At 70.5% G+C, this 56080-nt stretch carries 52 protein-coding genes and 5 tRNA genes (1 of these 57 cut by a window edge); 40 read left to right on the forward strand and 17 right to left on the reverse strand.

Annotated features, from left to right (window positions below; all coding sequences use genetic code 11):
* The coding region (locus tag J3P44_RS13280) for an acyl-CoA carboxylase subunit beta (RefSeq protein WP_305122452.1) at positions 1-950 on the reverse strand (950 nt) is incomplete at its 3' end.
* Between the two features lie 99 nt (positions 951-1049).
* Here J3P44_RS13280 and J3P44_RS13285 point away from each other — a divergent pair.
* From J3P44_RS13285 to J3P44_RS13300, 4 genes are all read left to right on the forward strand, one after another.
* Positions 1050-1706: a TetR/AcrR family transcriptional regulator gene (locus J3P44_RS13285; RefSeq protein ID WP_255890904.1), complete on the forward strand. Its 657-nt coding sequence runs from the start codon at positions 1050-1052 to the stop codon at positions 1704-1706.
* A 1273-nt stretch (positions 1707-2979) separates the two neighbouring features.
* Entirely contained in the window at positions 2980-3255 is a 276-nt protein-coding gene (locus J3P44_RS13290) for a hypothetical protein (protein ID WP_255890905.1), read from the forward strand.
* Positions 3256-3442: 187 nt separating this feature from the next.
* Positions 3443-3679, forward strand: a complete 237-nt coding sequence (locus J3P44_RS13295; RefSeq protein WP_255890906.1) for a helix-turn-helix transcriptional regulator — start codon at positions 3443-3445, stop codon at positions 3677-3679.
* A 177-nt stretch (positions 3680-3856) separates the two neighbouring features.
* Positions 3857-5008 carry a site-specific integrase gene (locus J3P44_RS13300; protein WP_255890907.1) on the forward strand — a complete coding sequence of 384 codons (1152 nt, stop codon included), beginning with the start codon at positions 3857-3859 and terminating at the stop codon, positions 5006-5008.
* Positions 5009-5124: 116 nt separating this feature from the next.
* Here J3P44_RS13300 and J3P44_RS13305 read toward each other — a convergent pair.
* Positions 5125-5197: transfer RNA gene (locus J3P44_RS13305), tRNA-Lys, on the reverse strand.
* 74 nt (positions 5198-5271) lie between these two features.
* Positions 5272-6846: a phytoene desaturase family protein gene (locus tag J3P44_RS13310; protein ID WP_255890909.1), complete on the reverse strand. Its 1575-nt coding sequence runs from the start codon at positions 6844-6846 to the stop codon at positions 5272-5274.
* 172 nt (positions 6847-7018) lie between these two features.
* Between J3P44_RS13310 and J3P44_RS13315 the strand changes: the two genes are divergently transcribed.
* Entirely contained in the window at positions 7019-8134 is a 1116-nt protein-coding gene (locus J3P44_RS13315) for an FUSC family protein (protein ID WP_255890910.1), read from the forward strand.
* 77 nt (positions 8135-8211) lie between these two features.
* On the opposite strand, the gene J3P44_RS13320 is transcribed toward J3P44_RS13315, so the two are convergent.
* Positions 8212-8287, reverse strand: a tRNA-His gene (locus tag J3P44_RS13320).
* A gap of 46 nt (positions 8288-8333) precedes the next feature.
* Complete coding sequence (orn, locus tag J3P44_RS13325; protein WP_255890911.1) at positions 8334-8990, reverse strand: oligoribonuclease; 657 nt, start codon at positions 8988-8990, stop codon at positions 8334-8336.
* A 62-nt stretch (positions 8991-9052) separates the two neighbouring features.
* Here orn and J3P44_RS13330 point away from each other — a divergent pair, with 62 nt between their 5' ends.
* The 3 genes from J3P44_RS13330 to J3P44_RS13340 are packed head-to-tail and all read left to right on the forward strand — an operon-like array spanning position 9053 to position 11368.
* Positions 9053-9589 carry a MauE/DoxX family redox-associated membrane protein gene (locus tag J3P44_RS13330; protein WP_255890912.1) on the forward strand — a complete coding sequence of 179 codons (537 nt, stop codon included), beginning with the start codon at positions 9053-9055 and terminating at the stop codon, positions 9587-9589.
* On the forward strand, positions 9555-10331 hold the full coding sequence (locus tag J3P44_RS13335) for a DsbA family protein (RefSeq protein ID WP_255890913.1): 777 nt from the start codon (positions 9555-9557) through the stop codon (positions 10329-10331). Before J3P44_RS13330 ends, J3P44_RS13335 begins: the two co-directional genes overlap by 35 nt.
* A complete protein-coding gene (locus J3P44_RS13340) occupies positions 10328-11368 on the forward strand; it encodes an adenosine deaminase (protein WP_255890914.1) in 1041 nt (346 codons plus the stop codon). The genes J3P44_RS13335 and J3P44_RS13340 overlap by 4 nt, the downstream gene beginning before the upstream one ends.
* A 124-nt stretch (positions 11369-11492) precedes the next feature.
* Here J3P44_RS13340 and J3P44_RS13345 read toward each other — a convergent pair whose 3' ends face one another.
* Positions 11493-12851: an FAD-dependent oxidoreductase gene (locus J3P44_RS13345; protein WP_255890915.1), complete on the reverse strand. Its 1359-nt coding sequence runs from the start codon at positions 12849-12851 to the stop codon at positions 11493-11495.
* Between the two features lie 77 nt (positions 12852-12928).
* Between J3P44_RS13345 and J3P44_RS13350 the strand changes: the two genes are divergently transcribed.
* Positions 12929-13861, forward strand: a complete 933-nt coding sequence (locus J3P44_RS13350; protein ID WP_255890916.1) for a LysR family transcriptional regulator — start codon at positions 12929-12931, stop codon at positions 13859-13861.
* A 17-nt stretch (positions 13862-13878) separates the two neighbouring features.
* Here J3P44_RS13350 and J3P44_RS13355 read toward each other — a convergent pair.
* A tRNA-Arg gene (locus tag J3P44_RS13355) sits at positions 13879-13955 on the reverse strand.
* 59 nt (positions 13956-14014) lie between these two features.
* Here J3P44_RS13355 and J3P44_RS13360 point away from each other — a divergent pair.
* A complete protein-coding gene (locus J3P44_RS13360; RefSeq protein ID WP_255890917.1) occupies positions 14015-14725 on the forward strand; it encodes an alpha/beta fold hydrolase in 711 nt (236 codons plus the stop codon).
* 27 nt (positions 14726-14752) lie between these two features.
* Here the strand turns inward: J3P44_RS13360 and J3P44_RS13365 are convergent, their stop codons facing one another.
* Positions 14753-16150: a dicarboxylate/amino acid:cation symporter gene (locus J3P44_RS13365; protein WP_255890918.1), complete on the reverse strand. Its 1398-nt coding sequence runs from the start codon at positions 16148-16150 to the stop codon at positions 14753-14755.
* Positions 16151-16407: 257 nt separating this feature from the next.
* Between J3P44_RS13365 and J3P44_RS13370 the strand changes: the two genes are divergently transcribed.
* From J3P44_RS13370 to J3P44_RS13380, 3 genes are all read left to right on the forward strand, one after another.
* The gene (locus J3P44_RS13370; RefSeq protein WP_255890919.1) at positions 16408-17022 is read left to right on the forward strand and encodes a hypothetical protein; all 615 of its coding nucleotides are present in this window, start codon (positions 16408-16410) and stop codon (positions 17020-17022) included.
* A 62-nt stretch (positions 17023-17084) separates the two neighbouring features.
* Positions 17085-17705, forward strand: coding sequence for a hypothetical protein (locus tag J3P44_RS13375; protein ID WP_255890920.1), 621 nt, complete (start codon positions 17085-17087; stop codon positions 17703-17705).
* Between the two features lie 50 nt (positions 17706-17755).
* Entirely contained in the window at positions 17756-18547 is a 792-nt protein-coding gene (locus J3P44_RS13380) for an SDR family oxidoreductase (RefSeq protein ID WP_255890921.1), read from the forward strand.
* A gap of 4 nt (positions 18548-18551) precedes the next feature.
* Here the strand turns inward: J3P44_RS13380 and J3P44_RS13385 are convergent, their stop codons facing one another.
* Both J3P44_RS13385 and J3P44_RS13390 read right to left on the reverse strand, forming a co-directional pair.
* Complete coding sequence (locus J3P44_RS13385; protein WP_255890922.1) at positions 18552-19679, reverse strand: methyltransferase domain-containing protein; 1128 nt, start codon at positions 19677-19679, stop codon at positions 18552-18554.
* Positions 19680-19695: 16 nt separating this feature from the next.
* Complete coding sequence (locus J3P44_RS13390) at positions 19696-21123, reverse strand: aminopeptidase P family protein (protein WP_255890923.1); 1428 nt, start codon at positions 21121-21123, stop codon at positions 19696-19698.
* 105 nt (positions 21124-21228) lie between these two features.
* Here J3P44_RS13390 and J3P44_RS13395 point away from each other — a divergent pair, with 105 nt between their 5' ends.
* The 5 genes from J3P44_RS13395 (at position 21229) to ettA (ending at position 28202) form a co-directional block, all read left to right on the forward strand.
* Positions 21229-22347 carry a PrsW family intramembrane metalloprotease gene (locus J3P44_RS13395; protein WP_255890924.1) on the forward strand — a complete coding sequence of 373 codons (1119 nt, stop codon included), beginning with the start codon at positions 21229-21231 and terminating at the stop codon, positions 22345-22347.
* On the forward strand, positions 22344-24134 hold the full coding sequence (locus J3P44_RS13400) for a GTPase domain-containing protein (protein WP_255890925.1): 1791 nt from the start codon (positions 22344-22346) through the stop codon (positions 24132-24134). The genes J3P44_RS13395 and J3P44_RS13400 overlap by 4 nt, the downstream gene beginning before the upstream one ends.
* A gap of 42 nt (positions 24135-24176) precedes the next feature.
* Entirely contained in the window at positions 24177-25832 is a 1656-nt protein-coding gene (locus tag J3P44_RS13405) for a YfjP family GTPase (RefSeq protein WP_255890927.1), read from the forward strand.
* A 150-nt stretch (positions 25833-25982) separates the two neighbouring features.
* Positions 25983-26402, forward strand: a complete 420-nt coding sequence (locus J3P44_RS13410; RefSeq protein ID WP_255890928.1) for a single-stranded DNA-binding protein — start codon at positions 25983-25985, stop codon at positions 26400-26402.
* A gap of 117 nt (positions 26403-26519) precedes the next feature.
* Positions 26520-28202, forward strand: coding sequence for an energy-dependent translational throttle protein EttA (ettA, locus tag J3P44_RS13415; protein ID WP_255890929.1), 1683 nt, complete (start codon positions 26520-26522; stop codon positions 28200-28202).
* 39 nt (positions 28203-28241) lie between these two features.
* On the opposite strand, the gene J3P44_RS13420 is transcribed toward ettA, so the two are convergent.
* Together J3P44_RS13420 and J3P44_RS13425 are read right to left on the reverse strand one after the other, a co-directional pair.
* Positions 28242-28736: a MarR family winged helix-turn-helix transcriptional regulator gene (locus J3P44_RS13420; RefSeq protein WP_255890930.1), complete on the reverse strand. Its 495-nt coding sequence runs from the start codon at positions 28734-28736 to the stop codon at positions 28242-28244.
* Between the two features lie 35 nt (positions 28737-28771).
* Entirely contained in the window at positions 28772-29986 is a 1215-nt protein-coding gene (locus J3P44_RS13425) for an acetyl-CoA C-acetyltransferase (RefSeq protein ID WP_255890931.1), read from the reverse strand.
* A gap of 152 nt (positions 29987-30138) precedes the next feature.
* On the opposite strand from J3P44_RS13425, the gene J3P44_RS13430 reads away from it, so the two are divergent.
* On the forward strand, positions 30139-30984 hold the full coding sequence (locus J3P44_RS13430; protein ID WP_255890932.1) for an acyl-CoA thioesterase: 846 nt from the start codon (positions 30139-30141) through the stop codon (positions 30982-30984).
* A 24-nt stretch (positions 30985-31008) separates the two neighbouring features.
* On the opposite strand, the gene J3P44_RS13435 is transcribed toward J3P44_RS13430, so the two are convergent.
* Both J3P44_RS13435 and J3P44_RS13440 read right to left on the reverse strand, forming a co-directional pair.
* On the reverse strand, positions 31009-31386 hold the full coding sequence (locus tag J3P44_RS13435; RefSeq protein WP_255890933.1) for a globin: 378 nt from the start codon (positions 31384-31386) through the stop codon (positions 31009-31011).
* 48 nt (positions 31387-31434) lie between these two features.
* Positions 31435-32499, reverse strand: coding sequence for a mechanosensitive ion channel family protein (locus J3P44_RS13440; protein WP_255890934.1), 1065 nt, complete (start codon positions 32497-32499; stop codon positions 31435-31437).
* Between the two features lie 31 nt (positions 32500-32530).
* On the opposite strand from J3P44_RS13440, the gene J3P44_RS13445 reads away from it, so the two are divergent.
* Both J3P44_RS13445 and J3P44_RS13450 read left to right on the forward strand, forming a co-directional pair.
* Positions 32531-32926: a hypothetical protein gene (locus J3P44_RS13445; protein WP_255890935.1), complete on the forward strand. Its 396-nt coding sequence runs from the start codon at positions 32531-32533 to the stop codon at positions 32924-32926.
* A complete protein-coding gene (locus J3P44_RS13450; protein WP_255890936.1) occupies positions 32913-33296 on the forward strand; it encodes a DUF5130 family protein in 384 nt (127 codons plus the stop codon). The genes J3P44_RS13445 and J3P44_RS13450 overlap by 14 nt, the downstream gene beginning before the upstream one ends.
* A gap of 467 nt (positions 33297-33763) precedes the next feature.
* On the opposite strand, the gene pepN is transcribed toward J3P44_RS13450, so the two are convergent.
* The gene (pepN, locus tag J3P44_RS13455; RefSeq protein WP_255890937.1) at positions 33764-36331 is read right to left on the reverse strand and encodes an aminopeptidase N; all 2568 of its coding nucleotides are present in this window, start codon (positions 36329-36331) and stop codon (positions 33764-33766) included.
* Positions 36332-36430: 99 nt separating this feature from the next.
* Here pepN and J3P44_RS13460 point away from each other — a divergent pair, with 99 nt between their 5' ends.
* From J3P44_RS13460 to tig, 12 genes are all read left to right on the forward strand, one after another.
* Positions 36431-37030: a mycothiol-dependent nitroreductase Rv2466c family protein gene (locus J3P44_RS13460; protein WP_255890938.1), complete on the forward strand. Its 600-nt coding sequence runs from the start codon at positions 36431-36433 to the stop codon at positions 37028-37030.
* A gap of 66 nt (positions 37031-37096) precedes the next feature.
* Positions 37097-38908 carry a methionine--tRNA ligase gene (metG, locus tag J3P44_RS13465; RefSeq protein WP_255890939.1) on the forward strand — a complete coding sequence of 604 codons (1812 nt, stop codon included), beginning with the start codon at positions 37097-37099 and terminating at the stop codon, positions 38906-38908.
* A gap of 10 nt (positions 38909-38918) precedes the next feature.
* Positions 38919-39512, forward strand: a complete 594-nt coding sequence (locus tag J3P44_RS13470; RefSeq protein ID WP_255890940.1) for an LURP-one-related family protein — start codon at positions 38919-38921, stop codon at positions 39510-39512.
* A 9-nt stretch (positions 39513-39521) separates the two neighbouring features.
* On the forward strand, positions 39522-40163 hold the full coding sequence (locus J3P44_RS13475; RefSeq protein WP_255890941.1) for an NADPH-dependent F420 reductase: 642 nt from the start codon (positions 39522-39524) through the stop codon (positions 40161-40163).
* Positions 40163-41059: an alpha/beta hydrolase gene (locus tag J3P44_RS13480; protein WP_255890942.1), complete on the forward strand. Its 897-nt coding sequence runs from the start codon at positions 40163-40165 to the stop codon at positions 41057-41059. Before J3P44_RS13475 ends, J3P44_RS13480 begins: the two co-directional genes overlap by 1 nt.
* Before the next feature lie 15 nt (positions 41060-41074).
* A complete protein-coding gene (locus tag J3P44_RS13485) occupies positions 41075-41878 on the forward strand; it encodes a DUF3626 domain-containing protein (RefSeq protein ID WP_255890943.1) in 804 nt (267 codons plus the stop codon).
* 33 nt (positions 41879-41911) lie between these two features.
* Complete coding sequence (locus J3P44_RS13490) at positions 41912-42436, forward strand: ribose-5-phosphate isomerase (protein ID WP_255890944.1); 525 nt, start codon at positions 41912-41914, stop codon at positions 42434-42436.
* Positions 42429-43352, forward strand: coding sequence for an Fpg/Nei family DNA glycosylase (locus J3P44_RS13495; protein WP_255890945.1), 924 nt, complete (start codon positions 42429-42431; stop codon positions 43350-43352). Before J3P44_RS13490 ends, J3P44_RS13495 begins: the two co-directional genes overlap by 8 nt.
* Positions 43349-44440 (forward strand): PP2C family protein-serine/threonine phosphatase, encoded by a 1092-nt coding sequence (locus J3P44_RS13500; RefSeq protein ID WP_255890946.1) that lies wholly within the window; start codon positions 43349-43351, stop codon positions 44438-44440. The genes J3P44_RS13495 and J3P44_RS13500 overlap by 4 nt, the downstream gene beginning before the upstream one ends.
* Positions 44441-44521: 81 nt before the next feature.
* Positions 44522-44595: transfer RNA gene (locus J3P44_RS13505), tRNA-Gly, on the forward strand.
* 46 nt (positions 44596-44641) lie between these two features.
* A tRNA-Pro gene (locus J3P44_RS13510) sits at positions 44642-44714 on the forward strand.
* A 129-nt stretch (positions 44715-44843) separates the two neighbouring features.
* On the forward strand, positions 44844-46223 hold the full coding sequence (gene tig, locus J3P44_RS13515; RefSeq protein WP_255890947.1) for a trigger factor: 1380 nt from the start codon (positions 44844-44846) through the stop codon (positions 46221-46223).
* 74 nt (positions 46224-46297) lie between these two features.
* Here tig and J3P44_RS13520 read toward each other — a convergent pair whose 3' ends face one another.
* The gene (locus J3P44_RS13520) at positions 46298-47506 is read right to left on the reverse strand and encodes a phosphotransferase (RefSeq protein ID WP_255890948.1); all 1209 of its coding nucleotides are present in this window, start codon (positions 47504-47506) and stop codon (positions 46298-46300) included.
* A 24-nt stretch (positions 47507-47530) separates the two neighbouring features.
* Between J3P44_RS13520 and J3P44_RS13525 the strand changes: the two genes are divergently transcribed.
* The 5 genes from J3P44_RS13525 (at position 47531) to J3P44_RS13545 (ending at position 51515) form a co-directional block, all read left to right on the forward strand.
* On the forward strand, positions 47531-48034 hold the full coding sequence (locus J3P44_RS13525) for a MarR family winged helix-turn-helix transcriptional regulator (RefSeq protein ID WP_255890949.1): 504 nt from the start codon (positions 47531-47533) through the stop codon (positions 48032-48034).
* A gap of 10 nt (positions 48035-48044) precedes the next feature.
* A complete protein-coding gene (locus tag J3P44_RS13530; protein ID WP_372496576.1) occupies positions 48045-48686 on the forward strand; it encodes an ATP-dependent Clp protease proteolytic subunit in 642 nt (213 codons plus the stop codon).
* A gap of 3 nt (positions 48687-48689) precedes the next feature.
* Complete coding sequence (locus J3P44_RS13535; protein ID WP_255890950.1) at positions 48690-49298, forward strand: ATP-dependent Clp protease proteolytic subunit; 609 nt, start codon at positions 48690-48692, stop codon at positions 49296-49298.
* Between the two features lie 134 nt (positions 49299-49432).
* Positions 49433-50713 (forward strand): ATP-dependent Clp protease ATP-binding subunit ClpX, encoded by a 1281-nt coding sequence (clpX, locus tag J3P44_RS13540; RefSeq protein ID WP_255890951.1) that lies wholly within the window; start codon positions 49433-49435, stop codon positions 50711-50713.
* Positions 50714-50846: 133 nt separating this feature from the next.
* Positions 50847-51515 (forward strand): hypothetical protein, encoded by a 669-nt coding sequence (locus J3P44_RS13545; RefSeq protein WP_255890952.1) that lies wholly within the window; start codon positions 50847-50849, stop codon positions 51513-51515.
* 14 nt (positions 51516-51529) lie between these two features.
* Here J3P44_RS13545 and valS read toward each other — a convergent pair whose 3' ends face one another.
* A complete protein-coding gene (gene valS, locus J3P44_RS13550; RefSeq protein ID WP_255890953.1) occupies positions 51530-54163 on the reverse strand; it encodes a valine--tRNA ligase in 2634 nt (877 codons plus the stop codon).
* Positions 54164-54241: 78 nt separating this feature from the next.
* Between valS and J3P44_RS13555 the strand changes: the two genes are divergently transcribed.
* Both J3P44_RS13555 and J3P44_RS13560 read left to right on the forward strand, forming a co-directional pair.
* A complete protein-coding gene (locus J3P44_RS13555) occupies positions 54242-55159 on the forward strand; it encodes a GNAT family N-acetyltransferase (RefSeq protein ID WP_255890954.1) in 918 nt (305 codons plus the stop codon).
* A gap of 9 nt (positions 55160-55168) precedes the next feature.
* A protein-coding gene (locus J3P44_RS13560) for a hypothetical protein (RefSeq protein WP_255890955.1) crosses the window boundary here: on the forward strand, positions 55169-56080 show its 5' portion. The gene runs 102 nt beyond the window's last position; only the first 912 of its 1014 coding nucleotides appear in the window; the start codon lies at positions 55169-55171; its stop codon lies off the right edge, out of view.

Consider the following 56080-nt stretch of genomic DNA (forward strand, 5'->3'; position numbering starts at 1 on the left):
TCGTCCAGCACGGCGGTGATCACGTCGTGCATGTCGTAGGGCTGGTTGGCCCCGTCGGGGATCAGGGTGTCGAGCGCCCGGTCGAGATCCGTCACAGACAGCCCACCTGAGTACTCGGCTGACGCCTCGTACTCAGGTGCGGGGTCGAGGTTGTTCTGCGGGAGGTAGGACAGCATCGCCTTGACGTACTCGAGGGCGTCTTCCTCGTCGGTGGCCATGTAGTGGGCGTTGCCGGACTTGGTGTTGTGGGTCCGGGCGCCGCCGAGGTCCTCCATCGTGACGTCCTCGCCGGTGACGGTCTTGATGACGTCGGGTCCGGTGATGAACATCGCCGAGGTCTGGTCGACCATGATCGTGAAGTCGGTGACCGCGGGGGAGTAGACGTGGCCGCCGGCGCAGTTGCCCATGATCAGGCTGATCTGCGGGATCACGCCCGAGGCGTGCACGTTGCGGCGGAAGATCTCGCCGTACAGCCCCAGGGATACGACGCCCTCCTGGATGCGGGCGCCGGCGCCCTCGTTGATGCCGATGATCGGGCAGCCGGTCTTCATGGCGAGGTCCATGACCTTGGTGATCTTCTCGCCGTAGACCTCACCGAGCGACCCGCCGAAGACGGTGAAGTCCTGGCTGAACACGCACACCATGCGGCCGTTGACCTCGCCGTAGCCGGTCACCACGCCGTCGCCGTAGGGGCGGGTCTTCTCCAGCCCGAACGCGGTGGAGCGGTGGCGGGCGAGCTCGTCGAGCTCGACGAAGGTGCCCTCGTCGAAGAGGATCTCGATGCGCTCGCGGGCGGTCTTGCGTCCCTTGGCGTGCTGCTTCTCGACCGCCTTCGCCGAGCCCGCGTGCACGGCCTCGTCGAGACGACGCTCCAGATCGGCCAGCTTGCCGGCCGTGGTGTGGATGTCGATTTCCGACCCGCTCGTCAAGTGATCAGTGTGCTCGGTCATGGCCCGTCCCTTGGTCTGATACTGAGTCTCACACTATGACTCCCAGTGTCGGCATGCGGTCCGAGTTTCAGTCTGCGAGACTGAGTACCAGGAGGTGTGATGGAGCGCGAACGCATGCAAGACATCGCTTTGGATCTGTTTGCGCGTCTCGGCTACGAGGCCACGAGCGTCGATGACATCGCCACTGCGGCTGGTCTGAGCCGAAGCACGTTCTTCCGGCTTTTCGGCTCCAAGGAGGCAGTGGTCTTCTTCGACCATGACGCGTTGTTGGCGCGGGTCGAGGAACGCCTCGCGAACTCCGGTGCGGAAGGCACGCTGGCCACCGTTACCGATGCGGTCAAGCTGGTCTTGATGCACTTCATCGCAGAGGGGGAGCGAGCGCGCGCCCGCTATGGGCTGACGTCCACGGTGGCAGCCCTCAAGGAACGGGAGATCGTCAGCGGCGCTCGATACCAGTCACTCTTCCGCCGCTACCTCAGCGCCTGGGGAGACGGTTCGCCCTCTTCCGAGCTGCGGGCGGAGCTGATGGCTGCCAGCGTTGTTGCGGCGCACAACCACGTGCTGCGGCGGTGGTTGCGGGGCGAGACCGACGACCCGCACACAGAGGTCGAGGCTGCCTTGGCTGATGTCCATCGGACTCATGGGGCAAGCCAGGTCGATGCGCCTGCACTCATCATCGTTCCGTCCGGCACGTCCCTCAAACAGGTCGAAGCCGCGGTGCGCCGGCTCGTCGATCCGAGCCATTCGGCGCCCTAGCCACGGTTCATTAGCATCAGCGCCTTGGACCCGAATCGCGTTCGTTTCGGGGCCTTGTGCGCACGTCCCCGTTGCAACTATGGCGGGAGAGACGTCTACAGGGGCTTTGGCGGGGGAGTGCCCCCCGATGTTGGCCATCGACGGATGACGTTGTGGATGGCCGGCACCCGACGCAAGTCAAGATGTCACCGATCCGGGCAGCAGACCCCACCGACAGGCAGGTGTGTGGGTGGTGGACCGGGAAGGTGAGGAGGGTTCCGCGGCCCTGCCTACGGGATGCCAACTTCGTGCGCACCTACATGGCGACCGCCGCCTCGCCAGCCACCGGACCCGACCGCAGTCGGGCCTGGCACACAGTTTGCACACAGTTTCTCGCGGTTCGGTAACAGTGCAGCGGCAACGGCACGTGGCCGCCGAAGTGGTCAATATTGTGGGAGTTACAGGGAGTCGATTGCGGATGCGACTGTGGGGGAAGTGTTCCGAGGTCAGTCGGCAAGCAGGCCGTCGTGCCCCGCCCATACCGGTCATCGGGGGGCGGGGCACTGTCATGTGACCTCGGACACAACTGATCCGTAACCTTCGAAGCGCTGCCAACCTTTCGCTGAAGGAGCTGCCATCCCTGTGGTCGTACGCCGGAACCTGATGGAACCGGGAATGTCGATCGGCGGTTCCGAAGGCTCGTCGGGTCAGGGAGCTGGCCTGCGACTTGACCCGGCGAGCCCCCAATGTCACTCGGTTGATCGGAATCTGCCTCGCCGGGCACGTCCTACGGCAGATCTGGGCTGCACATCCCTTTGCAACATTGGCGGGGAACAACACGGGAAAGGGATGTGCAGGATTCGTTGGTGCCAGCATCCGTGGTGGGAGTTCCTAGGCGGGTCGCGAGTTCGCCCCTCGACACAGGAATGTCGTTCTCCTGCCCTCCACCTGCACTCACCAGGGTCGAAATCGACACCAAGTAACGGCTAACGGCCGAAGCACCAGGTGCAGTGTTTCCGCAGGTCAGAGGGTATTTTCGGGCACGACGACGAACGACCGAAACCCCGGGATGTGTTCCGCCGCAACCTCTGAAGACGGCCTCGGGACCTCGCTACTCCCCGCCCCGGCGCGGAGGCACCGCCAGCGATCGTCTTCGTCGTCGACGCTGCACACGACGGCACATGCGAGCGATCCTGAACCGGGGGGACGCTCGGCGGCACGGTCCCTACGGCCGAGACGGCCGAGGACAGGCGAGGGGACGCACCGGTCCAATGGGGCAGCGGGGGGACGGGTAGTGAGTCCATCCCACCACGCGGCAACCCTGGCCGCCGACGACATCGACCGCTACGACCCGCCAACCAACACCCGGATCGACACCTGGGCCCGCGGTGAACTTGAGCCGGACTCGTCCTGGCAGCTGCAGGCCGCGGCCCTCTGCCATGACACGGACCAGGACCTCGGCTGGAACGAACGGGGCCTCGACGGCCAGACCACCTCAACGCCGCGTCGTCCCCGTCCACCGGCGACGTCGGCTGAGGGGGAACCCGGGGGCCCCGGCACCGGCCGCTGAAAAATGTCGGTTACACGTGATCGCCCAGAGCCGACTCGAATCCGTAGGTGACTACCAGAGCAGCACCGGACGGCGCCGGAGACCGCCCGACTCACTGGCTGATCCATCAGCCCAGTGCTGCTACTGCACGCGGCACGAACAGGCCCGAGACCGCCTCGCGGCCACCCCATCACTGAAAGGACCCGAGATGAGTTTCTCCATCATCACCACCGTCTCCATCCCCGACGGCAAGGACGAGGACCTACTGACGCTGACCGAGGTCGCCGCCATCCTCCGCGTCCCCGTCAACACCCTGCGCTGGTGGCGCCAGTGCGGCGACGGTCCCCGCTTCTTCAAGATCGGCCGCCACCTCCTCACCACCATCGGCGACCTCCGCGGCTGGATCAACGACCAGAAGAATCACGCCGACCCTGACATTGCCTGACGGACGCTCGCGCCGGCGCCAGCGCAGCGCCGGCCAACGCGTCAGCAGTCCACAGGCGGCCTGGCGGCCCGCGCTCTCCACAGGCCGCCTCAGGACTCGCAAGGTGGACCGGAAGATTCGATTGGATGCGTGACAGCACGCAGCTGGCTCAAACCGGGTAGGAAGGGTGAGGCGACGATGCGGACCGGACGACCGCCACTGACGGTCGGCACCTGGGGTGACATCAGCACCCTGCGGATGCCCAACGGCAGCTGGCGGGCCCGCGCGCGGTACCGCGACTACGACGGGACCGTCACCCAGATCGCTCGCTTTCGACCCACCAGAACCGAGGCGATCTCCGCGCTGAAGCTCGCCATCACCGAGCGCCAGGACCCCACCGCCTCTGCGCTCACCGGTCACATGCGCGTGAAGCTCCTGATCGAGGTCTACCTGGAGGACGTCGCCACCCGAGCCAGCCTCGCTCCCACGAGCCGCGAGCGGTACGCCAAGCTCGCCGTCGACCTCATCAAGCCCGGCATGGGTGACCTGCAGGTCCGCGAGATCACCGTCCCGGCCATCAACCGATTCCTCGCCGCCATCGCGCGCAAGCACGGCTACGGCACCGCCAAGATGACCCGCTCGGTGCTCAGCGGCATGGTCCAGCTCGCCATTGACCACGGCGCGCTGCGTGACAACCCGGTCCGACAGGCACGCCGCCTGGAGGCCCCACGCCGCCAGTCGCCCCGGGCGCTCAGCGTCGCCGAGCACGCCGAGCTGCTTGACAAGGTCGCCGCGGACCGCAAGGCACGCGAGCTGGACCTCGTCGACCTGATCGAGTTCCTCTCCGCCACCGGCACCCGCATCGGCGAGGCCAGCGCCGTCCGGACGCGCTACCTCGACCTCGACGCCGGCGTCGTCGAGATCACCGCCACCACCATTGACGGCGGCATCCAGGAATGGACCAAGACCGACGCCGGCTGGCGGGTCCTTGCGCTCCCTCCTCACGTGGTCGCCACCCTCCGGCGACGCATCGCCGACCCGGCGATCAACACCGACGAGGTTCTCTTCCCCTCGCCGCTCGGCAGGGTCCGCAACCGGTCCAACACCACCGGCGAGCTGCGACGCCTCTTCGACCGTATCGGGTTCGACTGGGTCACCTCGCACACCTTCCGCAAGACCGTCGCCACTCGCCTCGACGAGGCCGGCATCAGCGCCCGCCAGGTGGCCGACCAGCTCGGCCACCGCAACCCGTCGATGACCACCGACGTCTACATGGGACGCAAGACGACCGTCGCGGCAGCCGCGACGATCCTCGGCCGGCCGAGCACCCGCGAGCCCGAGTCGCCGTAGGTCAGACGCAGCTCTGAAGCCGTCGAGGACCCCGACTTTTCGGGCACTTAACGGGCACCGGGCTGGCAACGAGAAAGCCCCTGACCAGCGTCTTCGCTGGTCAGGGGCTTGATGTGTACGCCATCAGGGACTCGAACCCCGAACCCGCTGATTAAGAGTCAGCTGCTCTGCCAATTGAGCTAATGGCGCGTGCGGTGAAGCGAGTAGAACATTACCCCGTCGTGACCGGCGGGCGAAATCGAGGTCAGGTCCCGGACGGGTGCTCAGAGGTCGGCGAGGACGGCCTGCGCGGCGTTGTGGCCGCCGAGTCCGGAGACCGCACCACCGCGACGCGCGCCCGACCCGCACAGCAGGACGACGTCGTGCTCGGTCTGCACGCCCCACTGCTGCGCGGGGGTCTCGAGGCGGGCGCGGTTGGGCGCCCACGGCCACTCGAGGTCGCCGTGGAAGATGTGGCCGCCGGGCATCGCGAGGTCCTTCTCGATGTCCTGCGGGATCTTCACCTCGATGCACCGCCTGCCGTCGGTGTCGGTGGCCAGGCAGTCGTCGAGCGGCTCCGCGAGCACCGCGCCGAGGGAGGCGAGGGCCCGCTGCGTGGCCACGTCGCGGGCGCCCGGGTCGGCGTCGAAGAGGTCGGCGGGGGTGTGGAGGCCGAAGTAGGTCAGGGTGTGCGCCGAGCCGGCGCGGTCGCCCAGGATCGACGGGTCGGAGAGGCTGTGGCAGTAGACCTCGCCCGGCATCGGGTCGGGCACCGCGCCGCCGGCAGCGGCGGCGTACGCCTGCTCGAGCTGGCTGTAGTCCTCGGCGAGGTGGAGGGTGCCGGCGAAGGCCACCTCCGGGTCGGCGCCGGACGCGAGCGCGGGCAGCCGGTCGAGCAGGAGGTTGATCTTGAGCTGGGAGCCGACCGGCTTGGTCTCGGGGTCCTCACCCTCGCCGAGCAGGATCCGGAGCACCCACGGCGCGACGCCGGACAGGACCCGCCGGGCGGTGACCGTCCGCTCGCGGGTGCCGTCGTGCCAGACGACCTCGGCGCCGTCGGGACCGGGGGAGATGGCGCTCACGCCGGCACCGGTGACGATCTCTGCCCCGGCGTCCACCGCGGCCCGAGCGAGCGCGTCGGTGACGGCACCCATGCCGCCCACAGGCACCCGCCACTCACCGGTCCCGTTGCCGATCAGGTGGTAGAGGAAGCAGCGGTTCTGGATCAGCGAGAGGTCGTTCAAGGACGCGAAGGTGCCGATCAGGGCGTCGGTCGCGACCACCCCGCGGACCGTGTCGTCGGTGAAGCGCGACCGGATGGCACGGCCGAGGGGCTCCTCCACCACGTCGGTCCAGATCCGCTCCTCGACCAGCGCTCGCACGTCGCGCTCGAGGGGGAGCGGCCGCATGAGGGTCGGCGCCACGACCTCGGCGAAGCGTGCGACCTCGGCGTAGAAGTCCTGCCACGCGGCGTACTCCTCGTCGCCGCCGGTCAGGTCGCGGAACGAGGCTCGCGTCGCATCGCCCTCGGGGCGTTCGACGAGCAGGCCGCCGGTGCGCTCGCCGCGCGTCCAGGGCGTGTACGACGCCGTGGTGCGCGAGGCGAGGCGGACGTCGAGGTCCAGGTCGGCCATCAGCTGCTCCGGCATCAGACTGACCAGGTAGGAGTAGCGCGAGAGCCGGGCAGGGTGCCCGGCGAACGGCTCGAGGGAGACGGCGGCCCCGCCCGTGTGGTCCAGGCGCTCCAGCACGAGGACCGAGAGGCCGGCGCGCGCGAGGTAGGCAGCGCTGACCAGCCCGTTGTGGCCGCCGCCGACCACGACGACGTCATATCTGGAGTTGCCGTTGCCGGAATTCACCGGCCCAACGTAGACCCTCCTGCCGACCAGGGCCGGGCGGCGCCCCGCGCCCGAGCCGCCTCGGTCGGTGCGTCATGATCGGTCCCCCGCGAGAGGAAGGGCCGACGATGTGCCGACCAGTTCGTTGCCGGACGTGCGGCCTGACGACGTGGGCGCCCGTAGTGTCGGGCGGATGAGGCTGACACCGAGGCAGACACCCAGGGAGACCCTGAGGGAGCGGGTCGACCGAGTGCTCGGCGACCCGATCTGGTGGGACGACGTCCTCCAGCTGGCCAAGACCGTGCTGGCGGCCGTCGCCGCGTGGATCATCGCGGCCAACCTTCTGGACCTGCCCCAGCCGTTCCTGGCCCCGTGGGCGGCGCTGCTGGTGGTGCACGCCACGGTCTACCGGACGTTCTCCAAGGGGACCCAGCAGGTCGCGGCCACGGTGGTCGCGGTGCTGCTCGCCACAGTCGTGGGGGAGGCGCTCGGCCTCACGACGGGAGCCATCGCGCTGCTGCTGGGGCTCGCGCTCGTGCTCGGCGCGGTGCCGTGGCTGGGCGCCGAGGCCACGACCATCGCCACGACCGGCCTGGTGGTCCTCACAACCGGGTTCGACAACGACGTCCTGCTCGTCTCGCGACTCCTCGACACGGCGATCGGGGTGGCCGTGGGGCTGCTGGTCAACGTGCTCGTGTGGCCGCCCCTGCGACGTCGTACGGCCGCCGAGGCGCTGGAGCGCGTCGACGACGGCATCGGTGAGCTCCTGGTCGACATGGCGGACGGTCTGCGAGCGAGGTGCCAGGACGCGGACGTCGCCGCGTGGACCGACCGCACCCGCGACCTCGACGCTGACCTGGAGCGTGCGTGGGCCCTGGTGCGGCAGGCGCAGGAGAGTGCCCGGATGAACCCGCGCCGGTCGGCTCGGCGGATGAAGGACCCGCAGCAATGGCTCGAGCTGCTGCGTCGGATGGAGCAGGCGGTCGCCGAGACGCGCAGCCTCGCCCGCACCCTCGGCGGCCAGCAGGCCCACCGGGAGACGTGGGGCGAGGCGTTCGCGGTGCCCTGGATCGGGATGCTCGGTGACGCCGGTCGGGCCGCCGGCGGCGACCCGGCCGCGCTGCTCGACGTACGCCGACGTCTCGAGGCCTTCACCGAGGAGCTGCGAGCGACCGAGCGCTCACCCGAGTGGCCGATCTACGGTGCGCTCATCATCAACTTGCGCAACATCGTCGACGCCATGGACAAGGTCGCCGAGGCCGACCCGATCGGGGGCAAGCCTCTTCCGCTGCGGCTCCCGGTCGGGTAGTGGCGTACCTGAGGCGAGACGCACGGAAATGGGTCGAGCCCCTGACCGCATCTCTGCGAGTCAGGGGCTCGACCATCTGGGGTGAGTAACGGGACTCGAACCCGCGACATCCGCCACCACAAGGCGGCGCTCTACCAGCTGAGCTATACCCACCATGTCCGCTCGCGCTTCCGCGAGGACGACGAGAAGTGTAGGGCAATCAACCAGCAGGGGCCGCATCGAGGTCGGCATCCGGGCCGGCGTCGGGACCGAGCCCGGTCAGCTGGCCGCCGTGCCTGGCGGCGATCTCCCTGGCCTGCGCGCTGTCGGGGCCCGGCTGGGGCACGAACACGGCCTCGCGGTAGTAGCGCAGCTCCTCGATGCTCTCCTGGATGTCGGCCAGCGCGCGGTGGTTGCCGCGCTTGGTCGGGGCCGCGAAGTAGGCCCGCGGGAACCACCGGCGCGACAGCTCCTTGATCGAGGAGACGTCGACGATGCGGTAGTGCAGGAAGGACTCCAGGCCGGGCATGTCGCGGGCGAGGAAGGCGCGGTCGGTGGCCACGGTGTTGCCGGCCAGCGGCGGCCGGCTGCCATCGGGGCAGTGCTCCTTGATGTAGGCGAGCACCTGCTCCTCGGCCTCTGCGAGCGTCAGGCCGCTCGCGAGCTCGTCGAGCAGTCCCGACTTCTCGTGCATGCTCCGGACGAAGTCGATCATCTGGTCGAGCGCTTCCTGCGGCGGCTTGATGATCACGTCGAGGCCCTCGCCCAGCACGTTGAGCTCGAAGTCCGTGACGAGCGCGGCCACCTCGATCAGCGCGTCGGCGCGCAGGTCGAGGCCGGTCATCTCGCAGTCGATCCACACCAGCTTGTCGTTCACGATCGGCAACCCTACCGACCACTCTCAGCGTCGACTCAGGCTCACCTCCTACCCTTCGGGTTGTGAAGGACTGGTTCGGCCTCGTGGCGCGCCTGCTGACGGGCGGCGTGTGGATCGTCGCCGGTGCACTCAAGCTGCCCCACCCGGCCGACAGCGTCCGTGCGGTGCGGGCGTACGACCTCCTTCCGGAGGCGGTCGTCCCGACGGTCGGGCACCTGCTGCCGGTCGTCGAGGTCGTCATCGGCCTGTGCCTGGTGCTGGGCGTGATGGTGCGAGGTGCGTCGGTGGTCTCGGCGCTGCTCTTCGTCGCCTTCATCGTCGGCATCTCCAGCGCTTGGGCACGCGGGCTGTCGATCGACTGCGGGTGCTTCGGCGGCGGAGGGGAGATCCCGGACGCGGCGGCGAAGTACCCCGGCGAGATCGCCCGCGACGTCGGCCTGCTGGCGCTGAGCGTGTGGCTCGTCGTCCGGCCGCGGTCCAGGCTGGCGCTGGAGACCGTCCTCTTCCCCTCGACCCGCAACGACCTCGACACCGACCCCACCACCGACGACGAAGGAAGCCTCGATGGCGCAGAAGAAGACCTCGCACCGGACCGCTGAGGAGAAGGCCGCGACGCAGGCCAAGCGGGACGCCCGGCGCGCGCGGACTGAGCGAGCTCGTGCCCAGGCCGAGGAGCGCCGCAAGGCGGCCAAGCGCAAGGAGCAGCTCACCCGCGTCGGCCTGATCGCCGGTGTCCTCGTGCTGATCGTCGGTGGCTACTTCCTCGTGACGAGCCTGGGCTCCGACAAGCCCACCACCCCGCCCGCGGGCGCGAGCGACAACTTCGGGTTGCTCGTCGGCGAGCCCGACGCGCCCAAGGAGATCGTGGTCTACGAGGACTTCCTGTGCCCCTTCTGCGGCGACCTCGAGGTCACCGTGCGTGACCAGCTGGATGCCGCGGTCGAGGCGGGCGAGGTCAACGTCGAGTACCGGCCGTTGCCGTTCCTGGAGGGGATCGACGACTACTCGCCGGAGGCGGCCAACGCATTCGCGGTCGTGCTCGACGAGTCCGGGCCCGAGGTGGCCAAGGCCTTCCACGACCTGCTCTTCGACAACCAGCCGCCCGAGAGTGGACCCTTCCCGGACTCCGACGACCTGGTCGACTGGGCGGTCGAGGCCGGGGCCACCGAGGCGGACGTACGTCCCGGGATCGAGGACATGGCGTTCGAGGGCTGGGTCGACGCCGCGGGCGAGGCAGCGTCGAAGGAAGGCGTCAACTCGACCCCGACGGTCCTCGTGGACGGGGAGAAGGTCGAAGGCCAGACGATGGCTGACATCGCTGCCGCGATGGTCGGGTCGTGAGCCTCCGGGACTTCATCACGCGGCTCCCGAAGGCGGAGCTGCACGTCCACCACGTCGGGTCGGCGTCGCCGCGGATCGTCTCCGAGCTCGCGGCGCGCCACCCCGACGCGGGCGTCCCCAGCGACCTGGAGCGGCTCAAGGAGTTCTTCACCTTCCGCGACTTCGCCCACTTCATCGACGTCTACCTCGCCGTCGTCGACCTGGTCCGCACGCCGGAGGACCTCCGGCTACTGACCTACGAGGTGGCGCGTGAGATGGCCCAGGGGCAGAACCTCCGCTACGCCGAGCTCACCTGCACGCCGTACACGTCCGTCGTGCGCGGCATCCCGATCCAGGCCTACACCGAGGCGATCGAGGACGCCCGGGTCGCGGCCGAGCGCGACTTCGGGCTGGTGCTTCGCTGGATCTTCGACATCCCGGGCGAGTCCGGCATCCCCGCGGCTGACGCCACGCTGGACTACGCGCTCCAGCACCGCACCGACGCGCTCGTCGGTTTCGGCCTCGCCGGGCCGGAGATCGGGGTGCCGCGGGCCCAGTTCACACCGCACTTCGACACGGCTCGGGCCGCCGGGCTGCGCTCGGTCCCGCACGCCGGCGAGACCACCGGCCCCGAGACCGTCTGGGAGTCCGTACGCCTGCTCGGCGCCGAGCGGATCGGCCACGGGTGCTCGGCGGCGGAGGACCCCGAGCTGCTCGCACACCTCGCCGACGCGGGCATCGTGCTGGAGGTGTGCCCCACCTCCAACATCGCGACCCGTGCCGTCGACCGGATCGAGGACCATCCGCTCCGGACCTTCGTCGAGGCGGGGGTGACGGTGACGATCAACTCCGACGACCCGCCGATGTTCGCAACGACGCTCAACAACGACTACGCCGTCGCCGCGGGGCTGCTCGACCTCGACGAGCGGGGCGTGGCCGACCTGGCCCACGCCGCGGTCGACGCATCGTTCGCGCCGGACGACGTGAAGGCCCGCATCGGGGCCGAGATCGAGGCGTACGTCGCGGGTTTCCGGCGCGTCGCGACCGACACGCCGTAGCCCGAGCGACAGACGGAAAGAATTCGGCCCCGCAACCTCATACGTGGCGGGGCCTGCCCACATCCTGACGTGGTGGGACGTTCCCGGCCGGGAGGCTGCGCCGCGTGTCGGATCGGGTAGACGATCAGACAGCAGTCGGGTGCCCGTGCGGCAGGGCCCGTCCTTGCTGCAGCATCTCGTCACGGTCGACGACCTTGATCCGGGGTCGGTCCTGGGCCGCGCCGAGGGCGATCTCGTGCTGGTCCAGCCGCTCCCAGTGGGCGAACGTCGCGACCTCGACACCTCGTTCGGCCAGGTAGCGGTCGACAGCCTCGGGCTCGCGCGCGGTGGCCGTGTGCGAGGTCTCGGCGACCAGGTGCGCGACGGTCTCCGCGGCGTCGCTCTTGGTGTGCCCGATCAGCCCCACCGGGCCGCGCTTGATCCACCCGGTGACATAGGTGCCCGGGATGGCCACTCCGTCGAGGTCGAGGACCCGACCGCCGGCGTTGGGGACGACCGCGGCAGCGTGGTCGAACGGCAGGCCGGGCAGCGCCGTGCTGCGGTAGCCGACGGCGCGGTAGACGGCCTGGACGTCCCAGTCGGTCAGCTCGCCGGTGCCCGCGACCGAGCCGTCGCCCACCAGCCGCGTCCGCTCGGTCCGCAGCCCGGTCACACCGTCACTGCCGAGGATCGAGACCGGCTGCTCGAGGAAGTGCAGGTGGATGCGGTGGGGCTTGCCGGTGGGCTCGCGGCCGACCCAGTTGGCCAGGGTGTCGAGCACCATCTTGGCCTGCTTGTTCTTCGCGATGTGCTCCATGCTGGCGCCGTCGACCTCGAAGCCCTCGGGATGCACGACCACGTCGACGTTGGGGGAGTGGGCGAGCTCGCGCAGCTCGAGCGGCGAGAACTTCACGTACGCCGGGCCGCGCCGTGCGAACACGTGGACATCGGTCGCCTGCTTGGCCCGCAGCCCGTCGTACACGTTGGCGGGGATGTCGGTGGCGAGCATCTCGTCGGCCGTCTTCGCCAGCACCCGGGCGACGTCGAGGGCGACGTTGCCCGCCCCGACGACCGCGACGTGCCGGGCCTCGAGGGGCCAGGTGCGCGGCACGTCGGGGTGGGCGTCGTACCAGGAGACGAAGTCCGCGGCGCCGAACGAGCCGGGCAGGTCCTCGCCCGGGACGCCGAGCGGCCGGTCGGCCATCGCGCCGGTGGCGACGACGACCGCGTCGTAGAACTCGCGTAGGTCCTCGATCTTGACGTCGACGCCGAACTCCACGTTGCCGAGGAACCGCACGTCGGGGTGGCCGAGCACGCGCTGCAGGGCCTTGACGATCTCCTTGATGCGCGGGTGGTCGGGTGCGACGCCGTACCGGACCAGGCCGTAGGGCACGGGCAGGCGCTCGAGCAGGTCGACCGAGACGTCGGCCTCGGACTTGGTCAGGAGGTCCGCGGCGTAGATTCCGGCCGGTCCGCCACCGATGATCGCAACGCGAAAGGTCATGCCGGCGAGTCTGGTCGGGCGCACGCCCGCGCGGAACGAGGCCGTTGTTGGCAAGTCACAAGGTAGCCTTGTGCCTCGTGCTGGGATCACATGTGCCGGAGCTGCGCGCACTGGAGCTGCTCGCCGTCGTCGCACGCACCGGCAGCCTCGGCTCGGCGGCCGCCGAGCTCGGCATCACCCAGCAGGCTGCCTCGTCGCGGTTGCGGACGATGGAGGCTCTGGTCGGGGAGTCGCTCGTACGTCGGTCCCGCCGCGGCTCCGAGGTCACTCCGACCGGCGAGCTCGTCCTGGAATGGGCCGCTCCGGTCCTCGAGGCCGCGGAGCAGCTCGACGCCGGCGTGGCCGCGCTTCGCGCCGATCGGCGTGGACACCTCGCCATCGCGGCCAGCCTCACCATCGCCGAGCACCTGCTGCCCGGATGGCTCGTCGCCGTCCGCACCGGACAGCAGCAGCTCGGCCAGCCACGCACGGACTTCACGATGACGGCGACCAACAGTGAGCGGGTGGCGGCGCTGGTGGCCTCGGGGGAGGTCGACCTCGGCTTCGTCGAGGGGCCGGACGTCCCGCTCGGCCTGCAGCACCGGCTGGTCGGCACCGACGAGCTGGTCGTCGTCGTCGGGCCCAGCCATCCGTGGGCGCAGCGATCCCGGCGGCGGGTGACCGCGGCGACCCTCGCGGCGACCCCGCTCGTCGTCCGGGAGGCGGGCTCCGGCACCAGGACCGTGCTCGAGCAGGCGCTGGCCGGCCTGCCGACCGCTCCACCCGCGCTGGAGCTGTCCAGCACCGCCGCGGTCCGGTCAGCCGTCGCCGCAGGCGCGGGCCCCGCTGCCCTGGGCGCCCACACGGTCCGCGACGACGAGGCCACGGGGCGGTTGGTGCGCATCACGGTGACAGGGCTCGACCTGACGCGGCGGTTGCACGCGGTCTGGCGCAGTGGCGCCCATCCGCCCCAGGGCCCGGCTCGCGACCTCGTCGCCCTCGCGTGCCGCAGCGGACAACGCGCGAGGTGAGCTCGTCCGACAACGCATGGCGCCCCCGACAGGATTCGAACCTGTGACCCGCGGATTAGAAGGCCGCCGCTCTATCCAGCTGAGCTACGGGGGCTGGCGCGAGCCAGTATCCCAGCCCCCGGGAGACGCTCGCGAAGTGGCATCCTCGACCTCGTGCGTCCCCACCTGGTCCTCGTGCACGGGTCCCGCCTGGCCAGCTCGCAGTGGCTGCCGCAGGTGCCCCTGCTCGAGGGTCGGGCCACGCTCGGCCTCGTCGATCTCCCCGGGCACGGCAGCCGCGACGGCGAGCACTTCACCCTCGCCCGGTGCGTGACGGTGCTGGACGAAGCGGTCGACGAGGCACCCCCAGGGGCGCCGGTCGTGCTCGTCGGCCATTCCTTGGGCGGGTACGTCGCCATGGCGTACGCGGCCGAGCACGGACCACGTCTCCACGGGCTCGTGCTGGCGGGGTGCAGCGCCACTCCGACCGGCCCCGGCGCAGCGGCGTACCGGCTCGTCGCGGCGGCCACCGACCGGATCGGTCCCGACCGCATGACGCGGGTGAACAACCGGATCCTGCGCCGGCTCTACCCGGCCGAGCTCATCGAGCCGGTGATCGCCGGCGGCTACTACTTCACGCCGACGCCAGCGGCGTGGCGCGCCGTCATGGACGAGTGCCGACCCGACATGCTGCGCGGGCTGGAGTGCCCGGTCCTGCTGCTCAACGGGCAGTGGGACCAGTTCCGGCTGGGGGTCCCCAGTGTCCTGCGGGTGCTGCCGGACGCACGGGTCCAGACGATTCCGCGCGCCTCGCACCTCTCGAACCTCGACCAACCCGAGGCCTTCGCGGAGGCGGTCATGGCGTTCGCCACGTCCCTGTCCTGAGCGGAGGCTCGGGCCGGTCGTCAGTGGTCACGCAGCGGCTGTCACCGGCTGGGACTCCGAGGCGGTCTCGGGCTCCTCGCGCCAGGCCGAACGCCCGCGCGGGGCGTCGTACGCCGCCTGGTCGAGGATGCCCTCGCGCTTGGCCACGATGGTCGGCACGAGCGCCTGGCCGGCGACGTTGACCGCCGTACGACCCATGTCGAGGATGGGGTCGATCGCGAGCAGCAGGCCGACACCCTCCAGCGGCAGGCCGAGCGTCGACAGGGTCAGCGTGAGCATGACGGTCGCGCCGGTCACGCCGGCCGTGGCCGCCGAGCCGATGACGGAGACGAACGCGATCAGCACGTAGTCGGTGACCGACAGGTCGAGGCCGAAGAACTGCGCGACGAAGATCGCCGAGATCGCCGGGTAGATCGAGGCGCAGCCGTCCATCTTGGTGGTCGCGCCGAGCGGCACCGCGAAGGACGCGTACGCCCGCGGGACGCCGAGGTTGCGCTCGGTCACCGACTCGGTGAGGGGCATCGTGCCCACGGACGACCGGGAGACGAAAGCCAGTGAGATGGCCGGCCAGGCCCCCGAGAAGAACTGGCGGACCGAGAGCTCGTTGAGGCGGAGCAGTGCCGGGTAGACGCCGAGGACCACCAGTGCCAGGCCGGCGTAGATCGCGACTGTGAACATGCCGAGCGAACCGAGCGCGTCCCAGCCGTAGCTCGCGACGGCGTTGCCGAGGAGGCCGACGGTCGCGATCGGAGCGAGCAGGATGATCCACCACAGCACCTTCTGCACCACGGCCAGCGCGGAGCGTACGAACGCGAGGAAGGGCTCGGCGGCGTCGCCGACCTTGAGCGTCGCGATGCCGACGGCGATCGAGACCACGAGGATCTGGAGCACGTTGAACGAGAAGCCGACCGAGCCGTCACCGTTGTCGTAGCCCTCGAGGCCGAGCACGTTGGCCGGGACCAGGCCGGTGAGGAAGTCGAGCCATGAGCCGGTCGAGGAGGGGGCGCTCGCCGCGTCGGAGGTGACGCTGGTGTGGTCACCCGGCTGCAGCACCAGGCCGAGGACGATGCCGATGCTGACCGCGATCAGCGCGGTGGCGGCGAACCACGTCAGCGTCTTCCACGCCAGCCGGGCGGCGCCGGTGACGTCGCGCAGGTTGGCGATCGAGGCGACGATCGCGAGGAAGACCAGCGGCGGGACCACGGCACGCAGCAACGTCACGAACGTGCCGCCGATGGTGCTGAGGGTCTCGGTGAGCCAGTTGGGGTCGACCTCGCCGGTCGAGGCGTCGACACCGTCCGCGCCGATGCTGCGGGCGACCAGGCCGAGGACGACGCCGAGCACGAGTCCGGTGAGGACCTGGACGCCGAACGAGGGGAGGCGGAAGCGGGTGGGCTTCTCCGTCTCGATAACTGAAGTATTCATACTAAAACGATAGCCTTTCGGAAACGCGCACCGACACGGCGGCACGCCGGAGGTCAAGGAGACCGGGGCAGGTCAGCCAGCGGCGCGAGGAGAGCGACACAGCGCGCTATGGGTGCGCGCGAGGTCGACGGCGCGACGCTGCGTCAGCAGGTCTCCGACGGTCAGGTTGGCGCGCATGTCAGGTGCAACCAGAGATCCGCGACACCGATTCCGTGGAACGGATCACACGTCAGGGAGCGCCTGACTAGGGTTCGCGCATGCTTTATCGTCTCGGCGCGCCATTCGCCGCCGTCCTTGTCGCCGCCGTCCTGCTGATGCCCTCGGTGGCGCACGCCGAGAAGGTGGTGACCGAGGACCCCGCCGGGGATGTCCAGCAAGCCGATCTGGCAATCGAGGGGCCTCTCGAGTTCGTGCCGGCGCCCGACGATGCCTCTACCGACATCGTCCGCACGGTCGCGGCCTACGGTGCCACCCGACTGAGCGTGACCGTGCACTTCCGGGACCTGCTGAACACGAGCTTCCATCAGACGCACGTCAAGGTGGTCACTCCGCGCGGCTCTTACCTCCTGGGCGCGGGGCGACGCCCGGGAAGCCGGGTCGAGGCGGCCCTGATGCGCGGCGGCTACCGAGAGGTGGAGTGCCGCGGGCTCCGTGCGAAGTTCGACGGCGGGACCGACACGATGTCCTTCTCCGTGCCCGCGTCGTGCCTCGACGACGCCCGCTGGGTGCGGCTCGGTGTGGGTGCCATCGGCGTCGTGGAGCCGGAGGAGGGGGTGGAGCCGGAGACCTTCCCCGTCTTCGCCGACGACGGGCACCGAGACGGTGCGATCCGCGACAACCTCGCCCAGGGCCCCCGCATCCACCGCGGCTGACCCGCCTGCTGCCTCCTCTGCACCACCACGTCCCGCCCGAAGGCCCGACCAGAACTGGCGACATGACCCACCGACTCAGCACGCGACTGCTCGCCGTGCTCCTGCCCGTGACAGCCCTCCTCCTGCCCGCCGCCGCCCACGCGGAGAAGGTCGTGACGGACGACGCCGTCGGTGACGCGCAGATCGTCACGTCGGACACGGACGAGAGCACAGAAGAGCTGGAGCTGGCGCCCGCTCCCGACGAGACGGCCACCGACATCACCCGAACGGTCGTGGCCCACGGCAACACCCGGCTGAGCATCACCGTGCACCTGCGCGATCTCGTGCTGACCTCCACGGACCACCAGACCTACGTCCGCGTGGTGACACCCCAGGGGGAGTACCAGGTCCAGGTCGGGAAGATCCCGGGCTTCCGAGCGCGGGCCGTGTTGACGAGGCGCGGACGCCAGATGGACTGCCGCGCGCTTCGAGCTGCGCTCGACGGCGGGACCGACACCGTGGCGGTCTCCCTTCCCACCTCCTGCATCGACGCGCCGCACTGGGTGCAGGTGGGCGTGGGCGTCGTGCGCGTGGCGGAGTCGCTGGACCCGGGCGCCCACACGCTTTTCGCCGACGACGGCCATCGCGTCGGCGACATCCGCGAGTCCGACGTCGCCAAGGGTCCGAGGGTCCGCCGCGGCTGACCCCGTCGCTCGACCGCATGAGGCGACGACCATCGGGTACGCCACCGGGCATGAGCAACCACCATCCCCGACTGGCGATCGTGACCGGCAGCGACTCGGGCATCGGACAGGCGACCGCAACGCTGCTCGCCACCGAGGGGTTCGATGTCGGGCTGACATTCCACCGCGACGAGCAAGGCATCCGCGAGACCGCCGAGGAGGTCACCCGGCGCGGCCAGCGGAGCTTCATCGAGCCGTTCGACGCGTCCTCACCGGACGCGGGTGACGTCGTCGACCGGCTCGCCGACCAGCTCGGCGGGCTGGGCGTCCTGGTCAACGTCGCGGGCACCGGTCACTCCGACCGCGTGCTCGACCTCGACCCCGGCACCTGGCGGCACGTGCTCGCGACCGACCTCGACGGGCCGTTCCTCTGCTCCCAGCACGCCGCGCGTCGCATGGTGCAGCAGGACTCGGGCGGTCGCATCATCAACGTCACCAGCGTCCACGAGCACCTGCCGCGGCTCGGTGCCGCGGCCTACTGCGCAGCCAAGGCGGGACTGGGGATGTTCACCAAGGTCCTGGCGCTCGAGCTCGCTGAGCACGGCATCACCGTCAACGCGGTCGCGCCAGGAGAGATCTCCACGCCCATGACCGGTCAGGACGAGTCCGAGGCCTATCACCAGGACCGGCCCGGCAACCCGCTCGGGCGCCCGGGGCACGTCGCCGAGGTCGCCTCGGTCATCGGGTTCCTGGCGTCGCCGCGCTCGGCGTACGTCACTGGCTCCTCCTACACCGTCGACGGCGGCCTGAGCCTGATGGCGGCGCACGGGCACGACTCGGCGACGGGCTGGCGCGAGACCTGACGGCTCACCGCGCCAGCAGCACGATGACCTCGTAGTGGCTGGTGTGCGGGAACATGTCGAGCACCCGCGCCTCCATCGGCCGCAGGGACGGCATCATCGCGAGGTCGCGGGCGAGCGACTCGGCGTTGCACGAGGAGTAGATGACGTGCCGCACGCCTGACCGCTCGAGCCAGCCCGCCAGGTCGGCACCGATCCCGCGCCGCGGTGGGTTGACGACCACGAGGTCGGGCGGGGCGGTCGAGCCGAGGGCGTACGCCGTCGCGTCCGCCGCGACGAACTCCGCGACCGCGCCGAGCGCGGCCGCCGTGGCATTTGCAGCGGCGATCGCCTCCGGGGAGACCTCGACCCCGAGCACCCTGCGTCCCGGGGTGGCCAGGTGGAGGGCGAAGCCGCCGACGCCGCAGTAGAGGTCCCAGACAGTCGTCACGTCGAGGTCATCGACCCAGGTGCGCGCCTGCTCGTAGAGCGCCTCCGCGACGAACGTGTTGGTCTGGAAGAAGGACCGCGGCCCGAGCCGGAGCGTCACGCCGGTGGCGAGGCGCATCGGCAAGGTGGCGTGCTCGGTCAGCACGATCTCCCGCTCGCCCTCGAGCACCGCCTTGTGCTCGGGCTGCACGTTGATCGTCACCACCCGAAGCCCCGGCACCGTCGCGACCAGCGCCGGCAGGCGGGAACGGATCCTGGCCTCCAGTGCCGTCGACCGCACCACCAGCCGCAGCATCATCTCGGCGTCCGGGGACTCGGTCAGCAGGACGTGCTTGAGCTCGCCGCTGCGCGTGGCGACGTCGTACGGCGGCAGGTCGACGTCGCGGATCCAGCCGGCGATGCGGTCCAGGGCCGTCGTCAGACCAGGGGAGTGCAGGCCGCAGTCACGCAGGTCGACGCCCGCGAGGTCGCGGTCCAGGATTCCCAGCGTGGGAGCCTCGGCGCTGCCGCCGGCCGCCATCTTGGCCTTGTTGCGGAAGCCTGACCCGACCCCCGCGACCGTCGGCAGCCACACGGGCGCGTCGACGAGTGAGCGGGCGTGCGCCTCCTTGTCGGAGAGCTGCCGCGCACGTGGGACCTCGAGCAGGCTGCACGAGCGGCAGCGGAAGGCGTCGTAGTGGTGGCAGTCGAGCTCGAGGCTCGTCACTGACGCTGCTCCCGCCTCACCCACCGACGCGAGAGCCCATCCACTCCTCGACGCCGGCCGACGTGCGCGGCAGCGAGGCCGAGAGGTTGGTGCTGCCCTCGGCGGTGACGAGGATGTCGTCCTCGATGCGGATGCCGATGCCCCGCAGCTCCTTGGGGACGAGCAGGTCGTCCTCCTGGAAGTAGAGCCCGGGCTCGACGGTGAGGACCATGCCCTCGGCCAGGTCGCCCTTGGGGTAGATGTCCACCGAGGCACGGCCGCAGTCGTGCACGTCCATGCCGAGCATGTGCGAGGTGCCGTGGAGGGTCCAGCGGGCGTAGACCTTGGACTCGGGGTCCAGCGCCTCCTGCGCGGTGACCGGCAGCAGCCCCATGTCCTCGAGCCCGTGGGCCAGCACGTCCATCGCCGCGTTGTGGGCGGCGAGGAAGGCGGCACCGGGACGGACCGCTTCGATGCCGGCCTGCTGGGCCGCGAAGACCAGGTCGTAGAGGTCACGCTGGAGCGGCGTGAACGTTCCGGAGACCGGGAGGGTGCGGGTCACGTCGGCGGTGTAGAGGTTGTGACCCTCCACGCCCATGTCGAGCAGGACCAGCTTGCCGGGCTGGATGGAGCCGGTGTTGTCGATCCAGTGGAGCGTGGTGGCGTGCGAGCCGCCGGCACAGATCGAGTCGTAGCCGATGTCGTTGCCCATCGCGCGGGCGCGGCGGAAGAAGGTGCCCTCGATCCAGCGCTCCCCGAACTCCAGCACGCGGTCCCACTCGCGGACAGAGTCCTCGAAGCCGAGGGTGGTGATGTCGCACGCCTCCTGCAGCTCGCCGACCTCCCACTCGTCCTTGACGAGCCGGAGCTCGTCGGCGACGCGAGCCAGGTCCTCGTCGCGGGTGATGTCGCGGGTCTTGCGGTCGTCGTCGAAGGACGGCAGGTCCTTGACGTGGCGCACCTCGATCCCGAGCGAGTCGGAGATCTCCTGCGCCGAGGGGCGGCGGCCGGCCCACAGCTCGCCGTACTGGCGGTCGCGGAAGAACTCGTCGGTGTCGCGCTCGGAGCGCGGCCTGGCGTAGAGCACGGAGTCACCGTCCTCGATCACGAGCACCGCGTCAGAGGTCTGGTTGCCGGAGAAGTAGGCGTGGGCGGTGTCGGGACGGAACCGGTAGTCGGTGTCGTTGGCGCGCACCTTGTAGGTGCCGGCCGGCAGCACGAGCCGCTCGCCGGGGAACGCCTCGGCCAGCCTCGCTCGGCGCGCGGCGGCCCAGTCGGCGACGGGGTGCCGAGGCAGCTCCAGGTCGCGGGTGCCCCAGCCCTGCCGCATGAACGCGGCGTACGCAGCCGGGACGGCCGGGTCGTGCGACTCGGTCTTCGGCTGGGAGTCCGGCTCGGTGTCGCGCGAGGTCTGGCTGGTCTCGGCAGGGTTCACGGCGGGGTTCTCGGCAGTCGGCTCGCTCACCCGGTCACTGTACGCCGCAGGCGTGGCGCACGTGGCGCGTGATGTCCCGCCCGTAGGGGTGCGGCAAGCAAGGCCGGGCGACTCCGCTCCGTTAGGGTTCGAGCCATGCAACGAGGTCGTCGCGACAGTGTCGCTTTCACCGTCGTGGTGGGCATCCTCGTCCTGCTCGGCGGCCTTGCCATGGCCCTCGTGGTCGGCCTCTCCGGTGCGCCGGGCTCGCTCGCACTCGCGGCGCTGCTGGCCGCCCTGCCGGTGGGCCCGCTCGTGGGCTGCTTCATGTGGTTGGACCGCTACGAGCCCGAGCCGCGCAACCTGCTGGTCGCCGGCCTGCTGTGGGGTGCCTTCGTCGCCACCGCCGCCGCCCTGGTCTTCCAGGGCATCGGCCTGGCCGGCGGTGCCAGCGAGCGCGACAGCCTCTCCGTCCTCGCGCCGATCACCGAAGAGGCCACCAAGGGGGCCTTCCTCCTCCTGCTGCTCTGGTGGCGACGCCACGAGCTCGACGGCGTGCTGGACGGGATCGTCTACGCCGGGATGGTCGGCATCGGGTTCGCCTACACCGAGAACATCCTCTACCTCGCGGCCGCCTACGACGGGACCGACGGCCTCGGGCCGGGCGGCACCACCGCGCTGACGGGCACCTTCGTCGTCCGCTGCCTGATCAGCCCCTTCGCGCACCCCTTCTTCACCGTCTTCATGGGCATCGGCGTGGGTGTCGCCATCGCCTCGCGCCGCGTGTGGGTGCGCCTGCTGGCACCCGTGGTCGGGTTCGCCCTGGCCGCGCTGCTGCACGGCCTGTGGAACGCCTCGACGCTGTCGGGGACGGGCCACTTCTTCGTCGTCTACGGCACGCTGATGCTCCCGGCGTTCCTCGCGGTCGTGGCCTTCGCCATCTACCGCCGCCGCTCCGAGCGGCCGTTGCTCACCGAGGCCCTGCACGACGCGGCCGACCGCGGGCTGCTGCCCGCCACCGACATCCCGTGGCTGGTCGACCTGCGGGCGCGCCGGCACGCACGGCGCTGGGCGCGCCAGCAGGGCGGGATCCAGGCCGAGCGCGGCATGCGGGCCTACCAGGCCGTGGCCATCGAGCTCGGCTACCTGCACCACCGCTACCTCCGCGGCACCGCGCCCGACGACTTCGGCGTCCGTGGCCAGGAGCACGTCGAGGAGCTGCGCCAGATCCGCCCGTACATCTCCTTCCCCGGACAGGTGGTGCCGACGCGATGACCGAGCACGAGGCGGACCAGACGCCCTTCCCGGGTCGTCGTACGCCCGACGCGACGACCGCGATGGTCACCGCGCTCGTGAGGCTCCGCGGTGCCCTGCAGGAGACCCGCCTGCCGCTCGAGCTGCCCGGCGCCGACGAGCAGCGCGCGGCCCGGACCGAGATGGTCGACCAGCTCGAGGACTACGTCATCCCGCGCCTAATGACGCTCGACGCCCCGCTGCTCGCGGTGGTCGGCGGGTCGACCGGCGCAGGCAAGTCGACGCTCGTCAACTCGCTCGTCGGCACCCGGGTCACCACGCCCGGCGTGCTGCGTCCCACCACCCGTTCGCCCGTCCTGGTGCACCACCCCGACGACGCGAAGTGGTTCGGCCAGGACCGGCTGCTCCCCGAGCTCGAGCGCGTCACCCGGCAGACCAACGACCCCGAGGCGCTGCAGCTGGTGGCGTCGCCGGCGATGACGCCTGGGCTGGCGATCCTCGACGCCCCCGACATCGACTCGGTCGAGGAGCGCAACCGGATCCTGGCCGCGCAGCTGCTGGCAGCGGCCGACCTGTGGCTCTTCGTCACCTCGGCGGCCAGGTACGCCGACCAGGTGCCGTGGGACTTCCTGCGCAAGGCCGCCGAGCGCTCGGCCGCGGTGGCGATCGTGCTGGACCGCACGCCCGCGGACGCCGTGGAGACGATCTCCACCCACCTCGCCCGGATGCTGGCCAGCCGTGGCCTCAAGGACTCACCGCTCTTCAGCGTCGAGGAGGGCGAGGTCTCCGAGATGGGGCTGCTGCCCTCGTCCTCGGTGATCGAGATCCGGCAGTGGCTCCAGGCGCTGGCCGACGACCAGGACGCCCGCGGTGCGGTCGTCCAGCAGACCCTGGACGGCGCCATCCGCACGCTGGCCCGGCGTACGCACACCGTCGCCGACGCGGCGACCGAGCAGACGGATGCCGTACGCCGCCTCCGCGAGGACGCCAACGACGCCTACGACCGGGCCGTGACCGGGATCGGCGACGCTTCCGCGGACGGCACCCTGCTGCGCGGCGAGGTGCTCGCCCGCTGGCAGGAGTTCGTCGGCACCGGTGAGCTGCTCAAGTCGCTGGAGACCCGGGTCGGCTGGCTGCGTGACCGCGTCGTCAACGCCGTGAAGGGCAAGCCGCAGCAGGCGGAGCGGGTCACGGTCGCCGTCGAGTCCGGCCTCGAGACGCTCATCCTCGAGCACGCCGAGGCCGCGGCTGAGCGGGCCGAGGGCTCGTGGCGGGGCACCGCTGCCGGTCAGATCCTGCTGCGCGACGCCGGGGAGGACCTGGGCCGGGCGTCGCGCGACTTCCGGCGCAGGGCCGAGCGGGCCGTGCGCGACTGGCAGTCCGACGTGCTGGAGATGGTCCGCACCGAGGGCGCCGACAAGCGCTCGACGGCGAGGTTCCTCGCCTTCGGCGTCAACGGCCTGTCCGTCGCGCTGATGGTCGTCGTCTTCGCGCACACCGCCGGCGTCACCGGTGCCGAGGCGGGCATCGCCGGCGGCTCCGCACTGCTGGGCCAGAAGCTGCTCGAGGCCGTCTTCGGCGACCAGGCGGTGCGGACCCTCGCGGAGCGCGCTCGCCGCCAGCTGGAGGCGTCCGTGAGCGACCTGCTCGACGCCGAGCGCCGTCGCTACACCGACCTGCTCGACAGCCTCGAGGTTGCACCCGAGGTGCCGGAGCGGTTGCGCTCCGCCGCGCGCAAGGTCGACGACCTGCGCTACGCCGCGACCCAACCCCGTGGGGTGTCGGACAGCGATGACACATCCCCCTAGGGTTGGGGTGGCAAGCAGTCCACCCAGTGCCGTGAGGGAGTCATGACGTCGTTGCTCGAAGGGGCCAAGAAGCTGGTCACCAGGAGCTCTGACATCGGCGCTCGCGTCGAGGGACTCGAACGAGCCGCGACCGCGGCCCGCGGCCGGGTCGACGACGCCCTCGTGGACGACGCCTCGGCCGTCGCCGCGCGCGCGGCCGGACGGCTCAAGCTCTCGGCCGACCACACGGTGGTCGCGCTCGCCGGCGCGACCGGCTCCGGCAAGTCCTCGACCTTCAACTCGCTGAGCGGGCTCGAGCTCGCCGCCGTCGGCGTACGCCGTCCCACCACCTCCTGGGCCACTGCGTGCGTGTGGGGCAAGGAAGGTGCCGAGGAGCTCCTCGAGTGGCTCGGCATCCCGGCCCGCCACCAGGTGACCCGCGACTCGATGCTGTCGAAGGCCGACGAGGACGTCGACATGCGCGGCGTCGTGCTGCTCGACCTCCCCGACCACGACTCCACCGAGGTCTCCCACCACCTCGAGGTCGACCGGCTCGTCCAGCTCGCCGACATGCTGGTGTGGGTGCTCGACCCGCAGAAGTACGCCGACGCCGCGATCCACGACCGCTTCCTCAAGCCGTTGGCCGGGCACCGCGACGTGATGCTGGTGGTGATCAACCACATCGACACCGTCCCGGAGGACCGGCGTTCGACCATGGTCGCCGACGTACGCCGCCTGCTCGAGGCCGACGGCCTGGCCGGGGTCCCGGTGCTGCCCGTCAGCGCCCGCCACGGCTGGGGCATCGACGAGCTGCGGGGCATGATCGCCAAGCGCGTGGCGGAGAAGAAGGTCACCCGCTCCCGGCTCGAGGCCGACGTGAAGTCCGCCGCGCAGCGGCTGCAGGACGCCGCAGGCACCGGCAAGGTGCCGACCCTGTCGAAGGAGCGGGTCGCCGCCCTCGACGACGCCTTCGCGGAGGCCGCCGGGGTGCCGACCGTCGTGAAGGCCGTGGCCGACTCGACCCGGCTGCGGGCCAACCGCGCCACCGGGTGGCCAGTCACGGCGTGGTTCTCCCGGCTCAAGCCCGACCCGCTCAAGCGGCTGCACCTCGACCTCGGCACCTCCGGCAGGGAGCTCACCGGCGCGGCACGCACCTCGGTCCCGAAGGCGACCGGCGTCCAGCGCGCCCGCGTGGACACCGAGGTGCGCTCGCTGGCCGACCAGGTCGGCGAAGGGATGGCGCCGTCGTGGGCCCACGCCGTGCGCGCGGCGTCCGTGTCGCGACTGCCCGACCTCAACGACCGCCTCGACCGGGCCGTCGCCTCCACCGACCTCGGCGTCGACCGGATCCCCGTGTGGGCGGGGCTGGTGCGTGTCCTCCAGTACGTCCTCATCATCGCAGCAGCGGTCGGTGCCGGCTGGCTGGCGCTGCTGGCCTTCGGCTCCTACGCCCGCCTGCCCGAGCCGCCGACTCCCGAGGTGTGGGACTTCCCGCTCCCGACCCTGCTGCTGCTCGGGGGAGTGGGCCTCGGCCTGCTCCTGGCGCTGGTCTGTCGCTGGCTCGTGTCGCTGACCGCGCGGTCGCGGGCGCGTACGGCCGACAAGCGCCTGCGCGACGCGATCTCGGAGGTGTCTGCCGCGGTGGTGGTCGAGCCGATCCAGGCCGAGCTCGTGTCCTATGCCGAGGTGCGCGAGGGGTTGTCCGCCGCCCTGCGCTGACGCGCCGTGCGCCACTGGTCGTCCACAGCGAGGCCGGGACACGGGTTCTCCACAGCCGCCGGTCCGCTGGACCGCCTCCTGTCGGCCCGGGTGTCGAGCCTTGGGGTGATCGCGGCGGAACCGCCGTCGCCGACACCAGGAGACTGCTCGATGTACGACACCCAGATCACCCTGACCGGCTGGGTCGGCGGCGAGGTCACGCTTCGCGAGCTCGCCGAAGGCCGCCAGGTCGCCTCGTTCCGCGTGGCATGCACCCCGACCCGCTATCGCGACGGCGAGTGGATCAAGGGCACCACGTCGTGGCACACCGTGAAGGTGTGGAACCGCCTGGCCCGTCACGTCGCCGCATCGCTCCACAGCGGCGACCCCGTGGTCGTCCACGGCCGGCTCGTCGCCGACCTGTGGGAGCGCGAGGGCAAGCCCCAGACGTCCAACGAGGTCGTGGCGAGCGCCGTGGGCCACGACCTCTCGCACGGCACGACGACCTTCGCCAAGCCGGCCGCCACGGTCAGCGACGTCGAGCCGCTCGCTGCGCCGACTGTGGACGGTGCCGAGCCCCAGGCCGCCTGATCCGCTCGTGGACGTGTGGCGACCCGGTCGCCCGGACGACCGGATCGTCACACCTCCCGGGCTCTCGGTGGTGGCGCGATTGTCGGCACGACAGCGCCGACCCGTAGGCTCGCCCACATGGCTGAGTACGTCTTCACACTGCGCAATGTGCGCAAGGCCCACGGTGACAAGGTCGTCCTCGACAACGTCACCCTGTCGTTCCTCCACGGCGCCAAGATCGGCGTCGTCGGGCCCAACGGCACGGGCAAGTCCTCGCTCCTCAAGATCATGGCGCAGCTCGACCACGCCAACAACGGCGACGCGATCCTCGACCCCGACGCGACGGTCGGCATGCTCCAGCAGGAGCCGCCGCTCTCCGAGGGCAAGACGGTCCTCGAGAACGTCGAGGAGGCCGTCGGCGAGCTCAAGGGGAAGATGAAGCGCCTGGAAGAGGCCTACATGGAGATGGGCGAGCCCGACGCCGACCATGACGCCCTCATGGAGGAGACCGGAAACCTCCAGACCGAGCTCGACAACGCCAACGCGTGGGACCTCGACAGCCGCCTCGACCAGGCCATGGACGCCCTGCGCTGCCCGCCGCCGGAGGTCCTCGTCGACAACCTCTCGGGTGGTGAGCGCCGCCGCGTCGCGCTGTGCAAGCTGCTCCTGCAGCAGCCCGACCTGCTGCTCCTCGACGAGCCCACCAACCACCTCGACGCCGAGTCGGTCCAGTGGCTCGAGGGCCACCTCGCCAACTACCCCGGCGCCGTCCTCGCCGTGACCCACGACCGCTACTTCCTCGACAACGTCGCCCAGTGGATCCTCGAGCTCGACCGCGGCAAGGCGCACCCCTACGAGGGCAACTACACGACCTACCTCGAGACCAAGAAGGACCGTCTCAAGATCGAGGGCCAGAAGGACGCCAAGCGCGCCAAGGTCCTCGAGCGTGAGCTCGAGTGGGTGCGCTCCAACGCGAAGGCGCGCCAGACCAAGAGCAAGTCGCGGCTCGCGCGCTACGAGGAGATGGCGGCCGAGGCCGACCGGATGCGCAAGATCGACACCTCCGAGATCAACATCCCAGCCGGACCGCGCCTGGGCGACGTCGTGCTGGAGGCGGAGGGGCTCGGCAAGGGCTTCGAGGACCGCATCCTCATGCACGACGTCTCCTTCAAGCTGCCCCGCGCCGGCATCGTCGGGGTCATCGGCCCCAACGGCGTCGGCAAGACCACGCTGTTCCGCATGATCACGGGGGAGGAGAAGCCCGACGAGGGTGAGCTCAAGGTCGGCCAGACGGTGAAGCTCTCCTACGTCGACCAGAGCCGCGGCGGCATCGACCCCAACAAGAACGTCTGGGAGGTCGTCTCCGACGGCCTGGACTTCATCAAGGTCGCCAACTTCGAGATGAACAGCCGCGCCTACGTCGCGTCGTTCGGCTTCAAGGGCCCGGATCAGCAGAAGAAGGCAGGCGTGCTCTCCGGTGGAGAGCGCAACCGCCTCAACCTGGCGCTGACCCTGAAGATGGGCGGCAACATGCTGCTCCTCGACGAGCCCACCAACGACCTCGACGTGGAGACCCTGTCCTCGCTCGAGGACGCGCTGCTCGACTTCCCCGGCTGCGCCGTGGTCACCTCCCACGACCGGTGGTTCCTCGACCGCGTCGCCACCCACATCCTGGCCTGGGAGGGCGACGACGAGGACCCCGCCAAGTGGTTCTGGTTCGAGGGCAACTTCGCGTCCTACGAGGAGAACAAGATCGAGCGCCTCGGCATCGAGGCGGCGCGCCCGCACCGGGTGACCCACCGGCGGCTCACCCGCGACTGAGGCATCTCCTGCTGGTCGAGGAAGGCGCCCCGGCGCCTGTCACGGGTTTCGGATCTCCGCTTCAGGGTGTCGGGTGACGAGGTGGTCGGCGACCCGGTCGAAGACCCGTCCGACGGCGGCGAAGTCCTCCTCGGACGCCAGGTCGACCAGGTTGCGGCGGACGCTCTCGACGTGGCACGGCGCGGCCCGGACCAGCAGCTCGTAGCCCATGTCGGTCATCGTCGCGATCACCCCGCGGCCGTCCTCGGGGGTCGTGCCGCGGGTGACGTAGCCGGCGGCCTCCATGCGCGCGACCGTGTGGGTGACCCGGCTGCGCGAGTGTGCCATCGCGTCCGCCAGCTGGGCCATCCGCATCGCGCGGCCCGGTCGCTCGGAGAGGCGCACCATCACCTCGTACTCGTTGAGCGACAGGCTGAACTCACGTCGCAGGTCGTCGTCGAGACGCTCCATCAGCAGGGTGATGCCCATCATCAGGGCACGCCACGAGTGCTGCTGGGTGTCGTCGAGCCAGCGCGGTTCCCCCGTCTCGGTCATGGCCGCAGCCTAGTCCGCATGGAGCGCGATCGGGGTCAGCCCATGCGCTCGAGGATCATCGCCATGCCCTGCCCGCCACCGACGCACATGGTGATCAGGCCGGTGGACTTGTCGTGCCAGTCGAGGCTGTTGAGCATCGTGTTCTGCAGGCGGGCGCCGGTCATGCCGAACGGGTGGCCGACCGCGATCGCGCCGCCGTTGACGTTGAGCCGGTCGATGTCGATGCCGAGGTCCTGGTAGGACGGCACGACCTGGGCGGCGAAGGCCTCGTTGATCTCGACGAGGTCTATGTCGCCGATGCTCATCCCGGCGTACTTCAGGGCGTTCTTGGTCGCCTCGACGGGGCCGAGGCCCATGATCTCGGGGGAGAGGCCCGAGACTCCGGTGGACACGATCCGCGCCAGCGGGGTGAGGCCGAGCTCGGCTGCCTTGGTGTCCGACATGACGACCACCGCGGCGGCTCCGTCGTTGAGCGGGCAACAGTTGCCGGCGGTGACCACGCCGTCGGGTCGGAAGACCGGGTCGAGACCTGCGATGGCGTCGTACGTCACGCCCGCTCGTGGCCCGTCGTCACCGGTCACGACCGAGCCGTCGGCCAGCGTGACCGGGGTGATCTCCCGCTCCCAGAACCCGTCGGCGATCGCCTTCTCGGCGAGGTTCTGCGAGCGGACCGCGAACTCGTCGAGCTCCTTGCGGTCCAGCCCGCGCATCCGGGCGACGTTCTCGGCGGTCTGGCCCATCGCGATGTAGATGTCGGGCAGGGCGCCGTCCTCGCGCGGGTCGTGCCAGTCCTGGCCGCCCTTGGCGTACTCCTCGGTGCGGGCCGCGGCGTCCTCGAAGAGCGGGTTGCGCGTGCCCGGGACGTGGTCGGAGGTGCCCTTCGCGAACCGGGACACCGTCTCCACGCCGGCGGACACGAAGATGTCGCCCTCGCCGGCCTTGATCGCGTGGAAGGCCATCCGCGTGGTCTGCACCGAGGAGGAGCAGTAGCGGGTGATCGTCGCGCCCGGGACCTCGAGGCCGAGAAGGGTGGTGACGACCCGCGCCATGTTGTTGCCCGACTCGCCACCTGGGAGGCCGCAACCCAGGAGCAGGTCCTCGATGGTGCTCGGGTCGAGGTCCGGGATCTTGTCGAGCGCGGCCTGCACGACGAGCGCGGTCAGGTCGTCGGGACGGAAGTCCTTGAGCGAGCCCTTGTTGGCGCGGCCGATGGGGGAGCGCGCTGCGGAAACGATCACTGCCTCGGGCATGGAGAACTCCGGAAGTCGACGGGGGGTGCAGGGTCTCTCGGCACCCTAGTGCTCGGATCGCGGGGGCGGAACGCGCGCCCGTGTGGCCTTCCTCATGCCTGCTCCTGGACCGGCCGGGGCGCTCTGCGTGCGTGTTCTGCGACGATCGAGGGGTGCGCCATCTCTATCGCTGCCCGCTGAGGTGGGCCGACCTCGATCTCTTCGGTCACGTCAACAACGTCACCTACGTCGACTACCTCCAGGAGGCGCGGGTGGACATGTTCCGCACGCACGCCCCCGACAGCCGCGCCGAGGACCTGGCCGAGGGTGTCGTCGTGGTGCGTCACGAGGTCACCTACGTCTCCCAGCTCACCTTCGGCTTCGAGCCGGTCGCGATCGAGTGCTGGGTGACGGAGATCCGCGCGGCCAGCTTCACCATGGCCTACGAGATCTTCGCCGAGGACGAGGCCGGTGAGCGGACGGTCCACCTGCGCGCGCGCACCGTGCTGACGCCGTACGTCTTCGCCACCGAGCGCCCGCGCCGCCTCCACGACGAGGAGCGGGAGGCCCTCTCCCGGCTGCTGGAGCCCGACGAGCCCGTACGACCCACTCCGGCGCCGGACGTCGTCGACGTGCCCGGCGGGACCTACCCGGTCCACGTCCGGTTCAGCGATGTCGACGTCTACGGCCACGTCAACAACGTGAAGTACTTCGAGTACTTCCAGGAGGCGCGGATCCAGCTGATGGTCACCCAGGGTGGCGACCTGGGGGACGGCTACCACCTCGTCGTCGCGCAGACCGACGTGGACTACAAGCGGGCCATCCTGTTCCGGGGCGAGCCCTACGACTGCCGGACGTGGGTCTCCCGCATCGGCAGCACGTCGGTGGTGTTCGAGTCGGTGGTCCGCGACGGTGACGACGTGCTGGCGCGCGCCCGCGTCGTCGGGGTCTGCATGGACAGTGCGACCGGGCGACCGGCGCCGGTGCCGGACGCGTTCCGGGCTCTCGTCGCCGGCTGACTCACTCCGGAGTCACTCCAGCCCTCACTCCAGGGTGTTGACCATGAACTGGGCTGCGTGGGTGACGTAGTCCCAGAACCGCTCGTCCTGCTCGGGCGTGAGACCGGCGGCATCCAGCCCGGCCCGGAAGTGGACCAGCCAGTGCTGGGCAGCGGCCGGGGTGACCTGGAACGGCGCGTGCCTCATCCGCAGCCGCGGGTGGCCACGGGTGTCGGAGTAGGTCGACGGGCCGCCCCAGTACTGGATGAGGAAGAGGGCGAACCGCTCCTCGGCGGGGCCCAGGTCCTCCTCCGGGTACATCGGGCGCAGCAGCTCGTCGGTGGCCACGCCCTCGTAGAAGCGGTGAACGATCGTGCGGATCGTCTCCGCGCCGCCGATCTCGTCGTAGAAGGTGCTGGTCACGGCACCATTCTGCCGACCAGGCGGCTGACTCGCCGGTCGGGTCGGGGGCTAGGCGTTCTCCGTGGGCTCGGCGGACGCTGCCGAGGGCGCGCTCTCCTGCCACATCACGCGCTGGGCGACCGCGAGGTTGATGCCCTCGTGCTCGAACCGTGCCTTGACCCGCTCACGCATCTCCCGGGCGATGCCCCACTGCTCCATCGGCGCGGTCTTGAGGGTGACGCGCACGACGATGCCGTCGACGCCGAGCGACTCCACCCCCCAGACTTCGGGCTCCTCGATGATCAGGCCCTTGAAGTCCTCGTCCTCCCACAGGTCGTGGGCGACCTCCTCGAGCGCGCGACGTACGCGCACGAGGTCCTCGGTGTAGCCGACGGTCACGTCGAGCACCGTCCGGGCCCAGTTCTGGCTCATGTTGCCGACCCGGAGGATCTCGCCGTTGCGGACGTACCAGACCGTCCCGTTGACGTCGCGCAGCCGCGTCACCCGCAGGCTGACGGCCTCGACCGTGCCAGAGGCCTCCCCGAGGTCGACGACGTCGCCGACGCCGTACTGGTCCTCGAAGATCATGAAGATCCCGGACAGGAAGTCCTTCACGAGCGCCTGCGAGCCGAAGCCCAGGGCCACTCCGATGATGCCGGCGCTGGCGATGAGGGGGGCGATGTCGTAGCCGAGCTCGGAGATGGCCATCAGGGCCACCACGGCGAACACGACACCGCTGATGATGCTCTTGAGCAGCGAACCCATCGTTGCCGCGCGCTGCACACGCCGGGTGTAGCCCGGGTCCTCGGTCAGGTTCAGCGCCGCGCCCATCCGGCCACCGGTGATCGCCCGGCTGAGACGGTCGGGCAGCATGCCGACCTCGGCGCGCTTGACGACGCGGTCGATGATCCGGTGGAGCACCCACCTGACGGCCAGGGCGATCAGGATCAGTCCCGCCAGGGCGGCCGGTTTCCCGACGATCCAGTCGACGCCGGTGGCGAGCCCCCTGTTGCCGGTGCGCTCCAGGACCCAGGTGTAGAGCTGGTCCTCGGACGAGTAGGTGAGGAGGGGGTTGGTCTCGCTCCCGGAGACCTCGGTCATGTCGATGATCGGGGCAATGAGGGGGTGAGGCATGCGGGCCAGTATGAGCGATACCCTTCTGCTCGTGACCACGCACGTCAGCCCTTCCCACTCCCACCGGCGCTCTTCGCGGCGCGCTCGATGGACCGGCCGCGTCGCCGCGCTGGCCGCTGCGCCGGCGCTCGCACTGCTCGCGCTGCCGGCCCGCGCCGACGTCCCCGAGGGCTGGGGCGGTGAGACCGAGCACAACAGTCTCGACGCCCTCCACGCGCTCGGGGTCTACCTCGGCGCCCCGCTCCTGCTGATGGTGCTCATCGCGCTCGCGGTCTACCTCCCGGCGATGATCCGCGGCGAGAAGCTGCTGCCCGACCACTCCGGTGGCGAGGCCCAGTGGATCGGCGGACCGCGCCAGGGCGTCGCCGAGCTCCCCGCCCCCGACAGCGACGACTCCCGAGCAGGTGGCGCCAGTGCCCGCTGGTGAGCTCCTGAGCGAGGCCGATCGGCTCGCCCTCGACAAGGCGATCCGCCTCGCCGAGCAGGCCAGTCGCTTCGAGTTCTCCGTCTACCTCGGTCCGGCCGAGGGAGACGACACCCGGGCCTGGGCCACGCGCCTGCACAACCGCCTCGTGGCTCCCGCGCGGAGCGTCCTGATCATGGTGGATCCGCAGGGACGCGCGACCGAGGTGGTGACGGGCGGCGACGTACGCCGTCACCTCACCGACGCCGAGGTCGAGCTGGCCGTGTTGGCCATGTCGTCGGAGTTCGCCGCCGGCAACCTGCTCGTCGGCCTCCAGCGCGGCATCGCGATGCTCGCCGAGCACGCGCGCCCGCAGAACACCCTCCACGCCTGATTGTTTGGCGCTCGCTCCGCGTTGTTTGGCGCTCGCTCCGCGTTGTTTGGCGCTCGCTCCGCTCGCGCGTGCTGTGCCTTGGCGCTCGCTCCGCTCTCGCGTGCTCCCCGCCCCTGAGGACGTCGTCTTCCCTCCTCGCTCGACGGCGCTGCCTCGCTGCGCTCGTCACGCTTGCTCGCTCGTCAGTCCAGACGACGTCGGGCGGGGAGCGCTGTGGCTGAGGCCGTCCGACCGCCTGGCACGTCCGAAGGTCATCGGTGCGCAGCGAGCGTGGCGAGCCCCGAGGTCACCTCGGACGTGAGGCTCGGCGCCCGGCGCTGTCTGGACTGACGAGCGACGCGAGCGCAGCGAGCCAGTCGAGGAGGGAAGACAGCGCCTTCAGGGGCGCCGAGCACGCGCGAGCGGAGCGAGCGCCAAATAGCACTGCCCCCACCCGAGACGGGCGGGGGCAGGTGCAGAACCGCCGATCAGCCCCGGTCGTACGCCTGTGCCGCCAGCGCGCGGGCGATCTCCGCCCGCGCCTCCCCGACGTAGCGCTTGGCCTGCTTGGGCGCGTCGCTGTCGGCGAGCCACTCGTCGATCCGGGCCAGGGTGGCCTCCGAGCCGAGGGCCTTGGGGAAGCCGAGCTCGAGCACGACGGACGCCTTGTGGAAGCCGAGGGTGTCGACCAGCGTCTCCGACGCCTCGAGGAACTTGTCGAGGTAGGGCGCGAGGACGTCCTCCTGGCCGAACCGGAAGATCGACATCGCGATCTCCCGCGAGGTCTCGTTGGGGGTGGCCGGGTCGAGGATCGCGTTCCAGCCGGCCTCCTTCGCCGACGCCGTCGGCTGGGCGACCCGGGCCGCGGCCGCGAGCTCCTTGCCCGAGATGGTCTTGTCGACCTCGAGCTCGGCGTCGATCTCGGCGTCGCCGAAGCGGCCGGCCCGGGCCAGGGCGGTGATCAGCGTCCAGCGCATGTCCTGGTCGACGGCGAGGCCGTCGAGCGTGAACGACCCGTCGAGCAGGTGGATCAGGTCGTCGAGCGCTGCGTCGCTGCGGGCGGCGCCGGCGTAGGAGCGGGCGAAGGTGAGCTGGTGGTCGCTGCCGGGCTCCGCGGCGACGAGCAGCTCGCGCAGGCCGGCCTCCCACGTCGCCCTCAGGTCGTCACGGTTGGTCGGGTCGGAGTAGAAGTTGACCGCGAGTGCCGTCGTGGCCGGGATACGGGTGACCGCCCAGGCGTCGGACTCCTGGCCGATGTTGGCGAGCACGAGGTCGACCCAGTCGCGGGTGCGCATCTCGCCGTCGCGGGTCATGTCCCAGGTCGCCCCCCACACCAGCGCACGCGGCAGCGAGTCGTCGAACGTCGAGAGCGCGGAGATGGCCGTGGCGAGGGACCGCTCGTCGAGACGGATCTTGGCGTAGGCGTGGTCCTCGTCGTTGAGCAGCAACAGGGCCGGCTGCTTGACGCCGACCAGCTGGGGCACGTCGGTGCTCTCCCCCTCGACGTCGATCTCGAGGTAGTCGCGGCGCACGAGGCGCTCGTGCCCGTTGTCGTCGGCGACCGTGTCGTAGAGGCCGATGCCGAGCCGGTGACGACGCAGCGTGGGCCAGTCCGGGTGGGCCGACTGGGCCACCGAGAACGAGCGGTAGCTGCCGTCGTCGTCGAGCTCGAAGGACGGCGCGAGGGTGTTGACCCCAGCGGTCTGGAGCCACTCCTGGGCCCAGCCCTCCAGCTCGCGACCGGAGGACTTCTCCAAGGTGGCGAGCAGGTCCTTGAACTCCGGGTTGCCGTACTCCCACTCCTTGAAGTAGGCGCGCAGGCCCTCGAGGAACGGGTCGAGGCCCACCCACGCGACGAGCTGCTTGAGCACCGAGGCGCCCTTGGCGTAGGTGATCATGTCGAAGTTCACCTCGACCGCGTGCAGGTCGACGTTGTCGGCCGCGATCGGGTGGGTCGAGGGCAGCTGGTCGGCGCGGTAGCCGGTCTGCTTGCGGGCGTTGGCGAAGCCCGTCCAGGCGTCGGTGAAGTCGGTCGCGTTGGCCTCGCACCAGTAGCAGGCCCACTCCGCGAACGACTCGTTGAGCCAGAGGTCGTCCCACCACTTCATGGTCACGAGGTCGCCGAACCACATGTGCGCCATCTCGTGGGTGATGACCGAGGTGCGGAACTCGAAGAACGAGCGCGGCTGGCGGCTGCGGGGAAGGTATTCGTCGCGGAGCGTGACGCAGCCGGCGTTCTCCATGGCGCCTGCGTTGTACTCGGGGACGTAGAGCTGGTCGTACTTCCCGAACGGGTAGGGGTAGTCGAACTGCTCCTCGAAGAACTCGAAGCTCTGCTTGGTGAGCTTGACCAGCTCCGCGGTGTCCATGTGCTCCTTGAGCGACTGGCGGCAGTAGTGCCCGAGCGGGATGGTGCCGAACTTGCCCTCGTAGGTGTCGAACTCGCCGTGGTACTCGCCTGCGACGATGGCGGTGATGTAGGCGGACATCCGCTTCGTGGCGGGGAAGTTCCACACCGACACGCCGCCGTCGAGCTCGGTCGGCTCCGGGGTCGCGGCGTTGGAGACCACGACCCAGTGCGAGGGGGCCGTGACGTTGAACGTGAAGACCGCCTTGAGGTCGGGCTGCTCGAAGGTCGTGAAGACGCGTCGGGCGTCGGGCACCTCGAACTGGCTGTAGAGGTAGACGCGGTCGTCGACGGGGTCGACGAAGCGGTGCAGGCCCTCGCCGGTGTTGGAGTAGGCGCAGTCCGCGGTGACGACGAGGGTGTTGGTCGCCTCGAGGTCGTCGAGCGCGATGCGGCTGTCGGCGTACGCCGTCGCCGGGTCGAGGCTGCGGCCGTTGAGGGTGATCTCGCGGACCGTCGGCGCGACGAGGTCGGCGAACGTGCTCGCCCCGGGCTCGCGGCAGGTGAACTCGAGCGTGGTGACGGAGACGAAGGTGTCCTGATCGGACCGGGTGGCGGTCGTGAGGTCCAGGTCGACGGTGTACGACGTGACGTCCAGGAGGGAGGCGCGGGTGGCGGCTTCGTCCCGGGTGAGGTTGGTTCCAGGCATGCGGGCATCCTGCCACCGCTGGTGTGGCGCGGCCCACACCGGTCGGGGTGGCGCGTCCACCCGCAGGAATAGTCCACGCCCGCCCGCGTTGGGGTGGACATGGCTACTGCTGACTTCTGGTTCGACCCGCTCTGCCCGTTCGCCTGGATCACCTCGCGCTGGATCCGCGAGGTCGAGCAGGTCCGTGACATCGACGTGCAGTGGCACGTGATGTCGCTGGCGTACCTCAACAAGGACAAGGACATCCCGCAGGGCTACCGCGACATGCTCGAGGGCAAGGAGAAGCCCGTCCGGGTCGCCATCAAGATCGCCCAGGACTACGACAACGCCACGCTGGGCGACTGGTACACCGCCATCGGCACCCGCCGCCACAACAACGGCGAGGAGCTGAGCCGCGAGACGGTCGCCGCGTCGCTGGCCGATGTCCGGCTTCCGGCCGACCTGATCGACTCGTGGGACGACGCGGGACTCGACGACGACGTGGCCAAGAGCCACCACGAGGGCATGGACGCGGTCGGCGACGACGTGGGCACGCCGACCATCCACATCAACGGCTCGGCGTTCTTCGGCCCGGTCCTGTCCAAGATCCCGCGCGGCGAGGAGGCCGGCGAGCTCTGGGACGGCGCCGTCGCGCTCGCGAGGTTCCCCTACTTCTACGAGCTCAAGCGCTCGCGCACGGGTGAGCTGGACTTCTCCTGAGTCCGTGCCGGTGTCGCTGGCTGGCCCGCAGAAATCGGATGGCGGCCGGTCACTAGGCTTGCGCCCATGACTCGTGTCCTGTCCGCCGTCGCCTGGCCGTACACCAACGGCCCGCGCCACATCGGCCACGTCGCCGGTTTCGGCGTGCCCTCCGACGTGTTCAGCCGGTTCATGCGGATGGCGGGCCACGACGTGCTCATGGTCAGCGGCACCGACGAGCACGGCACGCCGATCCTGGTGCTCGCCGACAACGAGGGCGTGCCGGCGCGCGAGCTCGTCGACAAGTACAACCAGGTCATCGTCGACGACCTGTGCGGCCTCGGGCTGTCCTACGACCTCTTCACGCGCACGACCACAGGCAACCACTACGCCGTGGTGCAGGAGATGTTCGAGACCTGCCGCCGCAACGGCTACATGGTCGAGGAGACCACGCCGACCGCGATCAGCCCGTCGACCGGCCGCACCCTGCCCGACCGCTACATCGAGGGCACGTGCCCCATCTGCAAGTACGCCAGCGCGCGGGGCGACCAGTGCGACAACTGCGGCAACCAGCTCGACCCCACCGACCTGATCGACCCGCGGTCGAAGATCAACGGCGAGACGCCGGAGTTCAAGGACACCCAGCACTGGTTCCTCGACCTGCCGGCCCTGGCCGGCGCGCTCGCCGAGTGGCTGGACGAGCGCGAGGCCAGCGGCACCTGGCGGCCCAACGTCATCAAGTTCAGCCAGAACATCCTCAAGGAGATCCGCCCGCGGGCGATGACCCGCGACATCGACTGGGGCATCCCGGTGCCGGGTTGGGAGGACCAGCCCACCAAACGGCTCTACGTCTGGTTCGACGCCGTGATCGGCTACCTCTCGGCCTCGATCGAGTGGGCGCGGCGGCTCGGCGAGCCCGACAAGTGGCGGGAGTGGTGGAACGACGCCGATGCGCTGTCCTACTACTTCATGGGCAAGGACAACATCGTCTTCCACTCCCAGATCTGGCCCGCGGAGCTGCTCGCCTACAACGGCACGGGTGACAAGGGCGGTGAGCCCGGCGTCTACGGCACGCTCAACCTGCCGACCGAGGTGGTCTCGAGCGAGTTCCTCACGTTCGGCGACTCCCAGTTCTCCACGAGCCGCGGCAACGTCATCTACGTCGGTGACTTCCTGGCCCGCTACGGCCCCGACGCGCTGCGCTACTACATCTGCGCCGCCGGTCCGGAGACCTCCGACGCGGCCTTCACGTGGGCCGACTTCGTCACCCGCAACAACTCCGAGCTCGTCGCCGGCTGGGGCAACCTGGTCAACCGCACGGCGACGATGATCGCGAAGGGCTTCGGCGAGATCCCCCCGCTGGGACCGCTCGAGGTGGTCGACGAGCAGGTGCTCACGACCGTCCGCGACGGGTTCGCCACGGTGGGTGGGCTCGTCGAGAAGCACCGGCTGCGCGCCGCCATCGCCGAGGCGATGCGGGTCGTCGGGGAGGTCAACAAGTACCTCACCGTCACCGAGCCCTACAAGATGAAGGACGAGTCGCAGCGCGAGCGTCTCGCAACCGTCCTCCACGTCGCGGCGCAGTGCGTGAGCGACTGCAACACGCTGCTCGCGCCCTTCCTGCCCCACGCCGCCAACAAGGTGCACGCGGTCCTCGGCGGCGAGGGCGACTTCATGCCGATGCCGCGCATCGAGCAGGTCGAGGAGCTCGAGCCCGGCAACGGCGCCGGCCACACGTCGTACTCCGTCATCACCGGCGAGTACTCCACGACGCCGGCGTGGGAGTCGCGCGCGATCGTGGCGGGCACCAAGGTCGCCAAGCCGACGCCGGTCTTCACCAAGCTCGACCCCTCCGTCGTCGAGGACGAGCTGGCGCGGGTCGCGGGCGCACCTGCCTAGGCTGGGGCGCATGACTTCCGACCTGCCTCCCCAGACGACCGCTGAGATGTACCTGCCCCACTTCGTGGTGAAGCAGAAGCTCACGATGATGGTCAATCGCTACGAGATCTCCGAGTCCGACGAGGCGGGCAACCCCACGCGCCTGATGGCCCTCGCCGAGCAGAAGCGGATGGCCTTCAAGGAGCAGGTCACCTTCTTCTCCGACGCCGGCAAGTCGCGGCCCGTGTTCGGCTTCAAGGCGCGCCGCAAGCTCGACCTCAACGCCGGCTACGACATCACCGACGAGAGCGGCGCCCCCCTCGGGTTCTTCCGCAAGGACTTCGGCGCCTCGCTGCTGCGCTCGACCTTCCACATCGAGGGCCCCGGCTATGCCGGCACCGGGCAGGAGCGCAACCAGCTCGTCGGCCTGCTGCGCCGCTTCACCGAGATCGACTTCCTGCCGATCCACTTCGACTTCGTCTCCGCCGAGGGCCAGCCGCTGTTCTCGGTCGAGCGCAAGATGTCGATCGGTGACCGCTACCGCGTCTCGGTGCCGGACCGGCGGGTCGACTTCCGCGTCGCCGCGGCGGTCGCGGTCGGCCTCGACGCGCTGATGTCTCGCTGAGGGCCTGACGTGCGCTGCGCAGTCCTGGGCACCGGAAACGTCGGCCGTACGATCTCCGCCCGCCTCGTCGAGCTCGGCCACGACGTACGCCTCGGGACCCGCGACCCGGAGGTGACCCGCTCGCGAGCCGACTGGACCGACGTCCCCGGGGCCGCGCTGGTGAGGTTCGCCGAGGCCACCGTGGACGCCGACCTGGTCGTCCACGCCGCCAGCGGCGCGGCCGCCCTCGACCTGCTGGCGCAGGCGGGGAACCTGACCGGCTGCGTGCTGGTCGACATCTCGAACCCGCTCGACTTCTCGGCCGGGTTCCCGCCGACCCTCAGCGTCAAGGACACCGACTCGCTGGGGGAGCAGATCCAGCGGGCCTTCCCCGACACGCGCGTGGTCAAGACGCTCAACACCCTGACCGCCGAGCTGATGGCCTACCCCGAACGGCTGCCCGAGCCCACCAGTGTCTTCCTCAGCGGCGACGACGCCGACGCCAAGCGGACCGTGACGGCGTTGCTGAGCGAGATGGGCCACCGCGACGTGATCGACCTCGGCGGCATCGAGACCTCGCGCGGGGTGGAGATGTGGCTGCCGCTCTGGCTGCGGCTGATGCGCTCGTTCGGCACCGCCGAGTTCAACATCAAGGTCGTGCGGCGGTCGTGATGTATCCCGAGGTCCGCGCCGCCGCGGCCGAGGCCGGCCCGGCCCTCAACGCCCCCGGCTTCGACCTCGCCGCCCACCGCGAGGAGGTCCGCCAGTTCAGCCTGCGCCAGCCGCGCGAGGACGTGGCATCGGTCGAGGAGGTCGACGCGGACGGCGTGCGGTGCCGGCTCTTCACGCCTGACGACCCGCTCGACGGCCTGGTCGTGCACGCCCATGGCGGCGGGTTCGTGCTCAACGACGTCGACGTCCACGACGGGATCTGCCGACGCTTCGCCAACCGGGTCCGCCGACCGGTGCTCAGCGTGGGCTACCGCAAGCCGCCCGAGCACCCCTTCCCGGCGGCCCCCGACGACCTCGACACCGTCGTCGGCTGGCTGCGGCGCGAGGGCCCGCCCGGTCCGTACGCCGCCCACGGGGACTCCGCCGGCGCCAACCTCGCGCTCGTCGCCGCCCTGCGCAACCCCGGCTTCTTCAGCGTGGTGGCCCTCGTCTATCCCTTCCTCGACCCGGGCAACAGCTTCCCGTCCTGGGCCGAGGGGCCCGCGTCGGGCTTCGATCCAGCCGAGGCCAGGTGGTACTGGGTGCAGTACGCCCGCACCGAGGCCGACTACGACGACCCCGACCTGGCGCCGCTGCGTTCCGACCGGCTGCACACCCTGCCCCCGACGTTCGTCGCGACCGCTGAGCACGACCCGCTGCGCGACGAGGGGGAGGAGCTGGCCCGGCTGGTCGCCGAGACCGGCGTGGAGACCGTCGGCATCCGCTGCCTGGGCCAGACCCACGGCTTCTGGCGGCACGCGCAGTTCACCGCCTCCGAGCCGCTCGTGCGCCAGGTCGCCGGCTACCTCGATCTGCACCTCGATCTGCAGCTCGACCCGCACCTCGGCCCCGGCTGAGCGGGACGGACACGGATGGCGTCGGCGATCGTGCTGCACTTCCACCCCGGCTGGGCCCATGGCGAGGGGGCGGTGATCGACGCGATCGCCGCGGACGGCGCCTACCGCAGCCAGTGGGTCACCGCCAGCTCCAACGGAGGACTGACCGCCCGCCCGGGTGGCGATCGCTGGCGGTGGGAGAGCCGCCTCTTCGGCGGGCGGTACGACGACGGGTCGGCCGAGGACCGGCCGGTCTACGGCGCGTGGAACCGCCGCAAGGACACGTACGGCGCCTCGCCCCGATTCGGGTCGGCCTACCTGCGCCTGCACCCCGAGATCGTGTCGAGGGCGACGTTCTGCTGGCCGGACAGCGTGTACGAGCCGACGGCGTTCGGCGAGCAGGAGCGCCTCGCCGAGCTCTGCGCGCTGGCCGACGCGGGGCTGCTCGACCGGGCGCTCCTTCCCGACAACGCAGTGGGCCTGCCGCTGGAGGACCCGCTGAACGACTATGTCGAGGCACACGTGCACGGGGGAGTGCTGCTCGACCGGGACGTGGCGGCGGTGGTGGTGGACCCCACGGACGCCGAGGAGCACCGCCAGGCTCTCGACCTCCTCCCGTGCCCGGTGGAGGTGCATCCGGGCTACCGCGTCGACGCGGCGGGCATCGATCCCACCTATCGCGGCGACGTGCCGGTGGACCTCGCTCGACGACTCGGGGGAGAGGTGACCCCGGCGCGCCTCGCCGTCGCGCAGCGCAGCGGCGAGCACGACCCGCAGGCCGTGAAGTGGTTGTGGCACTGCCTGGCCCGGTTCGGCCGCTCGGCCCCGGCGACCGGCTGAGGACGTGTCGGCGCGCTCTGGAACACTTTCCCCATGCGCGTTCACCTGGGCTCCGACCACGCCGGCCTCGAGCTGAAGGACCACCTCACCACCTGGCTCGTCGACCACGACTACGAGGTCGTCGACCACGGACCGTTCGTCTACGACGCCCTCGACGACTATCCCGTCTTCTGTCTCCGTGCGGGCGAGGGGGTCGCGGCCGACCGTGCGGAGGGGCTGGACAGCCTCGGCGTGGTGATCGGCGGCTCCGGCAACGGCGAGCAGATCGCGGCCAACAAGGTGACCGGCATCCGTTGTGCCCTGGTGTGGTCCGAGGAGACCGCCGTCCTGGCCCGCGAGCACAACGACGCCAACGTCGTCTCGGTCGGCGGCCGGATGCACTCGCTGGAGGACATGACCCGCTTCGTCGAGGTCTTCCTCGCCACGCCGTTCCCCGGCGACGAGCGCCACGTCCGGCGCATCGGCCAGGTCGCGGTCTACGACGAGACCAGGGAGCTCCCCGACCTGCCCGAGTCGGCCCTGCGCGGCTTCGCTCCGTCCGACCCCGCGGATGCCTGAGGGGCACACCCTCCGCCGGCTGGCCGACGACCTGAGTGCGGCGTTCGCCGGCCGGACGGTCCGGGTGAGCTCCCCGCAGGGGCGGTTCGCAGCCGACGCGGCGCAGCTCGACGGCTCTCGCGTGCTGGGCGCCGAGTCCGCCGGCAAGCACCTGTTCGTCGAGTTCGACGGTGAGCGCTTCGTCCACGTCCACCTCGGGCTGATCGGCCAGTTCGACGTGCACGCCGGCCTCGACGAGGGCGACGTGGTGCCCGAGCCCGTCGGGCAGGTGCGGCTGCGGCTCGTCACCGTCGCGGGCGGGCAGGTAGGCGAGGGCGAGCCCCGCGCGACGTCGTACGCCGACCTGCGGGGCGCGATCCTGTGCGACCTCGTCGGTCCGGCCCGTCGCGAGGAGGTCCTCGGCCGGCTCGGCCCGGACCCGTTGCGGTCCGACGCCGACCCCGACCTCGCCTGGCGACGGATCTCCCGGAGCCACCGGCCGATCGGCGACCTGCTGATGGACCAGAAGGTGCTGGCCGGTGTGGGCAACGTCTATCGCGCCGAAGTGCTCTTCCGGCACCGCATCCACCCGCTGCGACCAGGCAACACGCTCCGCGTCGGCCAGTGGCGCGCGATCTGGGCCGACCTGGTCGAGCTGATGGGCGAGGGCGTGCGGTCCGGGCGCATCGACACGGTCCGGCCCGAGCACACCCCGGAGGCGATGGGCCGGCCGCCGCGCCAGGACGACCACGGCGGGGAGGTCTACGTCTACCGTCGCACCTCGATGCCGTGCCACCTCTGCGGATCCACCGTCCGCACCGGGGAGCTCGTCGGGCGCAACATCTTCTGGTGTCCGAAATGTCAGCCCAGGTTCCGGTCCCGGGCCGTACAGTCTCCCGTGCAGGAGCCTGGCGCGGCGGGAGGAGCTGGGACATGAGCACCTCCGGCGCGCGTCGACCCACGTCAGCGGGGCTGGGCGAGCGGCTGTCCGGCGCCCTCAACCAGGTCGTGCCGCGCAGCTCGCGGGTCCTCGTGCTCCTCGTCATCGCGACCGTGGCGATCGGGCTGGCGATCTGGCTCTTCCCCGACGACGCGCCCCTCGTCATGCTGCTGGTCCCGCTGGTGGTGTCGAGCCTGATGCTCGGGCCGCGCCAGCTGCCGTGGTTCGTGGTGTTCGTGCTGCTGGTCCTGGCGATCGTCGTACCCACGCAGACAGTGATCACGATCCGCGTCGCCCTGACCGTCGTGATCATCTTCGGACTCGGCTTCCTGTTCCTGCTCTCGTCGTTCCGGCGATCGCGGCTCGGCGTCGCCGGCATCCAGGGCGAGATGATGTTCGTCGACCTGCGCGACCGCATCCTGCGCCAGGGCGGGATCCCGTCGCTGCCGCCGGAGTGGTACGCCGCCGGCGAGCTCAGGTCCGCGGGAGGCACGCCGTTCGCCGGCGACTTCATCGTCGCCTCGCGCGTCGGCGAGCGGCTGGAGGTGGCAGTCGTGGACGTCTCCGGAAAGGGGCAGGGCGCCGGCACGCGGGCGCTGCTGCTGTCCGGTGCCATCGGTGGGCTGCTCAGTGCGCTGCCGCCCAGCGAGTTCCTCGGCGCGGCCAACACGTTCCTCCTCCAGCAGGACTGGGACGAGGGGTTCGCGACCGCGATCCACCTGTCCCTCGACCTCACGACCGGGCACTACGAGATCCGCACCGCGGGTCATCCCCCCGCTGCCGTACGCCATGCCGGCTCGGGGCGGTGGGAGGTGATCGAGTCCGAGGGACCCCTCCTCGGCCTGATCGACGGCGCGAGCTATCCCGCCGCCGTCGGCGTGATGCGACACGGTGACGCGCTGCTCCTCTACACCGACGGCATGGTCGAGACCCGCACCCGCGACATCGGCTCGGGCATCGACAAGATGCTCGGCCAGGCCGAGAGGCTGCTCCGCGGGCAGTTCGAGGGCGGCGCCAAGCGGCTCATCGAGTCCATCGGGTCACGCAACGACGACCGCGCGCTGCTGCTGGTCCACCGCCGCTGAAGCGCGCGAGCCGGTTGGGGCGCACGCTCCCTCGTGTGGCACCATGACACCGCACCGGCGCCCGCAACGGCTCCGGAGCGCGCGGATGTAGCTCAATGGTAGAGCCCCAGTCTTCCAAACTGGCTACGCGGGTTCGATTCCCGTCATCCGCTCCAAGCAGGTCCTCAGGCCTCCACCCGGAGGCCGCCGGGGCCCGTTTGGCGGGGCGTAGCGTAGTGGCTAGCGCGCCTGCTTTGGGAGCAGGAGACCGCAGGTTCGAGTCCTGTCGCCCCGACCGTGCAGCCCGGCGTGGGCATGATTCGGTCTGCGCTCTCTTTCGTCGGTAGACTGACGAGGTTTGCGGACGTCGCGGTGGCGCGCGTCTGCACGACGTACCCATGACCTTCAGCATCAGGAGACATTTGTGAAGAGCGCCGTCGAGACCTTGAGCCCGACCCGGGCCAAGCTGACCGTCGAGGTGCCCTTCGAGGAGCTCAAGCCGAGCCTCGACGCGGCCTACCAGAAGATCGCGAAGCAGATCAACGTCCCGGGCTTCCGCCGCGGCAAGGTGCCGCCCGCGGTCATCGACCGTCAGGTCGGCCGCGGTCCGGTCCTCGACGAGGCGATCAACGCCGTCGTCCCGCAGTCCTACATGGCCGCGCTCCAGGAGCACGACCTCGAGCCGCTCGCCCAGCCGGAGATCGAGGTGACGAAGTTCGAGGACAACGAGTCCCTCGAGTTCACCGCCGAGGTCGACGTCAAGCCCGACTTCGAGCTCCCCGCCTACGACGGCCTCGAGGCCAGCGTCGACGACATCGAGATCTCCGACGCCGATGTCGACGAGCAGATCGAGGCGCTGCGCGAGCGCTTCGGCACCCTCGTCCCGGTCGAGCGGGCGGCCGCCGACGGCGACTTCGTGACCATCGACCTCGTCGCCGCCAAGGCCGGCGAGACCGTCGAGGGCGGCGAGGTCACGGGCATGTCCTACAAGGTCGGCCGCGGCGGCATGATCGACGGCCTCGACGAGGCCCTCGTCGGGCTGAGCGCCGGCGACGAGACCACCTTCGACTCCGAGCTGGTCGGCGGCGACCTCGTCGGCGAGCCGGTCCAGGTGACCGTCAAGGTGACGGCCGTGCAGGAGCAGCAGCTCCCCGAGTACGACGACGAGTTCGCCCAGCTCGCCTCCGAGTTCGACACCGCCGAGGAGCTCACCACCGACGTGCGCGAGCGCCTCGGTCGGGGCAAGCGCCTCGAGCAGGCTGCCGCCGCCCGCGACGCGGTCCTCGAGGCGCTGCTCGAGAAGGTCGAGATCCCCCTGCCCGAGGTCATGGTGACCGACGAGCTCAACGCCCGTCGCCAGAACGTCGAGCAGCAGCTCGGCTTCGCCGGCATCACCATGGAGAAGTACCTCGAGGACGAGGGCCAGACCCAGGACGAGTTCGAGGCCGACCTCGAGCGTCGCGTCCGCGATGCGGTCGCGGCCCAGTTCATCCTCGACAAGGTGGCCAAGAAGGAGGAGTTCGGCATCGACCAGGCCGAGCTCTCCGAGCACCTGGTGCGGCGCGCCCAGCAGTCCGGGCAGGACCCGCAGGAGTTCGCCAACCACATGTTCGAGCACAACCACATCCCCGAGCTCGTGCAGGAGATCCTGCGCGGCAAGGCGCTCGCCACGATCGTCGAGTCGGCGACCGTCAAGGACGCCTCGGGCAACGTGGTCGAGCTGAAGAACCTCCGCCCCGACGGCACCATCGGCGAGCCCGTCGAGCCTGCTGGAGAGGCGACCGCGGAGTCCGACGAGGCCTGACCTCGGCCCCACGGCACACGACCGGCGTCCACCCCTCGGGTGGGCGCCGGTCTGCGTTGGTGGCGCGGGGCTGCTCAGGCAGCGTGCTCCGTCGCAGCCAGGACGTCGAGCGCGTAGCGGGCGATGCCGGCGCGTTGCCGTGCCCAGTGGTCGAAGCCGGCCCGGAAGTCGTCGCCGACGCCTCCTGAGGCCTCGAGCGCGGCCTCCTCCTGGATCATCTCCGTGGGGAGACTGGGCAGGCCGTTGAAGAGCATCAGGCTCACGGCGTGGCTGCGGCGGACCTCGGCGAGGGGGACCTCGAGCCCCTCGTCAGCCAGCCCGGCGGCGTACGCCTCCACGCACGCCGCGGCGCGGTCCGGCAGGTCGCCGGCGTCCTGCCGCCCGAGCTGGATGTCACCGACGAGGAGCTGGGACAGGTCGAACCCGACCGGCTGGGGCCGCCAGAAGCCGAAGTCGATCAGCGTGAACCCGGGGTCGCCACGGCGGCGCAGCAGGTTGTTGGGACAGGCGTCGCCGTGTGAGGCCAGGTGCCGGCTGACCGAGTACTCGCGGGCCAGCGCGTCGAGGTGGCGGGCGGTGCGGGTGAGGTCCTCGCGCATCTCGCCGAAGTGCTCGGAGACTGCCGGGTGCTGCCACGTGGCGTCGTCATGGAGGCCGGGCAGCACGGTGTAGCCCAACCGGCCCGCGACGAAGTAGTCGATGTGCCATGGCTGGGGGTCGATCCCGGCCAGGGGAGCGACCCGACGGCTGCCGGAGAGGCGGCCGAGCAGCCGTGCCGCGCGGACGCTGTCGTCGGTCGTCCAGGGGATCTTGTCGGCGTCAACCGCCTCGAGCCACAGCACGGCGGTCTGGTCGGGACGCTCGTCGACCCGCAGGCCGCGCGGCATGGTGAGGCCTGCGGGGAGCCGATCGGCGAGGTCGGAGGCGTAGAGCAGCGGCTCGGCGCGCCAGGGCACCGAGTCGCCAGCCCACTCGCCGACCTCGGGCGGGACGAACGCGAACGCGGGGGAGTGGCGCCAGTGGTGGACGCGCTTGACGAACAGGGTGAACCCCCGCGGACCGCCCCCGGCGTCGGCGTGCCCCCGGACCCACGTGCGCGCTCCCGTCAGGATCGAGGGGACGTCGTAGTCGACCGTCTCCGCCTCGGAATCGAGCAGCTCCACCTCGGTGACCTGCCAGAGGTCCGCCACCATCGCGGCCAGCTCGGCGTCGCTCACGTCGTCGTCGCCCAGCACCTCACGCCGGTGGCACCCGGGGGCCGCAAGCGTGAAAGTTGCTTTCATGATCAGAAACGGTAAGTTGCTTTCATGACTGGTGTCAACAGGTCGCCGGCGGTGGAGCCCCACCTGCCCATGCTGATGGGGATGGTCTTCGGGCACCTCCGTGAACGCCTGGCCCAGGAGGCTCCGGAGCTGCGTCCCTCGCAGCTTCGAGTGCTGGAGTGGCTGCCCGCGGAAGGCCTGACGATCAGCGAGCTGGCCGAGTGCGCCGAGATGACCACCCAGGGGTGCGGGCAGTTCGTCCGCCAGCTCGCCGCGCTCGGCATGGTGGAGGTGTCCGTGGCCGACCACGACGCCAGGGCTCGACGGGTCCGCATCACTCCCGCCGGGCGGGAGGCGGTGGCCCGCGGGACCGCGGTGCTGCAGGCGTACGACGAGGCCTGGGCCCAACGGGTCGGCGTCGAGCGCTACCGGGTGTTCCGCGAGGTCCTGGCGGAGGTCGCGCTCGGCTCGGCGCAACCCCAAGCCGTGGAATCCGCTGTGGGCGAACAGGGTGGGTTCTCGCGTGGAAGTGTCCGACCTTCCGGCTAGTGTCGCCAGCGTGAACCACAACTCCAGCCCAGCCCTCTCCCCCGAGATGAACGGCGCCGGTGGGATGTATGGCCTCGACGACCACATCTACCAGCGACTCCTCCGCGAGCGCATCGTCTTCCTCGGCTCGGAGGTGCGCGACCAGAACGCCAACGCGATCTGTGCGCAGCTCCTGCTGCTCTCCGCCGAGGACCCGGAGGCCGACATCTTCCTCCACATCAACAGCCCCGGCGGCTCCGTCGATGCCGGCATGGCCATCTACGACACGATGAACTACATCCCCAACGACGTCGCGACCGTCGGCATGGGACTGGCGGCCTCGATGGGTCAGTTCCTGCTCTGCGCCGGCACCAAGGGCAAGCGCTACGCGCTCCCGCACGCGCGGATCATGATGCACCAGCCCTCCTCGGGGATGGGCGGCTCGGCCTCTGACATCAAGATCCAGGCGCAGCAGTCCCTCCACATCAAGAAGGTGCTGCTCGACCTGATCGCCGAGCACACCGGCCAGAGCGTGGAGCAGGTCGTGGCCGACGCCGACCGCGACCGGTGGTTCACCGCGGAGCAGGCCGTCGAGTACGGCCTGGTCGACAAGGTCGTCACCAATGCCCGCGAAGCCGCCGACGAGGGCCGCCCGGCCAGGACGAAGGACTGACCCATGAACTACTACATCCCGCAGTGGGAAGAGCGGACCTCCTACGGTTTCCGCCGCATCGACCCCTACGCGAAGCTCTTCGAAGAGCGCATCATCTACCTCGGCACGCCGATCAGCGACGACGTGGCCAACGCGGTCATCGCCCAGCTGATGTGCCTGGAGACGATGAACCCCGACACCGACATCAGCATCTACATCAACAGCCCCGGTGGATCGTTCACGGCGCTGACGGCGATCTACGACACGATGCGGTTCATCAAGCCCGACGTGCAGACCGTGTGCCTGGGCCAGGCCGCCTCTGCGGCGGCGATCCTGCTGGGCGCCGGCGCCAAGGGCAAGCGGATGGCGCTGCCCAACAGCCGCATCCTGATCCACCAGCCCTACACCGAGGGCACGTTCGGCCAGACCTCCGACATCGAGATCCAGGCCAACGAGATCCTGCGGATGCGCGAGCTCCTCGAGCGGATGATCGCCGACTCGAGCGGCAAGGACATCGACCAGGTCAGCCGCGACATCGAGCGCGACAAGATCCTGACCGCCGAGCAGGCGGTCGAGTACGGCCTCATCGACGCGGTGATCGAGTCGCGCAAGGGCGCCCCGGCGCTCGCCTGAGGATGAGCAAATCATGACCCACGACATCTCGTGTCCGGCCCCCGCCGGGGGCCGGCACGGGGTACCGTCGTGGGGCCTGATGCAAGGTGTTGACAGCCGGACCCCCCGCCCGGCGAGACTGGAGGACACAACTCGTGGCACGTATCGGTGACGGCGGCGACCTGCTGAAGTGCAACTTCTGTGGCAAGAGCCAGAAGCAGGTCAAGAAGCTCATCGCTGGCCCCAACGTCTACATCTGCGATGAATGCATCGAGCTGTGCAACGAGATCATCGAGGAGGAGCTCGCCGAGGGCTCCGAGGTGAGTCTCGAAGAGCTCCCCAAGCCCAAGGAGATCTTCGAGTTCCTCAACTCCTACGTCATCGGCCAGGAGCACGCGAAGAAGTCCCTCGCGGTCGCGGTCTACAACCACTACAAGCGCGTCCAGGCGGGTCTCCAGCCGGTGTCCGGCAAGGCCAAGGACGACGTGGTCGAGGTGGCCAAGTCCAACATCCTCGTCATCGGGCCGACGGGGTGTGGCAAGACCTACCTCGCCCAGACGCTCGCCCGGATGCTCAACGTCCCCTTCGCGATCGCCGACGCCACCGCCCTCACTGAGGCCGGCTACGTCGGCGAGGACGTCGAGAACATCCTCCTCAAGCTCATCCAGGCCGCTGACTACGACGTCAAGAAGGCCGAGACGGGCATCATCTACATCGACGAGATCGACAAGGTGGCCCGCAAGTCGGAGAACCCCTCGATCACGCGCGACGTCTCCGGCGAGGGCGTCCAGCAGGCGCTGCTCAAGATGCTGGAGGGAACGACCGCGTCGGTTCCCCCGCAGGGCGGCCGCAAGCACCCGCACCAGGAGTTCATCCAGATCGACACCACCAACATCCTCTTCATCGTGGGTGGTGCCTTCGCCGGGCTCGAGCAGATCATCGAGCAGCGGGTCGGCAAGAAGTCGCTGGGCTTCACCGCCGAGGTGCGCGGCGCCGCCGAGCGCGAGGCCGACGACCTGCTGGTCCAGGTCCGCCCCGAGGACCTCACCAAGTTCGGCCTGATCCCGGAGTTCATCGGCCGCCTGCCGCTCATCGCGAGCGTGAGCAAGCTCGACCGCGAGGCCCTGGTGCAGATCCTGACCGAGCCGCGCAACGCGCTCGTCAAGCAGTACCAGAAGCTCTTCGACCTCGACGGGGTCGAGCTCGAGTTCACCGTCGACGCCATCGACTCCATCGCCGACGCGGCGCTCGAGCGCGGCACTGGTGCCCGCGGCCTGCGCGCGATCATCGAGGAGGTCCTCCTCTACGTCATGTACGACGTCCCCTCCCGCGGCGACGTCGCGAAGGTCATCGTCACCCGCGACGTCGTCGAGGACGACGTCGCGCCGACGCTCATCCTGCGCGAGTCCGAGGCCAAGAAGAAGAAGTCCGCCTGAGGCGGATCGGTCCGCCTGGCCCGATGTGACCATGCCGGTCTAGTCATTTCGGGCCATTCCGGACCATCGGTGATGATCACGCGTCATGACCCCTTCACACTGGCGTCTCGAAAGCATGTGGGAAGGGGAACCCGTGGGGGTTGACCAGAAGCGGCCGCTCGTCGGGTTCGCGTTCGTAGCCGTGCTCTGCGCCCTCTTGATGACCATCTCGGTCGGGCGTGGCTGGGCCGACGTCTTCCAGCCCGGCAAGCCCATCGCGGCAGCCGCGCTCGGTGGCCCGGCCGACGGCGAGCCGGCTACGGTGACGCAGCCGAGTGCCCTGGCGGACGACGCCGAGATCTCGATCCCCGTCGAGCTGAGCGCCCAGCCGCTGGGCGTCTCGGTCGGCGCCCCGGTGTCGACGGAGTCGGTAGCCACGTCCGGCTCGCGCTCGACCGCAGGCTCGGGGTCGACGTCCCGCTCCCGGACCACTGAGTCCCTCGCCTCCCTCCGGATCGCTGCCCGGGAGACCGCAGCTGACCGCACCGCTGCCCGTCCGGGCAAGGACGCGGACCGCAAGGCTGCGCGTCAGGCGGAGAAGGCGGACCGCAAGACCGACACCGACCGCCAGGCCGAGAAGGCGGACCGCAAGGCGGACCGCCAGACCGAGAAGGCGGACCGCAAGGCCGACCGCCAGGCCGACCGCCAGGCCGCGAAGGCGGACCGCAAGGCCGCCCGTCAGGCGGCGAAGGCTGATCGCAAGGCCCGCAAGGCTGCGGCGAAGGCCGCCCGCAAGAGCGGCAGGGCGCCCCGCAGGGCGTAGTCGCCCGAGCGGACTCAGTCCTCCGTCGGTGCCAGCTCGGCGCTGACCCGCAGCTCCTTGGCGGACTCGTCGGCGACGAACTCCAGCTCGCCCACGATGGTGCCGACTGCCCGTAGGTCGTCCTGCGCCTCCTGAGCCGCCGTGACCAGAGCCTCGGGTCCGGTGATCACCACGCGCGACAGGGGCGCCCGCATCTTGGCCTTGGCCTGCGACTTCGCCCCCCGGATCCCGGTGAGGGCCGCCGCGACGGCGTCGAGGACCAGCGGCTGCGAGGCCGCGGCGGAGCCGAGGTCGGCCGCGGTGGGCCAAGCGGCGTGGTGGATCGAGCCGTCCTGCCACCACGACCAGACCTCCTCGGTCGCGTAGGGGAGGAACGGAGCCAGCAGCCGGAGCTGGGTGTGGAGCGCGATCGCGAGCGTCGCCCGGGCGGACTCGGTGGCCGGGCCGCCGTCGCCGTTGTAGGCGCGCTCCTTGACCAGCTCGAGGTAGTCGTCGCAGAACTCCCAGAAGAACTTCTCGGTGACCTCGAGAGCGGTGGTGTAGTCGTACGCGTCGAACGCCTCGGTGGCCATGCGCACGACCGTCTCGAGACGGCCCAGCAGCGCGCAGTCGACCGGGGCGCTCACCGCACTGGGGACCAGCGTGGTCGCGCCGACGTTGCCGAGCACGAACTTCGAGGCGTTGAGGACCTTCATCGCCAGTCGGCGCCCGACCTTCATCTGCGACTCGTCGAACGGCGAGTCGGCGCCGGGTCGCCCGATCGCGGCACGCCACCGGACAGCGTCGGCGCCGTACTTGTCGAGGATGTCGGTCGGCACGACCACATTCCCCCTGGACTTCGACATCTTCTTGCGGTCCGGGTCGACGATGAACCCGGAGATCATCGCGTGCGACCACGGCACGGCCTGGTGCTCGAAGTCGGAGCGGACCACGCGCGAGAACAGCCAGGTGCGGATGATGTCGTGCGCGTGGGTGGCGAGGTCGTAAGGGAAGACGCGCGAGAACAGGTCGTCGTCGACCTCCCACATGCCGGCGATCTGCGGCGTGAGCGAGGAGGTCGCCCAGGTGTCCATCACGTCGGGATCGCCCATGAAGCCGCCGGGCTTCCCGCGCTGGTCCTCGGCGTAGCCGTACGGTGCCTGCGTGGACGGATCGACTGGCAGCTGGTCCTCGGAGGGCATCAGCGGGTGGTCGTGGTCCGGCTCGCCGTCGGCGTCGAGGGGGTACCAGACCGGGAACGGGATGCCGAAGAAGCGCTGCCGCGAGATGAGCCAGTCGCCGTTGAGGCCGCCGACCCAGTTGTCGTAGCGGTGCTTCATGTGCGCAGGGATCCAGGTGATCTCCTCGCCGCGGACGAGCATCTCCTTGCGCAGCGCTGCGTCCCTCCCGCCGTTCTTGATGTACCACTGGCGGGTGGCGACGATCTCGAGCGGCTTGTCGCCCTTCTCGTAGAAGTTGGCCATCCGCTGGGTCGGGGTGGGGTCGCCGTCGAGGTCGCCGGCCTCGCGCAGCAGCGCGACCATCGCCTCGCGGGCACTGAAAGTCGTCTTGCCGGCGAGCTCGGCGTACGCCGTCGAGGCAGCGTCCGCGGCCAGCCACGGGGGTGTCTCGCGGACCAGGCGGCCGTCACGGCCGACGACGGTGCGGACGGGAAGGCTCAGCTCGCGCCACCACATCACGTCGGTGAGGTCACCGAAGGTGCAGCACATCGCGATGCCGGCGCCCTTGTCGGGCTCGGCCGCCGGGTGGGGGAGCACCGGGATCTCGACACCGAAGACCGGCGAGGTCACGGTGGTGCCGAAGACGTCCTGGTAGCGCTCGTCGTCGGGGTGCGCGATCAGCGCGACGACGCTGGGGATCAGCTCCGGTCGTGTCGTCTCGATGTGGATCGGGGTGCCGTCAGGGCGGTGGAACGCGACGCGGTGGTAGTGGCCCGGGTAGTCGCGTGCCTCGAGCTCGGCCTGGGCGACGGCGGTCTGGAAGGTGACGTCCCACAGGGTCGGTGCCTCGGAGAGGTAGGCCTCGCCGCGGGCGTAGTTGCGCAGGAACGCCCGCTGGCTGACCGTGCGGGAGTGGTCGCCGATGGTGGTGTAGGTCGGGTTCCACTGCACCGAGAGGCCGAGCTGGCGCCACACCGCCTCGAAGGCCTTCTCGTCCTCGACGACCAGCTGCTCGCACAGCTCGATGAAGTTGGGACGGCTGACCGGGACCTGCCGCTTCGGGTCCGGCTTCTCCGGCGGGGTGAAGTCGGCGTCGTAGGGCAGCGAGGGGTCGCACCGGACGCCGAAGTAGTTCTGCACGCGACGCTCGGTCGGGAGCCCGTTGTCGTCCCAGCCGATCGGGTAGAAGACGGCCTTGCCCTGCATCCGCTGGTAGCGCGCGATCAGGTCGGGGTGGCTGTACGAGTAGACGTGGCCGACGTGGAGCGAGCCGCTCACGGTCGGCGGCGGCGTGTCGATGGAGTAGACGTTCTCCCGCGGCTGGGTGCGGTCGAAGGCGTAGGTGTCGTTCTCGGCCCACGTCCTGGACCACTTCTCCTCCAGGCCTTCCAGCGCCGGACGCTCCGGTACGACGACGGCACGCAGGTCGGTGCTCGTGGTCGTGTCCGGGCCGGAGTCCGGGGTCTGGGTGGCAGGAGTGTCAGTCATGGGCGGAAGTCTATTGACGGGCCTCCGGCCTGCGAAAACAGGTGTCGATCCGGTGTCCCGGGGCCCTAGCGTGGCCGGATGCACAGTGAGTTCGAGCTGGAGTTCTTCGACGCCCCTCAGCCCTTCCTCGACGCCGCTGCCGACGTGCTCGCCTCCGACCCCGTGCTCGGCAGCGTCATCGCGAGTGTCAGTCAGCGAACCGCCCGCGAGCTCGAGGACGGGCGGGACTCGTGGGCCGAGGTCGGGGCCCCGTTCGCGCGGTGGTGGCTGGTCGTCCGTGACGGCTCCGGTGCGGTCGTCAGCGCTGCGATGCGGACCGCGCCCTTCAAGCCCTACCCGACCTTCGCCATGCCGATGGCAGACAGCGCTGCTCGTTCCCTCGCCGCCGTGCTGCACGAGCGGGGCGAGCTCCTCGCCGGCTGCAACGGCGCCCTGCCGGGTTCCGAGGTGCTGGCGCGCTCGACCGCCGAGCTGGTCGGCGGAGAGGTCGTCGTCGACAAGGCGACCCGGCTCTGGGAGGCCACGTCGGTCGAGGTGCCGCCGGCGCCCGAGGGCCGGCTGCGCCGGGCCACGGAGGATGACGCCGAGCTGGTGCTGTCGTGGTTCGAGGCGTTCCACGCCGAGGCCGACGAGCAGGCCGGGCGTGAGCCCGACCGCGCCTCCGGCGAGCACAACACCCTCGACAGCGTGCTCGTCCGGATCCGCGAGGGCGTCGAGTGGCTGTGGGAGCTGCCCGACGGGACGATCGCGCACCTGAGCGGCGCCGGCCTGCCGTCGTACGGCGTCTCGCGGATCGGTCCGGTCTTCACGCCGAGGGAGTTCCGCGGTCGCGGCATCGCGTCGTACGTCGTCGGCGAGCTCACCCGGCGCGGCCTCGAGGCAGGCCACCGGATGTGCCTGTTCACCGACCAGGCCAACCCGACGTCGAACAAGATCTATGCCGGCCTGGGCTACGAGCCGGTGGTGGACATGGCGGAGCACCTCGTCCGCCCCTAGTCTCGTCGGATGCGGCGCACGACCCTGCTCCTCGCGGTCCTGTCCGTCCTCGTGGCGGCCCCGGCCTCCGCGCCGGCGGCGCAGGCGCCCGACCACCCGAGCCTCGACCCGCGGGCGGGGGTCCACACGGTCGGCGGGTGCCGGCTGTTCCCGGCCGACAACCCGTGGAACCGCCGCATCGACGAGCGACCCGTGTGGCGGTGGTCGCAGGCGATCGTCGACAAGCAGGCGGCCGGTCACGACCTGCACCTCGACCTCGGGACCACTGAGGACTACTACGGGATCCCGGTCAACCTCGTCGACGAGGACCAGCCGCTGCTCCCCCTGCAGTTCGGCGTGGACGGTGAGGACTACCGCGACGAGAGCGACCGGGGACCTGTGTTCGTGCCGGCCGACGCCGCGATCGAGGGCGGCGGCACCGGCGACCCCGACCCCGAGGAGGGGGACCGGCACGTCCTCACGGTCCGCCGCGGCACCTGCGACCTGATCGAGCTGTACGCCGCCGAGCGGGTGCGGGACGCGTCCGGGACGGTGGTCGCCTGGCGGGCGGCCGCGGCGGCCCGATGGGACCTCTCGTCCAACCGGCTCCGGCCGGCCGGATGGACGTCGGCGGACGCGGCCGGGCTGCCGATCCTGCCGGGGCTGCTCGACTACGAGGAGGCCGCCTCGGGTCGGATCACCCACGCCCTGCGCTTCACCCTGCCGTCCGCCCGGCACGCCTACACCTGGCCGGCCCGACACTGCGGCCCGAGCGGCAACACCACGGCCGACCTGCCGGCGTACGGGTTGCGCTTCCGGTTGCCGAAGTCCTTCCCCGCCCGGCGCTACACCGGCGCCGCCCGCGCCATCGTGGTCGCGATGAAGCGCTACGGGCTCGTCTACGCCGACCAGGGCTCGGCGATGTACGTCACCGGGACTGCT

The organism is Nocardioides astragali (genome assembly GCF_024436375.1).
In the GTDB taxonomy this organism is placed as follows: Bacteria; Actinomycetota; Actinomycetes; order Propionibacteriales; family Nocardioidaceae; genus Nocardioides; species Nocardioides astragali.

What these genes read in the sequence shown, in the direction of transcription:
- J3P44_RS13410 (WP_255890928.1), top strand. Translation starts at nt 25,983, where the DNA reads ATGTACGACACCCAGATCACCCTGACCGGCTGGGTCGGCGGCGAGGTC.
- J3P44_RS13535 (WP_255890950.1), top strand. Translation starts at nt 48,690, where the DNA reads ATGAACTACTACATCCCGCAGTGGGAAGAGCGGACCTCCTACGGTTTC.
- J3P44_RS13485 (WP_255890943.1), top strand. Translation starts at nt 41,075, where the DNA reads ATGGCGTCGGCGATCGTGCTGCACTTCCACCCCGGCTGGGCCCATGGC.
- J3P44_RS13400 (WP_255890925.1), top strand. Translation starts at nt 22,344, where the DNA reads ATGACCGAGCACGAGGCGGACCAGACGCCCTTCCCGGGTCGTCGTACG.
- J3P44_RS13460 (WP_255890938.1), top strand. Translation starts at nt 36,431, where the DNA reads ATGGCTACTGCTGACTTCTGGTTCGACCCGCTCTGCCCGTTCGCCTGG.
- J3P44_RS13295 (WP_255890906.1), top strand. Translation starts at nt 3,443, where the DNA reads ATGAGTTTCTCCATCATCACCACCGTCTCCATCCCCGACGGCAAGGAC.
- J3P44_RS13380 (WP_255890921.1), top strand. Translation starts at nt 17,756, where the DNA reads ATGAGCAACCACCATCCCCGACTGGCGATCGTGACCGGCAGCGACTCG.
- J3P44_RS13395 (WP_255890924.1), top strand. Translation starts at nt 21,229, where the DNA reads ATGCAACGAGGTCGTCGCGACAGTGTCGCTTTCACCGTCGTGGTGGGC.
- J3P44_RS13500 (WP_255890946.1), top strand. Translation starts at nt 43,349, where the DNA reads ATGAGCACCTCCGGCGCGCGTCGACCCACGTCAGCGGGGCTGGGCGAG.
- J3P44_RS13490 (WP_255890944.1), top strand. Translation starts at nt 41,912, where the DNA reads ATGCGCGTTCACCTGGGCTCCGACCACGCCGGCCTCGAGCTGAAGGAC.
- J3P44_RS13345 (WP_255890915.1), bottom strand. Translation starts at nt 12,851, where the DNA reads ATGACCTTTCGCGTTGCGATCATCGGTGGCGGACCGGCCGGAATCTAC.
- J3P44_RS13480 (WP_255890942.1), top strand. Translation starts at nt 40,163, where the DNA reads ATGTATCCCGAGGTCCGCGCCGCCGCGGCCGAGGCCGGCCCGGCCCTC.
- J3P44_RS13370 (WP_255890919.1), top strand. Translation starts at nt 16,408, where the DNA reads ATGCTTTATCGTCTCGGCGCGCCATTCGCCGCCGTCCTTGTCGCCGCC.
- pepN (WP_255890937.1), bottom strand. Translation starts at nt 36,331, where the DNA reads ATGCCTGGAACCAACCTCACCCGGGACGAAGCCGCCACCCGCGCCTCC.
- J3P44_RS13365 (WP_255890918.1), bottom strand. Translation starts at nt 16,150, where the DNA reads ATGAATACTTCAGTTATCGAGACGGAGAAGCCCACCCGCTTCCGCCTC.
- J3P44_RS13300 (WP_255890907.1), top strand. Translation starts at nt 3,857, where the DNA reads ATGCGGACCGGACGACCGCCACTGACGGTCGGCACCTGGGGTGACATC.
- metG (WP_255890939.1), top strand. Translation starts at nt 37,097, where the DNA reads ATGACTCGTGTCCTGTCCGCCGTCGCCTGGCCGTACACCAACGGCCCG.
- J3P44_RS13495 (WP_255890945.1), top strand. Translation starts at nt 42,429, where the DNA reads ATGCCTGAGGGGCACACCCTCCGCCGGCTGGCCGACGACCTGAGTGCG.
- valS (WP_255890953.1), bottom strand. Translation starts at nt 54,163, where the DNA reads ATGACTGACACTCCTGCCACCCAGACCCCGGACTCCGGCCCGGACACG.
- J3P44_RS13315 (WP_255890910.1), top strand. Translation starts at nt 7,019, where the DNA reads ATGAGGCTGACACCGAGGCAGACACCCAGGGAGACCCTGAGGGAGCGG.
- J3P44_RS13425 (WP_255890931.1), bottom strand. Translation starts at nt 29,986, where the DNA reads ATGCCCGAGGCAGTGATCGTTTCCGCAGCGCGCTCCCCCATCGGCCGC.
- J3P44_RS13375 (WP_255890920.1), top strand. Translation starts at nt 17,085, where the DNA reads ATGACCCACCGACTCAGCACGCGACTGCTCGCCGTGCTCCTGCCCGTG.
- J3P44_RS13335 (WP_255890913.1), top strand. Translation starts at nt 9,555, where the DNA reads ATGGCGCAGAAGAAGACCTCGCACCGGACCGCTGAGGAGAAGGCCGCG.
- J3P44_RS13285 (WP_255890904.1), top strand. Translation starts at nt 1,050, where the DNA reads ATGGAGCGCGAACGCATGCAAGACATCGCTTTGGATCTGTTTGCGCGT.
- J3P44_RS13555 (WP_255890954.1), top strand. Translation starts at nt 54,242, where the DNA reads ATGCACAGTGAGTTCGAGCTGGAGTTCTTCGACGCCCCTCAGCCCTTC.
- J3P44_RS13405 (WP_255890927.1), top strand. Translation starts at nt 24,177, where the DNA reads ATGACGTCGTTGCTCGAAGGGGCCAAGAAGCTGGTCACCAGGAGCTCT.
- J3P44_RS13470 (WP_255890940.1), top strand. Translation starts at nt 38,919, where the DNA reads ATGACTTCCGACCTGCCTCCCCAGACGACCGCTGAGATGTACCTGCCC.
- J3P44_RS13525 (WP_255890949.1), top strand. Translation starts at nt 47,531, where the DNA reads ATGACTGGTGTCAACAGGTCGCCGGCGGTGGAGCCCCACCTGCCCATG.
- J3P44_RS13420 (WP_255890930.1), bottom strand. Translation starts at nt 28,736, where the DNA reads ATGACCGAGACGGGGGAACCGCGCTGGCTCGACGACACCCAGCAGCAC.
- ettA (WP_255890929.1), top strand. Translation starts at nt 26,520, where the DNA reads ATGGCTGAGTACGTCTTCACACTGCGCAATGTGCGCAAGGCCCACGGT.
- J3P44_RS13520 (WP_255890948.1), bottom strand. Translation starts at nt 47,506, where the DNA reads ATGAAAGCAACTTTCACGCTTGCGGCCCCCGGGTGCCACCGGCGTGAG.
- J3P44_RS13440 (WP_255890934.1), bottom strand. Translation starts at nt 32,499, where the DNA reads ATGCCTCACCCCCTCATTGCCCCGATCATCGACATGACCGAGGTCTCC.